This window comes from Flintibacter muris, assembly GCF_943192995.1.
GTDB lineage: Bacteria > Bacillota > Clostridia > Oscillospirales > Oscillospiraceae > Lawsonibacter > Lawsonibacter muris.
Genome location: NZ_CALPCP010000006.1, coordinates 113,884 through 160,260, shown reverse-complemented (window position 1 = coordinate 160,260; position 46,377 = coordinate 113,884). Strand labels below are relative to the sequence as shown.

Genomic DNA, 46,377 nt, shown 5'->3' with positions numbered 1-46,377 from the left:
TCGCATACCTGCGTCTCTCATTTTTCTGTATCATACCCTCATTATAGCACCTTTTTATCTATTGGTACAGCTTCTGAATTTGGAGTTCAAGATTCCAGAACGGTTTTGGTTCAGAATGGAAGATATTTAGACCCAAAAGACGGCCAGTGGCACGACCTGCCGAACTGAACTCAAAAAACGGGGCAGGCAGATACGCGTTCTGTCTCAGTTAATCTCCAACAACCGGGCGGCTGTCCTTGATTGGACAGCCGCCCGTCTGTTTTTACCCAAACATAGAAAACAAATCCATCTGACTGGTCTCGGGCAGGTCACCGAAGGCGCCGGCGTCTTTCAGCAGCTGGATATGGGTTTTGGACACCTTGGGGCAGGCGGCGGAGACCTCCTCGATAGAGATAAACTGCTTCCCCTCCCGCTGCTCAGCCAGGGAGACGGCGGCGGTCTCCCCCAGTCCCGCCACTGAGACAAAAGGGGGCCGAAGGGTGCCCTTCTCCTCGTCCACAGCGAAATGAATGGCCTGGGACTTGTACAGGTCCATCCGGTCGAACTGGAAGCCCCGGAGATAGAACTCGTAGCACACCTCCAGGGTGGTGAGCATGTCCTGCTCCACGGCGGTGGCCTCCTTGTCCTTGGCAACAATCTGGCGCATCTTCTGCTGACACACATCCATTCCACGGCACATAAATGCCTCGTCAAAGGCCTTGGCCCGGATGGAAAAATAGGCGGCGTAGAAGGCCAGGGGGCGGTGGACCTTAAACCAGGCGATACGGAAGGCCATCATCACATAGGCCACGGCGTGGGCTTTCGGGAACAGGTAGGCGATTTTCTTGCAGGAGCCGATATACCAGTCGGGAACTCCGGCGGCCTTCATCTCTTCCTCCGCCCCGTCGGGCAGACCCCGTCCCTTTCGAACGGCCTCCATGATTTTGAAGGACCGCTTGGGGTCCATCCCCTTGGAGATGAGAAAGAGCATGATGTCGTCCCGGCAGCCCACGCACTGGCCCACGGGGATGTTCTGCTGGAGAATCAGGTCCCGGGCGTTACCCAGCCACACGTCGGTGCCGTGGGTGAAGCCCGAGATGCGCAGCAGCATGTCGAACTGGGTGGGCTGGGTCTCCTCCAGCACGCCCCGGGTGAACCGGGTGTTGAACTCCGGGATGGCTACCGCTCCGGTGGGGCCCAGCACCTCGTCGTTCTCAAAGCCCAGCTCCTTGGAGGAGGTAAACAGGGACATGGTGGCCTGGTCGTCCAGGGGGATTTCCCGGGCATTGACGCCCGTCAGGTCCTCCAGCATACGGACCATGGTGGGGTCATCGTGACCCAGCATGTCCAGCTTGAGCAGGTTGGACTCCATGGAGTGGTATTCAAAATGGGTGGTGATAATGTCGCTGTTGGGGTCGTCGGCGGGGTGCTGGACGGGGCAGAAATCGTAAATCTCCTTGTCCTGGGGGATGACCACCATGCCGCCGGGGTGCTGGCCGGTGGTCCGCTTCACCCCCGTGCAGCCGATAGCCAGCCGGTTCTCCTCCGCCTTGGAGGCCACCTTGCCCTTCTCCTCCAGGTACTTCTTCACATAACCGAAGGCGGTCTTTTCCGCCACTGTGCCTATGGTCCCCGCCCGGAAGACGTGGGTCTGTCCGAACAGTTCAAAGGTGTATTTATGGGCGTTGGACTGGTACTCCCCAGAGAAGTTCAGGTCGATATCGGGCACCTTGTCGCCGCCGAACCCCAGGAAGGTCTCAAAGGGGATGTTAAAGCCATCCTTGGCGTATTTGCTCCCGCAGACGGGACACACCGCGTCGGGCATGTCCGCCCCGCAGCCGTAGGGGTGGTCCGGGTCCTGGGCGTAGTCGAAATCGGTATGCTTGCAGTTGGGACAGCGGTAGTGGGCGGGCAGGGAGTTCACCTCGGTGATGCCCGACATAAATGCCACCAGGGACGACCCCACCGACCCCCTGGAGCCCACCAGATAGCCGTGCTCCAGGGAGTTCTGCACCAGCTTTTGGGCAGACATGTAGATCACGTCGTACTTGCAGCGGATGATGTCCCCCAATTCCGCCTCAATGCGATCCACTACGATCTGGGGTGGGTTCTCCCCATAGAGGTCATGGGCCTTGCCCCAGACCAGCCGCTTCAGCTCCCCGTCGGAGTCCTCCAGCTTGGGGGCGAACAGGCCCTGGGGCAGAGGCTCAATGGGATCGCACCAGCTGGCAATCAGGTTGGTGTTGGTCACCACCACCTCCCGGGCCTTCTCCTTGCCCAGATAGGCAAACTCCTTCAACATCTCGTCGGTGGTCTTAAAGTAGATGGGCAGATCCTCGTCGGCGTCCTCAAAGCCCTTGGAGGCCAGCAGGATGTGGCGGTAGATTTCATCCTCCGGGTCCAGAAAGTGGACGTCCCCGGTGGCGCACACCGGCTTGCCCAGCTCCTCTCCCAAGCGGACAATGTCCCGGTTGAAGTCCCGCAGCTCCTCCTCCGACCGGACCATCCCCTTGCGGAGCATAAACATGTTATTGCAGATGGGCTGAATCTCCAGATAGTCGTACCAGGAGGCAATGCGCTTCAGCTCCTCCCAGTCCTTGCCGTCGGCCAGGGCCCGGAACAGCTCCCCCGCCTCGCAGGCGGAACCAATAATAAGCCCCTCCCGGTTTTCGTTGATAAGGGACTTTGGCATAATGGGATAACGCTTAAAGTGCTCCAGATGGGCCAAAGATACCAGCTTGTACAGGTTGCGCAGGCCGGTCTGGTTCTTGGCCAGCACAATCAGGTGCTTGGGCTGGCGCTTCGCCTTGCCCTTCCCCCGGAGCTTGGGCATGTAGGGATTGATTTCAGACAGGTTATGTAAACCAAGCCCCTCCAGCTTCCTGAAAAAGTGGGGCAGCATATAGGCCACCGTGGCCGCGTCGTCGCTGGCCCGGTGGTGATTGAAGGCGGGCAGGTGAAGGTGCTCCGCCACGATATCCAGCTTATATTTGTTCAGCTCAGGCAGCAGGTTCTGAGCCAGAATCAGGCTGTCCAGTGATGGGTTATGAAAGGGCAGCCCATACTTCCGGCAACCGGCGGCGATAAAGCCCATGTCAAAGTCGGCGTTATGGGCGGCCAGGGGACGGTCTCCCACAAAGTCCAAAAAGGCCCGCAGGGCCTCCTTCTGGGAGGGGGCCCCCTCCAGCATCTCGTCAGTAATGCCGGTCAGGCGGATAATCTCCGGGGACAGGATACGCCCCGGAGCCACAAAAGTGTTAAAAGTTTCGGTAATCTCCCCGTTTTTCAGCACGACCGCGCCGATCTCAATGATAACCTCATACTTTTTGTTCAGGCCAGTGGTCTCAATATCGAAGCAGACAATCTCGCTTTCAAAGGGGGCGTCGGTCTGGCCGTGGACGGCCACCCGGTCATCCACGTCGTTGATAAAATAGGCCTCCACTCCGTACAGAATCTTGATTTTTTTCGCCGAATGCCACGCGTCCGGGAAGGACTGGGCCACGCCGTGGTCGGTGATGGCAATGGCAGGGTGTCCCCAGGCCTCCGCCCGTTTGACCACGTTTTTGTCCGGGCCCAGCTTGGGGCCCACGCTGGTGAGGGCGTCCATGGAGGACATGGTGGTATGGAGGTGGAGCTCCACCCGCTTCTCCGGGGCGGTGTCCTCCTTCATCTTTTTCTCAGCCGTGGTAACGGCCACCGGCTCCAGCACCATGTCGCCGTAGAACCGGTCCATGTTCAACCGGCCCTGGACCTTGATGTGCATCCCCTTCCTGATGCCGTCCACCAGGGGCTTGCCCTCCTCGCCGGGGAAAAATTTGTTCACCCGGATGGAGCCGGTGTAGTCGGTCATGTCGAAGGCAACCACCCAAGCCCCCCGCTTTTTCAGCTCCCGGTTGTCGATGGCGAAGACGTCTCCCTCCACCACCACCATGCCCATATCCAGCTCCAGCTCCCCCATAGGGGTGGGGGCTTTGGTAACTGGTTTGCCAAAAATGGCCTTGCCCTGGGGCTTTTTGCTCCCCTTGGCGGGGGCTGGGGCGGCGGGACGGGCGCTTTTTTGCAGGGCCGCCCGGCGGATGGCCTCCGTGCGGGCGAAGGCGTCGGGCTCCTCCTCCACCCTGGCCGGCGCCGGTTCAGGCGCGGCGGAAGCATCCGGTACCGGAGCGGCGGGCGCTTCCAGCACTTCGATTTTCACACTGTTCAGCCCATAAGCCCGGCAAAGGGTCTCCTCCGCCTGGACAATCAGATTTGGCCCCGCCCCAGCGGCCCCCTCCACCACAATCTTGGCGCTGCGGCTGGCCCTGTCAATGGCGGCGGACGCAATCAGCCAGCCCTCCACCCCGTTGGACAGCTCAGTCCACTGGCGCAGGGCGGCAAACATCTGCAAAATTGGTATCTTCTGGGACATTCAATCGGTCTCCTCTCGTTCTGCCCACACAAGCGGCAAGCCTCCTTTTGAAAGGAGCCTTTTCACAGCGTCTCAATCAGCTTAAACAGCTCATCCACCAGCAGGTCCTGGGGGACTTTTTTGATGATTTTTCCCTTTTGGAACAGCAGGCCTTCGCCGGTACCTCCGGCGATACCGCAGTCGGCGGCGGCGGCCTCTCCGGGGCCGTTGACGGCGCAGCCCATAACGGCCACGGTAATGGGCTTATCCACAGCTTTCAGCCGCTCCTCCACCTCATTGGCCAGGGCGATCAGGTCAATTTTTGTTCTGCCGCAGGTGGGGCAGGACACCAGCTCCGGGCCCTCCCGCCGCACCCCGGCGGCCTTGAGAATTTCCCGTGCGGCATACACCTCCTCCACCGGGTCGGCGGACAGGGACACCCGGATGGTATCCCCAATCCCCAGGGCCAGCAGGCCTCCAATACCCACGGCGGATTTGAGGGTCCCCATGCGCACGGTGCCCGCCTCGGTGACCCCAATGTGTAAAGGATAATCACTTGTCTGGCTCATCAGCTGACAGGCCCTCATAGTAACGGGCACACTGGAGGACTTCAACGACACACAGATATTGTCAAAGTCAAATTTGTTCAGCAGTCGGATGTGGCCGAAGGCGGATTCCACCATCCCTTCGGGGCAAATTTTCCCGTATTTTTCCAGAATCGGCTTCTCCAGAGAGCCGCCGTTTACGCCGATACGGATTGGAACGTTATGTAAACGGCATGCCCCGGCCACCGCCTTCACCCGGTCCTCTCCCCCGATATTGCCCGGGTTGATACGCACCTTGTCCGCCCCGGCGGCCACCGCCTCCAGGGCCAGCTTATAGTCAAAATGGATGTCCGCCACCACAGGTATGGGGCTGCTCTCTTTGATCTTCCCCAGGGCCCGGACGGCCTCCATATCGGGCACCGTCACCCGGACGATCTCACATCCGGCGGCGGCCAGCTTTTTGATCTGGTCCAGGGTGGCTGCCCTGTTCTGGGTGGGGGTGTTGGTCATGGACTGGATGGTAATGGGCGCGCCCCCGCCAATCAGGACGCCGCCCACGTTGATTTGTTTTGTCATCATCTTCCCTGCCTCTCATTCAGCGCCCGAACAGCTTGCCCACATCGCTGAGGGTGACCATCAGCATCAGGCACATGAGGGCGGCCAGCCCCACAAGGTGGACATAGCCCTCGTAACGGGAATCGATTTTCTTCCGGAACAGCCCATAGAACAGGCCGTTGAGCAGCAGAAAGAACACCCGGCCCCCGTCCAGGGCGGGCAGGGGGAGCAGGTTCATCACCGCCAGGTTGACGGCAATGAGGGCGGCCAGATAGCCTAAATTCCAGGCCGCATCGAAGAGGGTTGGGGACTGGCTGCCCACCTCGCCCATCATATCCACAATGCCCACCGGCCCGGACAGGTCCCGCAGGCCCACCGCCCCGGTGACCAGGTCACCCAGGCTGATCCACACGGTTCGCACAAAGTCAATGGCCGTATTCCAGGCGTAGAGCAGCTTGCCGAAAAAGTTGGTGGGCTCCGCCGTCACCGCCATGGACAGCCCCCGCAGGCGGGTGAAATTGCCGTTTTCATCCACACGCTCCTGATAGGGCAGGTGGACATTCTCCAGCACCACCCGCCGGCCGTCCCGTTCCACCACAAAGTCCAGGGTCTCTCCCGCCCGGTCCAGGTAGAACCGGGCGTTGCCGTAAACCAGCACCTTGTGGCCGTCCACCGACAAAAACCGGTCCCCGGCCAGCAGGCCGCAGTTCTCCGTACCGTAGCTCTCAATGGGCCCGCCGTATACCTCCACCCGGAAGCCGGCGGCGGGGGCATAGAGAATAGCAATGATAATCAGTCCGGTGACAAAATTCATAAAAGCCCCGGCGCAGAGAATGATAACTTTTCTCCACCAGGAGGCCCGGCCAAAGGACCGGGGGTCGGCGGAGTCGTCGTCCTCCCCCTCCATGGCGCAGAAGCCGCCTATGGGCAGGGCCCGCAGGCTGTAAAGGGTCTCCTCCCCCTGCCGCTTGAACAGGGCGGGGCCCATACCCACGGAAAATTCGTTCACCTTTACCCCCAGCGCCTTGGCCGCGGCAAAGTGCCCCAACTCATGGGTGGCCACAAGAAGACCAAAAATCAGAACCGCTATGATGATATAAAGCATAGAACAGAAACCTCCAAAAGGTGGTACCACTAAAGTATTCCGCCGGAATACGGTTCATACTCCCCCCGGCGGGGAATTTTTACTCCCGCTGGTCCTTCCGGCCCATCAGGTAGTCCAGGCTGACGCCGAAGCAGTCCGCCAGAAAAACCAGCCCGGGGACCTCCGGGTAGCCGTCGCCATGTTCATAGTATTGGTAACTGCGCACCTTAATTCCGCAAATTTCCGCCATTTCTGTCTGCTTTAATCCACGCTCTTTTCGCAGTTCCCTAACACGTTCCGCAAAAGCTGCCATATTTCTTCCAAAACCCTTGACGTGTGGTTAAACCTCTCCTATAACAGAGATGTGGTTAAACCACACGTAAAGGAGTTGCTTACTATGAATGATATCCTCAAGACAATGTTCCTTGATAACCCTTTCATCCCCGAACAAATTTACACCTTTTGCCGACAGCTCCCCCGTCCCAAAGGCCCCCTTCGCAAGGGGGGCTGGCACGGCGAAGCCGTGACTGGGGGTTTTCTCCAAAAGCAACAAACGCACTTCGATCGAGGAAAACCCTCCACCACCGCCTTCGGCGGCGGTCCCCCTCCCCTTGCGAAGGGAGGCTTGCCTGCGGGGGACGGGGTTAGAAGGCTGGCAGAATCTCCACCAGCAGCAGCAGCATGGGGGCGGCGAAGGTGGTGGAGTCGAAGCGGTCCAGCATACCGCCGTGGCCGGGGAGCAGAGTGCCGTAGTCCTTCACGCCGCACTGGCGCTTGATGAGGGAAAAGGACAGGTCGCCGATTTCGGTGACAATACTGCCCAGCAGGCCGTAGAGGGCCATCAAGGGCAGCTTGACCTCAACGCCGCCCAGCCGCTGGACCAGCCAGCCGTAGAGCAGCATGCACAGACAGCCGGTGACAATGCCGCCGATGTAGCCCTCCAGCGACTTGTTGGGGCTGACCTGGGTGATTCCCCGGTGCCTTCCCAGGAAAACTCCGAAGAAATAGGCCCCAATGTCGGTGGTAAAGGCGCAGATTACCGGGAGCAGAACATAAAACCGGCCATTTTCCAGTCCCTTCAGCTGGACCAGGGCGGACAGAAACACAGAAATCCCAACGCCGCCAAAGAGGCAGACAATGATATGTTCAAACCGGATCTCACTGGGGGTTCCGTAGCGGCCCAGGGCCGGCAAAAAGAGGGCCGCCATCAGCAGAATGGACACTGCCCGGGCTGTCCAGCTGCCGTATCCAACGGCGTGGCCCAGCGGCATGAGGACGGCGGCAAGCACGGTACAGACATACATGCCGTTGTGGTGGGCCACCTTCGCGGCCCGCAGCAGCTCAAAGGAGGCCATCCCCGCAATAAAAGCCACCATCACCGCCAGGGCGACGGGGGGCAGAAAGAAGAGCGCCGCCAGAAAGGCCGGACCCAGGGCCAGACCTACGATAATCCGTGTTGCCAAATCACACACCTCCAAACCGGCGGTCCCGGCTTTGATAGGCCGCGATGGCCCGGTGGAGCTCCTCCTTGGAGAAGTCGGGCCACAGCACGTCTGTAAAATAGAACTCCGCGTAGGCGGACTGCCACAGCAGGAAGTTGGACAGCCGCAGCTCCCCGCTGGGCCGGATGACCAGGTCCGGGTCCGGAACCCCCCTGGAGAACAGATACCCGCCAAACTGCTCCTGGCTCAGGTGGTTGGGGTCGGCCCTGCCGTCAACGCAGTCCCGGGCGTAGGCCTGGGCCGCCCGGACAAGCTCGTCCCGGCCCCCGTAGTTCAGGCAGATGTTGACCTGACAGCCCTCATAATGCCGGGAAATCTCCCGCGTGCGCTCACACAGCTCCCGCAGCTCCGGGGTCAGGGGGGACAGATCACCGAAAAACTCCATCTTCACCCGGTCCCGCTCCATCTGGCCAATAGCCTCCAGCAGGTACTTTTTCAAAAGCCCCATGATGGCCCCCACCTCCTCCGCCGGCCGCTTCCAGTTTTCGGTGGAAAAGGCGTAGACAGTGAGGTAGTCAATGCCGATATCCTTGCAGTAGGTGGCAATGGTGCGGAAGGTCTCCGCCCCGGAGGCGTGGCCCGCCGTACGGGGCAGGCCGCGATTTTTGGCCCAGCGGCCGTTGCCGTCCATGATGATGGCAATATGCCGGGGCAGACGGGAGAGGTCTACCTCGGTCTGGACTGCTGTTTTTTTGGAAAAGAGGGCCATGGGCGGTCGCTCCTTTTATGGTTTATCGTTCCATTCAAAGGCCCCCTTGTGAAAGGGGGCCTGTTTCATTTATCCAGGTTTTCGGTCACAATACCCAGAGCTTCTAATTTGGCCTTTGCCGTTTTAATCTGATAGTCAATCTCTTCATCCCGATTTGGAGCCGCCTTAATCCTTTGCAGCTTGGCATATTCTTCAATCAAAGCAGTTGCCTGTTCTTTTTCAGGCATGAACTCATTCATTCCCTTCTGCCTCCTGACCAAAGCCGATTCAAACCGCCATGAGCTCCTTTTCCTTCTTGGCGGTCAGGTCGTCAATGTCCTTGCAGCGCTTGTCGGTCATGTCCTGGAGCTCCTTTTCCAGCTTCTTCTGGTCGTCCTCGGTGAGCTCAGACTTCTTGGTCTTCTTCTTGATATCGTCCATGGCGTCCCGGCGGATGTTCCGCAGAGCCACCTTGCCCTCCTCGCCGTACTTGCGCACCTGCTTGGTCAGGTCCTTGCGGCGCTCCTCGGTGAGCTGGGGGAAAGCCAGGCGGATCACACGGCCGTCGTTCTGGGGGTTGATGCCCAGGTCGGAGGTCTGGATGGCCTTTTCGATAGCTTTCAGCAGGGACATGTCATAGGGCTGGATGGTCAAAGTCCGGGGATCTGGGGAGCCGATGTTGGCCACCTGGTTCAGAGGGGTGGGAGCGCCATAGTACTCCACGGTAATGCGGTCCAGCACGCCGGCGTTGGCCCGCCCCGCCCGGACGGCAGCGAAATTGGACTTGACCACCTCAATGGTCTTCTGCATTCTCTCATCATAGCTTACGATCTCTGGGCTCATAGTCATTACTTCCTTTCTTGGTTACTTTTCTTCTCTCTCAGGATCATATTTTTCGTTGCCGGTTTCAATCCACGGTACAAAATCGTTGATCTCAATACCCGTCCAGCCTTTGGCGCACAAGCCTAAGATAAGCCTGAAATTCTCCCAATGCTTATGAGCTTTCCTCCTCCCCGGCTGATCACTCCACAATGGTTCCAATGGTTTCACCCATCACAGCCCGGTAGATGTTCTCCGGGTCCTTCAGAGCGAAGAGGAGGACAGGAATCTTGTTGTCCATGGACAGGGAGGTGGCGGTGGTATCCATCACGGCCAGATGCTGGGCCAGCACCTCATCGTAGGAGATGCGGCTGTACTTCTTGGCGTTGGGGTCCTTTTTGGGGTCGGCGGAGTATACTCCGTCGATATTCTTGGCCAGCAGGATGACATCCGCGTCGATCTCAGCGGCTCTCAGCACGGCGGCCGTATCAGTGGAGAAGAAGGGATTGCCCGTGCCGCAGCCGAAGATGACCACCCGGCCCTTCTCCAGATGGCGGATGGCCTTAGACCGGATGTAGGGCTCAGCCACGGCCTGCATGGCAATGGCGGTCTGTACCCGGACCTCCACCCCCTTCTGCTCCAGCACGTCGGCCACGGCCAGGGCGTTGATGGCGGTGGCCAGCATGCCCATGTGGTCGGCCCGGACCCGCTCCATGGCGTCGCCACCATCCTTCACGCCCCGCCAGAAGTTGCCGCCGCCTACTACAACGCCGACCTGTACCTTCATCTCAACACAGCGCTTGACCACGTCGCAAACCTGGCCGATGACTTGAAAGTCCAACCCCCGGGAGGCATCCCCCGCCAAGGCCTCGCCGCTGATCTTCAAAAGTACGCGCTTAAATTTGGGCTGCTCCATTGTTAGCACCACTCCTGTCATTTTTCTCGCCTCTATTTTAATATATTTTTTACCGTTTGCATAGAGGGTAAGACAAAGTTTTTCAAATTGTCCACAATTTGCCTATGGCGCTCCCTCAGCCCTGTTCTCCGCCCAAAGGCTTTAAAGCTGTGGAGACAGACGCAAAAATTTCTGAAAAGCTGCACCAATTCAAAAATATTTTCATAGGATGGGTAAATTTTTGGAGGTGCATTGCCATGCCCATTATTTATTTATCTCCCAGTACACAAGATTGGAATCCATATGTCAATGGAGGCACCGAAGAGGAGTGGATGAATCTTCTGGCCGATAAAATGGTCCCCATGCTGGACGCTTCCGGTATCCGGTACAATCGAAACACCCCGGATATGACCGCGGCGTCCTCTATCGCCGCCTCCAACGCAGGGAACTACGACTTCCATCTGGCCCTCCACTCCAACGCCGCCGCCGGGGACCAGGCGGGCAAGGCCCGGGGGTCCATTGTCTTCTACTACCCTGGCAGCACCGACGGCATGCGGGCGGCGGAGCTGATTGCCGACGGCCTGAAGACCATCTACCCCAACCCCAACCTGGTTCGTACCGAATCTACCACCACCATTGGCGAGGTGGCCAAGGTCCGGGCTCCCGCCGTCCTCATTGAGCTGGCCTTCCACGACAACGTGGAGGATGCCAACTGGATCAAGGCCAACCTGGACAGCGCCGCCCGGGTAATTGTGCTGGCCCTGACGGAGTACTTCAACATCCCCTTTTTTGAAACAGAACAGCGCCGCTCCGGAGTGGTGGACGTGGAGTGGGGCAGCCTGAACGTCCGCTCCCGGCCCAACACCTCCTCCGCGATTGTCGCCCAGGCCCCTGACGGCGCCCCTATCACCATCATCAACGCCGCCAACGGCTGGTATCTGGTCAATTACAACGGGACTATCGGCTATGTCAGCAGTGAATTTGTGACAGTGGTGTGATCCACTGCTCTATGGCCCCCTTCGCAAAGGGGGCTGTCAGCGAAGCTGACTGGGGGTTTCTCTCAGTACAAATATCCTTTGTTGAGGGGAAAACCCTCCGTCATTTGCTTCGCAAATGCCACCTCCCTTTGCGAAGGGAGGCTTAAGGAGGATATCTTATGGACATTCATGTCGTTCAGCCCGGTGATACCATATACCGGCTGGCTCAGCAGTATGGGGTCTCTATGGAGCGGCTGCTCCAGGACAATCAGCTGCAAAACCCCTCCCACCTGGTGGTGGGCCAGACTGTTGTGGTCCAGTACCCGGCCCTCACCCACACGGTCCGGGCGGGTGACTCACTGTACTCTATCGCCCAAATGCACCAGACCACGGTGGCTCAGCTGCTGCGCAACAACCCTGCCCTTCAGGGCCGGGACCTGCTCTTCCCCGGCCAGGTAATCGTGGTGCGGTATGAGACGGCACCCAAGGGCTGGCTCACCGTCAACAGCTACGCCTACCCCTCTATCGACCGGAATCTGCTCCGGGCCACCCTCCCCTACCTGTCCCAGCTCACCCCCTTTACCTATCGGTTTGATGAGGATGACCTGATCCCTCTCCGGGACGAGAGCCTGGTCAGCGCCGCCCTCCAGAGCCGGGTGGCTCCTATCCTCCACCTGTCCAACCTGGATGAGCAGGAGCAGTTCTCCGCTGAACTGGCCCACGAGCTGCTGGAGGACGAGGACGACCAGAAGGAGCTGATTGAGGAGATTTTAAAGACCGTTGACCAGAAGGGCTACCAGGGGGTGGACGTGGACTTTGAGTACATCAGAGGGACGGACGCCTGGGCCTTTGCCCAGTTCCTGGCCCGGCTGCGCCGGGTGCTCAATTCCCGGGGCCTGCCCCTGATGGCCGCTCTGGCCCCAAAGACCTCCGCCAACCAGCCGGGACGGCTGTATGAGGGATTTGACTACCACCTGATCGCCCAGTCGGTGGACTTCGCCCTGCTGATGACCTACGACTGGGGCCATCTCAGCGGTCCGCCCATGGCGGTGGCCCCCCTGCCCGAGGTGCGGCGGGTGGTGGATTATGCCCTCACTGAGTTCCATCCCAGCCAGCTTTACCTGGGTATCCCCAACTATGGCTACAACTGGACCCTGCCCTTCCGGGAGGGAAGCCGGGCCCGTTCGCTGAGCAATGTGGAGGCCGTTCAGCTGGCCTGGGACCGGCGGGCCGCCATCCGGTATGACGACCAGACCCAGGCCCCCTGGTTCCGGTATGTGGACGACCAGGGCGCGGAGCACGAGGTCTGGTTTGAGGACGCCCGCTCCATCCAGGCCAAGCTGGACCTGGCGCTGGAGTACGGCCTGTACGGCGTGGGCTACTGGAACCTGGACCGCCCCTTCCCCCAAAACTGGGTGGTCCTCAACGCCACGGCGGATATCCGCAGCGAGATGTAGGGCGGTCAAAGGTGGCCCCTACTGGATTTCTCCGCCGCAGTGTGCTATAATGGGCCCACCAGTTTACAAAGGAGGATATCACAATGTCTGTTACAACCGGTCTGAAAGGCAGAGCCGAGACCATAGTCAATGATTCCAACACCGCCCAGGCGGCCTGTTCCGGGGCGCTGCCCGTGTTTGGCACGCCCTTTATGTGCGCACTGATGGAGGAGGCCGCCTGGAAGTCCATTGCCCCCCATCTGGAGGAGGGGCAGAGCACCGTAGGCACAAAGCTGAACATCTCCCATGACAGCGCCACCCCCGTGGGAATGAAGGTCTGGGCGGAGAGCGAGGTCACCCAGGTGGACGGCAAGCGGCTGGTGCTCAAGGTGGCCGCCTACGACGAGAAGGGCCTGATCGGTCAGGGAACCCATGAGCGGTTCATCATCACCGACCAGCGCTTCCTGGCCAAGTGCGCCGGAAAACTGGAGGGCTGAACATGTCCATTGAAACAGTCCGGAACTACTTCCGTCCCCTGGGCCGGGAGGGGGACATTCTGGAGTTCCCTGTCTCCAGCGCCACAGTGGAGCTGGCCGCCCAGGCGGTGGGGGTCATCCCCGCCCGCATCGCCAAAACCTTGTCCTTCCTGGTGGAGGAGGGCTGCGTTCTCATTGCAGCCGCCGGGGACGCCAAAATCGACAACAGCAAGTATAAGGCCATGTTCCACACCAAGGCCAAGATGCTCACCCCGGAGCAGGTTTCCCATCTGACCGGCCACGCCGTGGGCGGCGTGTGCCCCTTTGCCAACCCGGAGGGGGTCAGGACCTATCTGGACATCTCCCTCCAGCGGTTTGACACCGTCTTCCCGGCCGCCGGGAGCGGGAACTCCGCCATCCAGCTCACCTGTGACGAGCTGGCGGAGTATTCCCACTCCCTGGGCTGGGTCGACGTGTGCAAGGGCTGGCAGGAGAACGGCTGATACTCTTTCTAAACATAAAAACCGCCCCTGGGGGCGGATGCAGATCAAAGATATTGCTCAAAATATTGCAGAGTTGAATATTGAAGCAGCATTTTATTCCTCTCTATATTGGGGTGTTCTTTTGCTTTTTTATAGTCTTTAATATATTTTTTCATCTTCTTTTGGACGATATATTCTTTCCCCCGGAGGGCATTGAATTCATTTGGTCGAATATGGGGAACCGTTTTCAATCTGTATATATGGCCTGTTTTGTTTTTGCTCAATCTCTGGACAACTGGAATAATCTTTATAGAACTTATCCGACAAAAACACAAAGTGAAGCATGGCAAACCCTCCAAAGGAAAACGGCCCCATGTGGAGCCGTCTTCTCGGTGAGCTTTCTTTTGATTACCCTGGACGCGCTCTACGTCCAGATCAACTTAGTGAGCTTTCTTTTTATACGGCTCGCGCTCTACAAGTCATGCAGGGTTCCATTTGCTTCTCCTTCTTGTATACAAGCGGACATGGAGTGAGCTTTCGCTTACGCTCCATAGCCCCATTATAGCAGATTGCTTCAAAATATAAACACGGAAAATTGTACAAAACACCGTTTACCATGATTTTAATAGAACTTTAATGCTCCTTGCCTTGACCCGCCCAGTGTGCCGCCATATAATGATACCAGAAATTGACTTAGGAGGCATCTTTATGAGCATTTCCCCCATTCAGAACAGCGGTATCTATCAGGCCCCAGAAGTTGGGAAGGAGCAGGCAATTCCCGCCGCCCGGCCAGAGCAGTCCGCTCCCGGCAAAGAAGACCGGATCGTCCCTGAGGAGCGGGCCTTTGACCGCTACGATCCAGAACCCAAGGAGGAAATTACTGTCTGCGACACCGGAAACGTAGACCGGGAGATCCGGCAGCTGAAAGAAAGACAGGAGCAGCTGGAACAGCAGCTTCGCGCCGCCCCTCAGGAGCAGTCGGAGACCATCCGGCAGCAGCTGGACCAGGTGGAGCGGGAGCTGGCTCAGAAGGACAACGACTCCTACCGCCGCCAACACGCGGTATTCTCTTGAACATACGCGCCGCAGGGCGGGGGTATCCCCCGCCCTGCTTTTACATTTCAACCACCTGTGTGGCAATCTTCTCCCGAAAAGCCCGGTCGTGCTCCACAAAGAGAAGGGTAGGCTGATATTCCAGCAGCAGCTCCTCAATCTGCATGCGGGAAAACAGGTCAATATAGTTCAGCGGCTCGTCCCACAGGTACAGGTGGGCGCTTTGGCACAGGCTGGCCGCCAGCAGCACCTTTTTCTGCTGCCCGGCACTGTACTCCCTCATGTCCCGCTGGAAAAGTTCCCGGGAAAAGTCCAGCTTGCGCAGGACAGTGAGGAATTTTGTCAGGTCCACCCCCTGCCCTTCCGCCCAGTCCAGGGGACTGCCACGCAGGTGATCCGCCTTCTGGGGGACATAGGAGATCACCAGCCCAGACGCCCGGTGCAGCGTTCCGGTGTGGGGGACCTCCTCCCCCAGCGCCAGACGCAGCAGGCTGGACTTTCCGGAGCCGTTTCCGCCCTCCAGGCAGAGCCGGTCCCCCTGGTTCAGGGTAAAGCGGACAGGTCTGCCCCCCATCCCGGGATAGGCGGCGGCCAGGTCCCTCCCCTCCAGCAGGCGGTCACTGTGGAAGACCAGCGGAGCCAGCTTGAGGCTGTCCGCCCGCTCCACATCCTTGAGCAGGTTGGATTTCTCCTGGATGGCCCGGTCCGCCCTGCGCTCAATATTCTTCCGCTGCTGCTGGCCCTTCCGGGACTTCTCCCCCAGATAGGGCCTCAGGCCGCTTTTGACAATTCCACTTTGGGAGATGCCGATTTTCGCCCGCTCCACCGCGTCCGCCCTCTGCTTCCGGTCGGCGGCGGCCCGCTCCAGGCGCCGGATTTCCCCCTTCAGCTTCTCGTTCCGGGCGGCTTCTCCCCGGTCCCGGTCCTCCTTGTCCCGGAACCAGCTGGAAAAATTCCCCCGCACCAGCTCCGGGCCGGTGGGATTCAGGGCCAGGATGTGGTCCACGCAGCCGTCCAGAAAGGCCCGGTCGTGGGACACCAGCAGAAAGCCCCGGTCCAGTCCCCGCAGATAGCTGGCCACCAGAGCCCGGCCGGGGCCGTCCAGATGGTTGGTGGGCTCGTCAATCATGGGGTAGGCCCCCTCATCCAGAAACAGCGCCGCCAGCAGAGCCCGGGTCTGTTCCCCGCCGCTGAGGGTGGAAAAGGGCCGGTCCAGAACAGCTTCCTCCAGCTCCAGCTTGGACAATTCCCAGCTCAGCCGCCATTCCTCCTCCGGCGGGACACCCTCCAGCAGAAGGTCCAGCGTCCTTCGGGAGGGGTCGGCCACCGGACGGGGCCAGCGGATGCAGGGCTGCCTGAGAGAAACGGTTCCCCGGCCCTCCAGCTCCCCCGCCAGCAGGCGGAGGAGGGTGGTCTTTCCCCGGCCGTTCCGGCCCACCAGGCCCAGCTTCCAGTTGGTGTCCAGCTGGAGGTCCAGCCCCTCAAACACCGGGGTGTGGTCCCCGTCATAGGTGAAATGCAGGTTTTGAATCATAATTTGAGACATGTCGTCCCGCCTCCTGTCACGCGAAAACGCCGCAAGAGGACACACTTCCTCTCACGGCGGCAGGGGCGGACAAACGCCCGCATCTATAGAGCCAGAAGAGGGAAGCTCGCAATTCCTCTCGCGGACCCATGACAGAACTGAGCCGCTTTCACGGCCCTCGCAATTTTATCCTGTCACAGAATCAGCAAGTGGTCTTGCGCATCTTCCCGCCTCCCATCTGTTTGTTGAACACATTATAGCAAGGGGACTTCCCGTTGTCAAGGCCCCTGTACAGTTAGACACGGAAATCAATTTTGGTGCTGTAGGGCGCGACGACCCCGGCGCGCCGTTGACAAAAGCTGCCAACCAGCGGCGGGCCAGGGTCGTTCCACCCTACAAATTCGGAAGGATTTTCCAAAATTGACTTCCGGGACAGTCTACATCCGCCGGATGATATCCCGCAGGGTGTTCACCGCCTCTTCCTTTGCGCGACTGCCCTCCTTGGTGGACGGGTCAATCTCCAGACTCAGCCGGGCCAGCATGTTCTCCAGCCAGCGGAGCAGATCGCCCTCTGCGTCCTCCAGAGACAGCCCTGGGATTTCATTTCCCGCGCTGGTCACATAGGCTGTGCCGCCATACAAGCGGCCCGGCCCTTTTCTGGGAGCCGGGCCGCGCCGGTTTACTTGGTGCCGAAGATACGGTCGCCTGCGTCACCCAGGCCGGGGACGATATAGGCGTGGTCGTCCAGCTTCTCGTCCACGCCCGCCACGTAGATGTCCACGTCAGGGTGGTCCTTCATGATGCATGCGATCCCCTCGGGGGCGGCCAGGACGTTCATCAGCTTAATGTGCTTGCAGCCGTAGCCCTTGATAAAGGTGATGGCGGCAGAGGCGGAGCCGCCGGTGGCCAGCATAGGGTCCAGGACGATTACATCCCGCTCGGCAATGTCGGCGGGCATCTTGCAGTAGTACTCCACGGGGCGGTGGGTCTCCGGGTCACGGTACAGGCCGATATGGCCCACCTTGGCGGAGGGGATCATTTTGATGATGCCGTCCACCATGCCCAGGCCAGCCCGGAGAATGGGGACAATGGCCAGCTTTTTGCCCGCCAGCGTCTTAAAGGTACCGGTGGCAATGGGGGTTTTGACTTCAATGTCGGCCAGGGGCAGGTCCCGGGTGGCCTCGTAGCACTCCAGGGCGGCGATTTCTGAGACAATCTCCCGGAACTCCTTCACCCCGGTGTTCTCGTCCCGGAGGATGGTCAGCTTGTGCTGCAACAGCGGGTGGTCCAGAATGTGTACCTTTTCGTTATACATGTTTTTGATCCCCTTCTATCGTAAATTTTGTGTTCTGCTCACGTTCCAGGCGCTCCCGTTCCGCCTGAGACAGCCGGTGGTAAACGGGAGCCAGCTCCCCGCCGGACACCAGAGCGCCGGCCTTCACCAGCTCCTCCGCCGCCCTGGCCACCCCCCAGGCGCTCTGCATCCGCAGATGGACCGGGGCCAGTGTCATGGGAACCTGCTCATTTAGTGTATTATAACACAGCTGAGCCCCGTCGCCAACGACTATTTTTGAAAATTGGAAATTTTTCAGTTCCTCCCCCAGTTCCTCCAGAGAAACAGCCCGGTCAGGGCTGAGCCGCTCCAGCCGGTCCCCCCGGGCCAGGAACAGGGCGTTGTACACCTGCTTACGCCGGGCGTCCATGGCGCAGATGATAAGTCTGTCCTCCATATAGGCCAGCGGCCAGGCCATAGACTCCAGGGTGGAGCAGGGGGCGCAGGGCTTCTCCGCAGCCCAGGCCAGCCCCTTGGCGGTGGCCACGCCAATACGCAGTCCGGTAAAGGACCCCGGCCCGGCGGCGACAGCGATCACGTCCACCTGGTCAAGGCTCTCCCCGCAGTTGTCCAGCATGTCGTGGACTATGGGCAGCAGGGTACGGCTGTGGGTCAGGCCGCTGCACTGGAAGGACTGGGCAATCAGCTCCCCGTCCCGGCACAGGGCGGCGGAACAGGCCGTCGCCGACGACTCCAAAGCCAAAATTTTCACAGCTCCACCCCCTCAATGACAATCACACGCTGACAGTCCGATTCTCCCTGGACAATTTCCACCCAGACGGTGTTCGCCTCCAAGGCATCGGACACATTTTCGCTCCACTCCACGGCGCACACGCCCCCTCGGGCCAGGTAGTCCTCCCAGCCGATATCAAACAGCTCATCAGAGGAGGACAGGCGGTACATATCAAAGTGAAACAGGGGCAGTCGCCCCCCCTGATATTCGTTGACAATGGTAAAGGTAGGGCTGGTTACCCGGTCCGTTACCCCCAGGCCCCGGGCCAAACCCCGGGTAAAGGCGGTCTTCCCCGCCCCCAGTCCGCCGGCAAAGGCCACTACCGCCCCTGACTTCAGCCTTTTGGCCAGCCGGACCCCCAGGGCCTCTGTCTCTTCCTCGCTGTTGGTCACATATCGCATCGGTGTTCCCCCGTTCACAGAAAATTTTCACGTTTTTAAATATTATAGCACAGTTGGGGTTTGCGTTTCCACCAAAATGTGATAAAATGTATGATTAGATTTTACAAGGAGGTGAGGCCATTGCAGCTGCTGTCCCTGCTCTTCTCCCCCATCAAGGAATTTTGGAAAAAAGGCGACGTAATTTTGCTGGGCCTGTGCTTGGCCACCAGCACCTTTGGCCTGGCTCTCATCTTCTCTGCCACCCAGTATCAAAACGCGCCGGGCCAGATTCTCAACCGGTCGGTGGTCGTTCAGGCCATTGCAATCGTCCTGGGGGTAATCGCCTATGTGCTGCTCACCTTTGTAGACTTTCAGCTGTTCACGGAAAAGCGATGGAAGCTGATGCTCTTTGGCAGTATTGCTCTCCTGCTGATGATCCTTACCCCCTGGGGGGTGGAGCGCTACGGAAATCGAAACTGGATTCAGATTCCCCATTTTCCTATGATGCTCCAGCCCAACGAGATTGTGAAAATTCCCTTTATCCTGATCCTGGCCCTGTTGATTATCAAGATCCAGGACCGGGGCTACAGCATCAGCTCCATCCCCTCGGTGATGCAGATTGGCGGCTTTACCGTATTCACACTGGGCCTGATTGCCGCCATTTGCGGCGATATGGGCACCTGCTGCGTCTACATCATGATTTTTGCCTTTATGGCCTGGACCGCCGGGGTAAAGCTGCGGTGGTTCGTGCTGGTGGGGGGCGGAGCGGTGCTGGCGGTGGTGATTTTTTGGCTGTTCTTCCTGCCGGAAACCCGTTTTTGGACCGATTACCGCATCATGCGCTTCCGGGTGGTCTTTGACCACAGCCTGGACCCCAGCAACTACGGCTTTCAGCAGACCCGGTCCGTCCTGGCCATTGGCTCAGGCAAGCTGTTCGGCCAGGGCTATCTCAAGGGCATCCAGACCCACGCCTCCAACAGCTCCGCCCTTCCCGTCCGGGACAGCGACCTGATTTTCGCCGTCTGCGGCGAGGAGCTTGGCATGGTGGGCTGCATGGCCCTGCTGCTGCTGCTGTCCGGTATTGTTCTGCGGTGCATCTGGGTGGGCCGGCACGCCAGCTCCCCCTTCAACGCCTACGTGTGCATGGGCATGGCGGGGATGCTCCTCAGCCAGATTACCTTTAACGTGGGTATGTGCCTGTATGTTCTGCCCGTTATGGGCCTGACCCTCCCCTTTGTCAGCTCCGGCGGGTCGTCCATCATCACCCTGTTCGCCGCTATGGGGATCGTCTCCAGCGTCAAGGCCCGGCCTATGCCCAGCTGGCTCAGGGATCGGAGTAAGGTTTAAAACTTCTCCAGACAGGGTCGTCCCATACCGGAGCCCAAGGGACGTCTGAAATATGCGTAAAAAAGCCCCGCCAGCAGGCGGGGCTTTTTCATGGCTTACTCGTTGGCGGGGACGTGGATGACGCCCATGGGGCACTCCTTCACGCACAGCTGGCAGCCGACGCACTTGTCCTGGTCGATCTTGGCCAGGAAGTTCTCCACGGTGATGGCCTCCTTGGGACAGGCCTTGGCGCACTTCATGCAGCCGATACAGCCGGCGGTACAGGCCTTTCGGGTGTCGGCACCCTTGTCCTTGTTCTGGCACAGGACCACAGGCTTGCGCTTGTGCTCAGGCACAATGGAGATGACAGCGTTGGGGCAGGCGGCGGCGCAGGCGCCGCAGCCGGTACACTTGTCCCGGTCTACCTTGGCGATACCGTCCACAATGTGGATAGCGTCAAAGGCGCAGGCACGGGTGCAGTCGCCATAGCCCAGGCAGCCAAACTTGCACATACCGTCGCCGCCGTAGAAGCCCTTGACGGCCTGGCAGCTCTGGATGCCCTGGAACTCGTACTTCTTGCCCGTTTTTCCGCAGGTGCCGGAGCAGGCCACCACGGCCTTCATGGGGGTGGAGGCCCCCGCCTCAACGCCCATAATCTCGGCGATCTTGGCGGCGCAGGCCGCACCGCCGGGGATGCACTTGTTGACGGCGTTGCCGTCTTCCACTACGCTCTTGGCATAGTCGGCGCAGCCTGCACAGCCACAGGCGCCGCAGTTGGCCCCTGCCAGCACGGCGGTAATCTGCTCCACCCGCTCATCCACGGGGACATACATAAAGATGGAGGCGGCCACCAGAATCACCGCGCCGATCAGGCCGATGACAGTGACGACAATAATTGCCAGTAAAATCGGATTCATAACTTACTCTCCCCCCTGTCAGACTTTAAAGATGGCGTCTACGATACCGCCGAAGCCCATGAAGGACAGGGAGGTAACGGCGGCGGCCACCAGAGTGATGGGCAGGCCCTCAAAGCACTTGGGGGTAACGGCCTGCTCCACCCGGCGGCGTACGCCGGAGAACAGCACCATGGCCACCAGGAAGCCAATGCCAGCGCCAGCGGCGCAGACGATAGACTCAATAAAGTTGTAGCCGTTGTCCAGATTCAGGATGGTCACGCCCAGGATGGTGCAGTTGGTGGTAATCAGGGGCAGATACACGCCCAGGGCCTTGTACAGAGCGGGAATGAACTTTTTGAGGAAGTTCTCCAGCAGCTGGACCAGGATGGCGATAATCAGGATGAACACAATAGTCTGGAGGTAGCCCATATCCCGGGCAGTATTTTCAGCGCCCTCGGGCACCAGGATCAGCTTGTAGATGGGCCAGGTGGCGGCGGTGGCCATAACCATGACGAAGGTAACGGCCAGGGACATGCCCACAGCGCTGTCCAGCTTTTTGGACACGCCCAGGAAGGGACAGATACCCAGGAATTTGGCCAGGACGTAGTTGTCCACCAAAATCATGGTAAAGAAGATAGCGGCAAGTTTTACCATTACGCATTACCTCCTTCCACAGCGGGGGCTTCCTTCTTAGGACGGCTGGTCAGCCAGGTGGCCCCGGCCATCAGGATACCGAAGACGAAGAAGCCGCCGGGGGCGCTGGTCATCAGGGAGAAGGTGTCCACACCCTCGGGGATGACCCGGATGGCGAAGTCGGCCCCCAGGGAGGGGATCAGCCCGCCCAGGCCGGCCATCCAGGTGCCGGAACCAATAATCTCACGGATGGAGCCCATAATGGTCAGGGTGATGGTGAAGCCAATGCCCATACCGATACCGTCCAGGGCGGAGTCCAGAATGCCATTCTTGGAGGCAAACATCTCGGCACGGCCCAGGATGATGCAGTTGACCACGATCAGGGGCAGGTACACGCCCAGGGCCTTGTCCAGGTCGGGGACATAGGCCTTGACCACCATCTGCACCACCGACACAAAGCCGGCAATGACGGTGATATAGCAGGGGATGCGGACCTGATTGGGGATGATGTTCCGCAGGGCGGAAATTACAATGTTGGAGCACAGCAGCACAAAGGTGGCGGCCAGCCCCATGCCAATGCCGTTGGAAGCCATGGTGGTAACGGCCAGGGTGGGACAGGTGCCCAGGACAAGCCGCAGGACCGGGTTCTCGTTCAGAATGCCGTTGGTAAGGATTTTCATTTTACTGTTTTCACTCATCTTGACTCACCTGCCTTTCAAGAATTCACAGCGTTATACGCCTCATTGGCGGAACTGACCGCTTTGGCCAGCGCACGGCTGGAAATTGTCGCGCCGCTCTCAGCGTCAATGGTGCCGCCGTCTTTGTTGATTTTCAGCTCAGCAGCAGGCTGGCCCTGATAACGCTCCCAATAGGAGGCGGTACCGGCTACCTTGCTGCCGATGCCCTGGGTTTCGCCCTGCTCTGTCACTTTGATCTGCTTGATGGTGCCATCAGGAGTATAAGCGACCATAACGGTCATGGTGCCGCCGTAGCCCTTGGCGGTGCTGGTGATGACGCAGCCGGCGCCGTTGTTGGCGGTATAGACATCAGTAACGTTCTCCACGCTGACGCTGTCCACCCGGGTGAAGTCGTCCGCCTCGGGGAGCAGCTCCATACGGGCCAGGCGCTCGGCCTCCAGCTTGGCGGCCAGGATGATGGGAGCGGTGGCAGAGTTGGTGGCAGCCAGCGCCCCGGTAATGACGACGCAGATGACGCACAGCACCACGATAGGCTTAAATACCTTATTCCAATTACTCATTTCGCTGCCGCCTCCTTCTTCTTCTTGGCGATACCCAGCTTATCCTGCCGGGTCAGCGCGTCGATATAGGGGGTCACCAGATTCATCAGCAGGATAGCAAAGGACACACCCTCGCTCATGGTGCCGAAGAACCGGATGGCGCAGGTCACAACCCCCATAAAGATACCGGCAATCAGCTTGCCCTTATCGGTGGTGGGAGAGGTGACATAGTCGGTGGCCATAAAGAAGGCGCCCAGCATCAGGCCGCCGGAGAGCAGCTGCACAATGGGGTCATAGCCGCCGATCAGGGACAGCACGGCCACGGTGGCCAGGTAAGTAACGGGAATCATGGGGCTGATAACCTTGGTGGCGATCAGATAGATACCGCCGATCAGAATGGCGATAGCGCAGGTCTCGCCCAGCACGCCGCCGTGGTTGCCCAGCAGCAGGGTGACATACTCGCCGGCCCCCAGCACGCCCTTCTCCACGGCCAGCGGAGTGGCGGAGGCCAGGGCGTCGATCCCGTTGACAGGCTTGGGGTAGTTGGCCATGCGGCTGGCAAAGCCCACGGCCAGGGCAATACGGCCCACAATGGCGGGGTTGGCGAAGTTGAAGCCCAGTCCGCCAAACAGCTGCTTGATAATGACAATGGCGATAAACGCGCCCACAATGGCCATCCACCAGGGCATGGAGGCAGGCATGTTAAAGGCCAGCAGCATGCCGGTGACCACGGCGGACAGATCGGAGATGGGAACCTCACGGCCCATCAGCTTGCAGTAGCCCCACTCAAAGAAGACGCACGCGGCCACAGTGACCACAGTGAGAATCAGGGCGTTTGCCCCAAAGATAATCACGGAGGCGGCAAGGGCCGGACACAGAGCCAGGCACACCCGGCCCATAATCTTCTGGGTGCTGTCCGCGCTGGTAATATGGGGCGCGGCGGTGACAATCAGCTTGTTGTCCATTACTTCTTACCTCCATTCTTCATCATAATCTTGGCCAGGGCAATGGAGGGGGCCAGAGGCCGCTTGGCCGGGCAGACAAAGGAGCAGGTGCCGCAACTCATGCACAGGTCGGCGTTGAGCTCAATGAGCAGCTCCACGTTGCCGTCGTTGTAGGCCTGGACAATCTCCTTGGCGGAAAGCCCTAAGGGGCAGGCGTTGGTACACCGGCCGCAGTGGATGCAGTTGGTAGCCTTGGGGATCTGGGCCATCTTCTTGGAGAAGGCCAGCACGGCGTTGTTGTTCTTCAAAATAGGCTGGTCCAGACTTGCGATACAGTTGCCCATCATGGGACCGCCGTAGAGCACCTTGCCCGGCTCCTCGGTAAAGCCTCCGCAAAAGTCCATCAGCTCCTGCACAGGGGTGCCAATGACGACCTCTACATTCTTGGGCTCCTTAATCACGTCGCCGTCCACGGTGAGGCGCTTGGTGGTCAGGGGCATACCGGTTTTCAGGTACTTGCCCACAAAGGCCACAGAGGTGACGTTCATCACGATTACGCCCACGTCGGAGGGCAGGCCGGGGAAGGGGACCTCCCTGCCGGTGCAGTTCTCGATGAGGACTTTTTCCGCGCCCTGGGGGTAGCGGCAAGGCAGTTCCTTCACCTCGATGCCGGCGGTGGCCACAGATTTCATCTTGGCAATGGCCTCGGGCTTGTTGCCCTCAATGCCGATGATGCACTTGGGAATCTCCAGATACTTCATCACAGCCTGGATACCGTCCAGAATGAACTGGGTGTCCTCCAAAAAGCAGCGGTTGTCCGAGGTGATGTAGGGCTCACACTCGGCGCCGTTGATAAGGAGGGTGTCGATCTCGTCCAGATTCTTGGGGGCCAGCTTTACCGCCGCGGGGAAGCCCGCGCCGCCCAGACCCACCAGGCCGCTGGCCCGGACGGCATCCTGGAAGGACTTGAGATCGGTGACGGCGGGGGGGGCAACAGCCGGGTCCACCGTCTGCTTGCCGTCTGGAATAATCACAACGGCGGTTTGAGGCGCCCCATTGGGGGCTGTGATGGTGACGATGCCGTCTACCGTGCCGGACACGCCGGAGTGGATGTCAGAGGAGACAAAGCCGCCGGCCTTACCTACCACGGTGCCCACAAAGACCTGATCGCCCTTGGCCACCTGAGGGGCGGCGGGGGCGCCGATATGCTGTCCCATGGACAGGACGATCTTAGAGGGCAGAGGCATCTTCACGGTTTCCTGATTGGAAGTCCGCTTTTCGTGCGGGACCTGCGCGCCCTGCGCAGATCGTTTGAGAAATTTGCTCATGTAAGTTTTCGACCTCCCTAATAACTTGCTGGGATACCTCGGTCCGGCGGTCTGCTTGCCCTCTCCGGCGCCGGGCCGCGGCTGCCGCGTCCGGCAAAGCCGGACACACGACAAAACCCGCCGGTTTCGCCCTCTGTTTTTCCCGAAACCGTCGGTCTTGCTGCGTAAAGATAATGATACACCAGACTTGGCAGGATTGCAAGTTTTTTTATAGGGGCTGTCCTATTTTTCGGCAAAATTTTTTCTTGAACCAGAGTATAAAAAGAGGCGCGGAGGGAATTTTCCCCCCGCGCCCGAGCCGGCACGCACTCAGCAGCCGCAGCCGTTGTTGCAGCCGCAGTTGCAGTTGTTGTTGCAGCAGCAATTATTGCCGCCCCAGCCGCCGCAGCTGAACAGGATAATGATGAGGATGATGATCCACAGGCAGCTGTTGCCGCCCCAACTGTTATTGCAGCACCCCATGATGAGTACCTCCTACATATGAAAGTATTGAGAGGACTGTTTGCCGCTCTCGATACCATCATATGGCCCGGGAAAGGAATGGGTGCGGCGGTTTATAAAATATTTTCGCAGAAGGCCCGGAGCATGGTGGCCATCTCGGCCCGGGTTGCGCTGCGCTGAGGGTCCAGGGTGAGGGTGGTTCCGTTGGTCACGCCGCTGATGATCCCCTGCTCCACCGCCCAGGCCATAGCGGGCTGGGCCCAGCCGCTCAGACTGCTCAGGTCGGCGTAGCGGGACAGGTCTGCCCCCGCTCCAGGCGTCAGGCGCATATACTGAACAGCGTAGTTATACATCATAGCCACCGCCTGCTCCCGGGTCACCAGGCCGTCGGGGTTAAAGCGGTTGTTTCCCATCCCCGAGGTAATGCCCTGTCCGGCGCCCCAGCGGACGGCCTGGGCGTACCAGCTGTTGGAGGCCACGTCGGCAAACTCGGGGCCGCTGCTCACCGCCGGCGAGCCCGCCAGCCGGTGGAGCACCGACATGAGCATGGCCCGGTTCATAGGGGAGCCGGGAGAGAAGTGGTTGGCGTCCATGCCGGAGAACAGGCCCTTCTCATAGGCGTAGCCCACGGGGGTATAAAACCAGTCGGACTGGCTCACATCATAAAACGGGGTATGCTGGCTCTTGCCCGGAGTGAGGGTGTAACTGCCCTGCACCCCCAGGGCGGCCTCACCGGAGCGGATGGTTACCGCCGTGTCGGTGTTCTCCCCAACCAGATAGCGGTGATTTTTCACCAGCGCCGATCCGGATGTCACCTCCGCCCCGGCGGTGACGTCCACCACCGCCCCGGTGTGGACCAGGGTGGCGGAGCCGTCCAGCATCAGAAAGCCTGAGCCGGTGGACAGGGTGATAATCTGGCCGTCTGACCAGTCCCGGCGCTGGAGAGTATCACTGGAGCTGCCCGCCCCCACGCTTCCGCCGCTTCCGTTCAGGGCGGCGTCCAGCCTGGCCTTTTCCTTGTCATAGGTCTCCTGGAGCAGTTTGTTTCCCGCCTCCTCCCCCGCCTGGACAGCCTTTGGGAAGAAGGTATCCCGCAGATAACTGAGGGAGATGACGCTGTCCCCCGAGGAGGCGGCGCACACCCCCGCCGTCAGCAGCGCCAAAGCCAGAATCAGCCCCAGGGGGCGCAGATATTTTTTCATTGGTGTTCCTCCATATCCTCCCTCTGGGAGATCAGATAACTCAGCGTGAGCAGGCTGTCGGAAAAGTGAACCGACTCCACCGCCACGTCCTGTCTGGTGCAGGCCAGCTCATAGTTGGTAAAATTCCAGATACCCTTCACCCCGGCGTCCATCAGCCGGTTTCCCATCTGCTGGGCGGCGGCAATGGGAACTGTCAGCAGCCCTACGTCCACCCGGTGGGCGGCCAGAAATTCCTCCAGCCCGTCGGCGTGGCGGACGCTCACCCCGGCAATCTCCGTGCCCACCACCGCCGGGTCCACGTCGAAGGCGGCCAACAGGTCAAAGCCGTTGTCGGAAAAGCGAAAGTTCTGGATAATAGCCCGGCCCAGGTTGCCCGTGCCCAGCACAATCAGGGTGTGCCCCTGACTGATGCCCAGAATTTCGCCAATCTCCTCCTTCAGCAGCTCCACCTTGTAGCCGTAGCCCTGCTGGCCGAAACCGCCGAAGCAAAACAGGTCCTGGCGGATCTGGGAGGCCGTCAGCCCCATGGACTTGCCCAGCGCCCCGGAGGAGATGCGCACCGCGCCGGCCCGCTGGAGCTCGCACAGCTGCCGGTAGTACCGGGGCAGGCGGCGGATTACGGCGGTGGATACCTTTGTATTTCGTTTCATGACATTCCCTTATCTCTCAGGACAGCAGCCCGCTGAAAATATCGTCCAGAGCGATATCAAAGTCATCGTACAGGCTGCATTTGAAGTGGGCGACAATCTCACCGCCAATCAGTTCTTCCCGAAATTCCTCCTGATAGGCCAGGTTGCTGTTCATAGTATCCGCTCCTTTCCTGTTTCCCATAAAGCTTTCTGCCTATATTATACCATCCGTCCACCTGGCGGTCAATCCAAATCCAAAGGTAAAAAAAGACTGGGAAACTCCCAGTCCTTTACTGCTCTATCTTTACGATATTGATGGCCGGTTCCAGCAAGCTGTTTAATATATTAAAATAATGCAGTCTTATTTATAGCATAAATATAGAGTAAAAAGGAGGTGAACGAAATGGAACTGAATTATTTCAAGGATCAGCTTTTTGATCTGCTGAACGACAGTGATGAACTGAACATTGCGGACATTACCACGGATGACAGGCACGGTCTGTTCACCATCAGCACCGGCGACGGGAGTACATTTGAGCTTTTATGCCGCAAGCTGTAGCCAAGTTCCCCTCATGCCTCCCTTTGTCAGGGGGAGGCTTTTTTACATCATTTTCACAATTTCCTTTTTCAGCCGGGCGATAATCCGCTTTTCCAGCCGGGAGATGTAGGACTGGGAGATGCCCAGCTGGTCGGCCACCTCCTTCTGGGTACACTCCCGGCGGCCGTCCAGGCCAAAGCGGAGGGTGATGATATGCCGTTCCCGGTCATCCAGCCGCTCCATGGCCTGGCGGAGCAGCTGCCGGTCCACGTCGGCCTCCAGGGGCTGGACCACCAGGTCCTCGTCAGTGCCCAGGATGTCGGACAGCAGCAGCTCGTTGCCGTCCCAGTCGGTGTTCAGCGGCTCGTCAAAGGACAGCTCTGTCTTCTGGTTGGCGGTTTTGCGCAGGTACATGAGGATCTCGTTTTCAATGCACCGGCTGGCATAGGTGGCCAGCTTGATGGCCTTCTCCGGCTGGTAGGTGCCTACCGCCTTAATCAGGCCAATGGTTCCAATGGAGATCAGGTCCTCAATGTGGATGCCCGTATTTTCAAACCGCCGGGCGATATAGGCCACCAGGCGCAGGTTGTGTTCAATCAGCTGATTCCGGGCCTCCGGGTCCCCCTGCCCCAGCCGGGCAATGAGGGCGGACTCCTCCTCCCGCTTCAAGGGGGCGGGCAGGGTGTCGCTGCCGCCAATGTACATCACCTTTCCAGGCAGGAGCAGTCCCAGCCGGGTGAGAAGGGCCGACAGGCCCTCTTTCAACTTTATGTAAACTGTTTTCAATGCAGCCACCTCGATTTACCTCCGTGCCGTAGGGGCGCATACCACGCGCCCGCAAAATATAAATATGGGGTCCACAGGCGGATGATATCCGCCCCTATATCATGTCCATTGGTCCGATCAGCGCCTGATATCCGCCCCCGTCGGACACCGGTGTCGGGGACAGGGCTACCAGCACCGGGCCCCTTCTCTGTCCGTCCCGCTCCAGCGCGTCCGCCCGGACGGCCAGCAGCAATCCCCGCTCCACCCCCACGCTGCGGTAGGGCAGCAGGCGGAACCGGGACCGCCATTCTCCTGTCCCCAGGCGGGTCAGGGCGGCGGAGGGGTCACGCAGATCAGCGGGACCGGGACGGTGCTCTCTGGGAAAGAGGGCGGCCACCCGCTCTCCCTCTGCCACCATCACCGGGCGGCCGGATACCGGGTCTGTGAGGGTGTTGCCTGTATCCACCAGGGCGGTAAGGCCGGCGGACCGCTCCCCAAGGATCAGCTTTATGTGAACCAGCTCCCCGCTCACTCCGCTGTGCCTGACCAGACGCTGAAACACCAGGGTGAGCACGCCGTAGCACACCGCCGCCGACAGCAGCACCACCTTTATGTCCAGGGCGGAGTAGAACACCCCGTTGCCCAGCGACAGCCCTGTCCCGCCCAGCAGTCCGATCGCCACCACCCCGCCTCCAAAGGCGCAGGTCAGTGCTATGAACAAAATCCCCTGGCGCAGCAGCCGGCGGCTCCCCCCATAGGCGGTGAGCAGCATCAGGGCGGCGGAGGCCAGCCGGCACAGCGGATGGGCCAGAAAGGCCAGTCCCGGCAAAAAGATGGCCACCGCATACAGTCCCCCCAGCGCGCCCCCCAGGGCAAACCGTATCCGGCGCAGCGGCTCCCCCGCCAGCCGGGCCGCTGCCAGCAGGAGCAGGTAGTCCACCAGAGCGTTGAGGAGGAACAGCGTATCCACATAGATGACTGTCAAATGCCCGTCCCCCTTTCAGCACGTCCTATTATAGGGGCTTGGCCGGGAAAAATCGGTCAAATCGTTGATAGGCTTCTTGGTCGAATTTTGTTTGTGCAAAAAAATAGGTTCCCCGAACAGGGGAACCTATTGAATCAGCTTTTCCGCCTCCTCCCTGCTGTAGCAGCCGTTCAAAACGGCCAGCAGGGCGTTGGCGGACATATGCTCAGGCAGTTCCAGCCGTTTGAGCAGGGCCTGGCGCTTCTCGCCGCTCCCCGGTCCTCCGGACAGTCCGGCGGCGAACAGATCGCCCTTGGTCAGGGGCGGCCCGGAGGGTGAGGTCTGTTCCCCCTCCTCCAGAAAGGTGGCTCCCGCCCGGCGGAGGACGGATTCCAGCACATCAGGGGGCATGCCCTCCACCCCCAGCTTGCCCTCCTTCCCCCGCCGGCGCTTGCGGCGCTCTTTGCCCCAGACGTCCGGAATATAGGCGTGCTTTAAAAATTGGGCGGGAACCGCCCCTTTGATCCGGTTTCGGATGACAAACCCCGCCCCGTCAGAGTCGGTGAGCACCACCAACCCCCGCCGCCGGGCCGCCCGGTCCAGCAGAGCCATCTTTTCCGGGTCCTTGAAGATCTGAAAGCCCCCCGTCTCCAGAATGAGGGTATCTACCACCTGGGACAGAGTGTTCTTGTCGTACCGTCCCTCCACCACAATGGCCTCCCGGATGTGAAGCATGGCAATCTCCTTTCCTCCAAAAGCCTCCCTTCGCAAAGGGAGGCTGCATTTGTAAAGTTCTGCGGGCGGCCAAAGGCCGCCCCTGCAGGTTCAATATCAACACTTTGGATTCAAGTTGTGTTGGCCAGTTCCAGCAGCAGCGTGGTCACCAGCTCCTTGGCGTCCTGGCCGGTGGACTTCATTGCCAGGTCGGTCTGGGCACAGCGGACCACCGCCCGGCGGCACCAGGGCAGAGAGAACCGCCGGGCGCTGGTCATCAGGCGGTCGGCGGGGTAGCGCATACCCCAGAGCCTGGCCACATAGGCGCTGTCCCGCCGCCCGTCCAGGGCCAGCCGGGCGGAGTACAGCTGGCGCAGCTGCTTGCCCAGAGCACTCATAATCTCATAGGGGCTCTTCTGCATCTGGTACAGCTCCCCCAGCACGCGGGCGGCTTTGTCGTAGTTCTTTTCCCCGATAGCGTCGGCAATGCGGAACACCACGGCGCTGAGCTGGGGGGTGGCCACCGCCTCAATATCCGCCCGGGTGATGTGGGGGCCCTTGGCATAGGCGGCAATTTTGCCGATCTCCTGCTGGAGGTTGTGCATCAGGTCGCCGCACAGAAAGATTAGCTCCTCGCACAGCCGGGGGTCAATCTCCTTGCCCTGAGCCTTGAAGTGGCGGCGGACCCAGTCCATCAGCTCCCGCTGGCCCTGGCGGGCAAAGTTGACCGCCGTCCCCCGCTGCTTCACCACCGCCGCCAGCTTGGTGCGGGCGTCCGGCTTGTACTCGATCAGGTCGTAGAGGAACACCAGGCAGCAGTACTCGGGCAGGCTGGACAAAATGCGGATATACTCCTCCTTCTCCCCCGCCTTGAACAGGTCGAAGTCGGTAACAATAACCAGCGTCCGCTCCGCCATCATGGGCAGGCAGTCCACAGCTTCCTCCAGGACGTGGGGGGACATCTCTCTGGCCCCCAGATCGTGGCGGTTGAACTCCCCCAGTCCCCCGGTGAGGACCATCTCCCGCAGTTTTCCCAGATAGTAGTCACGCAGGTAGGTCTCCTCTCCATGGAAAATATACAGCTGCCCCGGCTTCCCTGCGGCCAGGTCCCTTTTCAGCGTCTCATATCCGGAGGTATCCGGCTTGTTCTTTGGCGGCATGGCGCTCTCTCCTTATCCCCGTCTGCAGGGGCGGCCTGTGGCCGCCCGTCCCAATCAGCATGTCTCTTCCGGGCGGCCACAGGCCGCCCTTAGAACCTGTATTCACAGGCGTTGAACGCCGTCTATGAATACAGGTTCTTACTTATTCTCCTCACAGCTGCACTTCTATGGTTCCATAGAGGTCTGTGCGGTAGATTTTGGCTCCGATTTCGTCCAGGCGGACCAAGGTGTCCCAATCCGGGTGGCCGTATTTGTTGTTTGGCCCCACGGAGATGAGGGCCAGGCCTGGGCTGACCCTCTCCAGCAGCTCCGGGGTGGTGGAGGTGGCAGAGCCGTGGTGGCCCACAACCAGCACCTCGATATCGGGCAGGGCGGCGGTCTCCACCAGCCGCAGCTCCCCCTCTTGCTCCATGTCGCCGGTGATGAGCACATCCGTCTGCCCAGCGGAGGCCAGCACAGTCAGTCCCAGCTCGTTGGCGGTCCCCTCTTCCGCCATGGGGGCGAAGACGGACACTGTCCTGTCCTCCGCCAGCTCAAAGCAGGTGTCCTCCCGGACCATGCGCACCGGGATATTTTGCCGCTTTGCGGCGGACAGAATTTCCATTCTCAGCGGGTCGTCCGCCTCCACGTCGGGCAAGGCGATCTCCCCTACCCCAATCCGCCTCAGCAGCTGAGGAATCCCGTTGGCGTGGTCGGCGTGGTAGTGGGACACCACCAGCAAATCCACGTCGCTGCGGCCCAGGGCCTGGAGGTAGTCGGCCGCGATATCGCCGGGGTCATCCCGGCTGTCCCCGCCGCAGTCCACCAGGGTGAGAAAGTCCCCTGTGCGAACCAGAACGCTCTGTCCCTGGCCCACGTCCAGAACCGTCACCGCCATATCCCCGGCCCGGAAGGAGGCCCGGGTGAGGCTCACGGCCAGCACCAGCGCCGCCGTCCCGGCGGCCAGAGGCATCCACACTGGCCGCCGCCCCTTTGCGCGAACAAAGGCCAGCACCAGACCATAGCCCAGCACCAGCCAGGCCCGGTAGTACACCGACTCCAGGGGCAGCGCCGCCAGGGCGGGCCGGGACAGCTGGTCAATCACCCACTGGAGGTAGCGGGTCAGGGCGGTAAAGGGGATTGCCAGCACCGCCGCCGGTTCAGGCAGGAGGATAGCCAGCGCCCCCACTCCCAGTCCGCCCAGAAACAGGAAGCCAATGGCCCACAGGGTGAGCAGATTGGACAGGGGCGAGATGAGGGAGATCATATTGAAGTGTACTGCCACCAGGGGAATGGTGAGCACTGAGGCGCCCAGAGTGGCGGAGAGGGTGGATATCACAAAGTATGGAAGCATCCGCAGCAGTTTTATCCCAAAATTGGCGGGCTTGGACAGCCTGTCCATGTGAAAGCATCTGAGCAGCCAGTCCTGAACCCGGTCAGACACCAGCAGAATGCCCGCCACCGCCGCAAAGGACAGCTGCAAGCCGATATGAGCGGCGGAGAAGGGGTTGACCCACAGCAGCAGAAGCAAAGCCAGTGCCAGCGAGGTAGGGCCGTCCCGCTCCCGGTCCAGCAGGGGCGCGAACTGGAGCATGAGCACCATCACCGCCGCCCGAAGCACCGACGGGGTGCTGCCCGCGATTCCGCAGAACAGCACCACCCATAAAATGGTCAACACCGCGGTGCTCCGCCTGTTCCGGCCCAGCAGCAGGGTGAGCAGTCCGGCCAGAAAGGCCAGGTGCATACCGGACACCGCCACTGTATGGCTCAGTCCGGTGCGCTCCAGAGAAGTGGTAAAGGCGTCGGTGAGGCTGTCCCGGTTGCCCGTCACAAGGGCCTTGACAAAGCCCGCCGTCTCCTCCGGAAAGGCGGCGTCAATCCCCGCTTTCAGCGCCTTCGCCGCCCAGGCGGCAAAATACTGGGGCGGCACCTGGTCCGGACGCTCCGCCGCCAGCCGCCCATAGGCCTGGGCTCGAAGAAAAATCCCTTTGGCGGTGTAGTAGGTGATCTTCTCCCCGGCAAAGGTCCGGTCCCCCAGGGTGCAGCGGGCAATGGTCTCTATCCGGTCGCCGGGGCGCAGACCCGCCCCCTGCCCGTCTGTATACAGAATGGCGGACAGCTTCACCCAGCTGTCCGTGTCCGCACGGACCAGAACGGTATACCCGCCATACGTCCCCTCCTGGGGCCAGTCGGCCACTGTGGCAGTGAGCCGGACGGTCTGGCCGTCCAGTTCCTTGGCTGGCTGAAAGAACACCGCCGTATACAGGGCTGTCCACAAAAAGCCCGCCGCCAGCCCGGATAAAATCAGCAGAGCCCGGGTGCGGACACGGCTTTTTTTCCGGAGGAACAGCCTCAGCAGCAGCGCTGTGACAGCCAGTCCCCCGCCCAGCACCGGCAAAACGGCGTCCAACTCCCCGTAGACAGAGAGGAAAACAGCGGCGGCAAAGGAGAAGGCAAAGGCGACCAGTATGCGCACGGTCCTCTCCCCTCTCCCAGCATTTTCTAAAGGGTATCATGTTTGTGAGAAAATTGCAAGGGCGAACTCTCTCAGTCCACGCAAATCAATTTTGGGAAAATCCAGCCGTATTGGCAGGGCGGAACGACTCGGCCCGCCGCCGGTTGGCAGTGAACGGCGCACCGGGGTCACCGCGCCCTACAGCCGCAGGGGCCCTCTTGCCATCCTTTGAAAAGTATGATAAAATCATCCCACTTTCCAAAAAGGAGCGCCCTGCCATGACCGACTACTTCCATTTAAATATAGACCGGGACCGCCTGCTGTCCCTGTCCACCCTGGGGCTGGCCCACCTGGGGGACGGCGTGTATGAGCTGATGGTCCGCTCCTGGCTGGTGCTCCACGGCAAGGCCAGGGCCCGCGACCTGCACAAGGCCACCGTCCAGTATGTGGCCGCCCCCGCCCAGGCAGAGCGGTTTGAGAAAATCCGGCCCCTGCTGTCTGAGGAGGAGGGCGATGTCTTCCGCCGGGGCCGCAACACCGTCCCCCACTCTGTCCCCAAGGCGGCCAGCCGGGCCCAGTACCAGACCGCCACCGGCCTGGAGGCCCTGTTTGGCTGGCTGTATCTCCAGGGACAAACCGAGCGGCTGAACGAGTTATTTGCTGTTATGATGGAGGAGTGAACCATGCCAATTTACAAGCCGGAAGAGTATGACGCCGTTTTAGCGCGGATCAAAGCGGCAATCAAGGAACAGGATATCCAAATGGGACCTGTCCTGTCTGAGGAAGACATCCGCTCCTTTGAGCAGAAGCATCAGGTCACCCTCCCCGAGGGCTACCGCCGCTTCCTGCTGGAGGTGGGTGACGGCTGCGACATGTTCGACGGCTACGACTTTCTGCCCCTTGGAGCAAAGCGTGAGGTAGAAAACTATGCAGAACCCTTCCGTTATGAGGAGCACTGGGTGGATTGGGACAACATGGAGGAGGGCGAGGAGCCGCCCTTCGGCAATCCTTTTACCAGCGGCACGCTGGAACTCATCGACATCGGCTGCGGCCAGACCTGTGAGCTGGTCATCACCGGCCCCTGCCGGGGCGAGGTCTGGCATTTTTGCGAAATGGGCGTTCAGCCCTGCTGCCAGCGCCAGGACTTTCTGGGCTGGTTCGAACGCTGGCTCACCGACGGGGATGATGTGGACTACTTTGCAGAGTTTCCCTATTGAACATTGGAGCGTGATTTTCTATGCCTTTGGACGCACTGTGCCTGTCGGGCGTTGTCCATGAACTGAACACCAACCTCTCCGGCTCCCGGGTAGACAAAATATACCAGCCGGGGCGGGATGAGGTAATTTTGGCTCTGCGCTCCCCCGCTGTGGGGAACGTGCGGCTGCTGCTGTCCGCCAACCCGGCCCACCCCAGGCTCCATTTGACCACCCTGCCTCTGGAAAACCCGGAAAAGCCCCCCATGTTCTGCATGCTGCTGCGCAAGCACATGTCCGAAGCCCGGCTGCTGGAGTTTGTCCAGACCCCTCTGGAACGGGTGGTCACCCTCCGCTTTGAGGCGCTGAACGAGCTGGGCGACCGGGTAGAGCGCTGCCTGGTGCTGGAGGCCATCAGCCACAAGACCAACCTGATCCTGCTGGACGGAGAGGGCCGCATCCTGGACTGCATCCGCCACGTGGGGCTGGACGGTGCGGACAAGCTGCTCCTCCAGCGGGAGGGACAGCCCTCCGGGGTGCGGTACCGGGTGCTCCAGCCGGGGATGTTCTACCGCCTCCCCCCCGGCGTGGACAAGGTAAATCCCCTCACCGCAAGCCGGGAGGAGCTGAAGGAACTGCTGGCCGCCGCCCCAGAGGAGGCCCAGGCCGACCGCTGGCTGCTGGACACCTTCGGGGGGCTGTCCCCCCTCATCTGTCGGGAGCTGGCCTACCGGACCGGGGGCGCTGTGGACCTGCGGCTGAACACTCTGGGGCCCGAAGGCCGGGGACGGCTGCTGGACCAACTGGAGGACCTGCGGGAAACCGCCGTCAACTGCTCCCCCGCCATGATTACCATGGACGGCCGGCCAAAGGACTTCACCTTTTTGCCCGTGGGGCAGTATGAGGGCGCGGCCCAGGTGGACATTTGGCCCGCCTTCTCCCCCCTGCTGGACGCCTTCTTTGAGCAGCGGGAGCGCCAGGACCGGGTAAAACAGAAGGGTCAGGACCTGATTAAATCAGTGACCAGCGCCCGGGACCGCACCGCCCGGAAAATCGGCAATCAGGAAAAGGAGCTGGCCGCCGCCCGAGACCGGGACCGGCTGCGCCAGCTGGGGGACATCCTTACCAGCAACTTTTACCAGATGGAAAAGGGCATGGCCCGCCTTCGGACCATAGATTTTTACCACCCGGAGGGCAAAGAGATTGAGATCAAACTGGACCCCCTCCTCACCCCCCAGCAGAACGCCGCCAGGTACTACAAGGACTATAACCGGGCCAAAAAGGCGGAGGAGAACCTTACCATCCAGCTGGAGAAGGGTCGGAAAGAGCTGGACTATCTGAACAGCGTGTTGGAAAACATCTCCCTGGCCGAGGGGGAGCGGGATCTGGCGGAGATCCGTCAGGAGCTGGCAGACACCGGCTACCTCCGCCGCCCCGCCAAGGCCAAGGACCGGGGGAAGCGGGTGACCTCCAAGCCTATGGAATTTATGTCAACCTCCGGCCTGCGCATCTCTGTGGGTAAAAACAACAGCCAGAACGATCTGCTCACCTGCAAGCTGGCCGGCAAGGGGGATATCTGGTTCCACACCCAGAAAATCCACGGCTCCCACGTTATTTTGTGGACAGAGGGCGGTCAGCCCGACCTCCAGAGCCTGAACGAGGCCGCCATTCTGGCCGCCTGGTTCTCCCAGGCCCGGGACAGCAGCAAGGTTCCCGTGGACTACACTCCCGTGCGTTATGTAAAGAAGCCCGGGGGCGCCCGGCCCGGCATGGTAATCTACACCACTTATGAGACCGCCCAGGTCACCCCCGACGGGGAACTGGCCAAGCGGCTGAGAGTTAAATAATGCGGAACTTCTTTCAGAGCATGAACACAAATCCGGCCTATCAAGAGGATCTGCCCGAAGAGCTGATTGACGGGGAATTTGTCGCAATGTCTCCCCGGCCCACATTCAACCACAACCGGGTATCGGAAAATATTGACTTCATTTTCCGTACCTATCTGAAAGGCAAAACATGTATCCCATTCGGGGACGGCGACTTGTTCCTAACGGAAAAGGATCATTTTCTCCCCGATTTCATGGTGGTCTGCGACCGGGACAAGATTCAGGGCGACGGCGTACACGGCGCACCTGATCTGGTGGTGGAGGTCCTCTCCCCCAGCACCGCCAAGCGGGACCGGAGCTACAAGATGGACATCTACGCCCGGTGCGGCGTTAAGGAATACTGGATTGTCAGCCCGGAAAGCCAATCGGTGGAGACCTATCGAAACATCGGCGCACAGTTCCGGCTCCATGAGGTATACAGCGTATATCCCGACTGGATGCTGGCCAAAATGAAGCCGGAGGAGCGCGCTGAAGTGACTACTGTGTTTCAGTGCAGCCTGTATGACGACCTGGATATTTCCTTGGACGACATTTTCAGCGGTCTTCTGCCAAACAACCAAAAAAGTTGAATATTGCAGTTCGCCGCCGGTCTTGCTGACCGGCGGCGTTCATGTTTCCAGCTCCTCCCGGTGCTCCCGGAAGAACTGCCAGTAGGTCTGGATATGCTCCAGCCGTGTCCAATGACAGGTCCGGATGGGGACGCTGTCCAGGTCGTAAATTTTTGCTTCTCTCATAGCCAGCAGGAAGGGCGAGTGGGTAGAGATGACAAACTGACAGCGGTAAAATCGGGCGGAGTCCTCCAGAAAGGCGCACAGCTCTCGCTGGAGCCTGGGCGACAGGCTGTTTTCCGGCTCGTCCAACAGATACAGGCCATCCTCTTTGATCTCCTTGGTGAAAAAGGCAAAGGCGCTCTCCCCATTGGACTTCTCTATTACGTCGTTCATCACCTGGTCCCGGACATACCGGGAGCCAGTTTTCCGCTGGGCGTCCACCACCTGGCGCAGGCGGTCGTAGTCCTCCATGGAGCGCATCTGAAAGCTGGCGTATTTGGCGCTGGTGTACTCCTCCAGCAGCTCCTGGCGGCGGCAGTTGATGTTCTCGTTCATGTAACGCAGGTCCAGGAGGTAGTCAAACACGTCGTCGCTGGTGATGACCCGGCTGTTTTCCCTCGCCGTGTGGAACCCGGGGGCGGTTTCCGCCTGGCATTGCTCCAGGTAATATGCAAAAAAAGAGCTGCGGTTAAACACCGTCCCCCGGGCCAGGCCCAGCTTCTCCCCCATCAGGTTCAGGATTGTGGTCTTACCGCTGCCGTTGCCGCCGCACAGGATGGTAACAGGTTCCAGTTCCAGCGCGGGCACCGGACGGTTCTGAAATACTCCAAAGGGGTACCGGCTGGTGTAGCAGGTGCGCTTGTTCTCGGGATTATCATTTAGAAGAAAGAACTCCCTGCTCTCAGATGGCAGGGAAAAGCGGCGCAGATAGATCATAGCGGCTCCTTAAAGGGGACCGCCTCCGCATAGCGGAGGCGGTTTTGAAACATTACTGCTTGCTCTTGATATACTCGTCAATGGACTTGGCGGCGGACTTGCCGGCGCCCATGGCCAGAATGACGGTAGCGGCTCCGGTGGCGGCGTCGCCGCCGGCGAAGATATTGGGGCAGGAGGTGCAGCCGTGGTCGTCGGCCTGCACACAGCCCTTGCGGGTCTTCTCCAGGCCGGGGGTGCCCTCGTAGCTCATGGGGTTGGGCTGGGTGCCCAGAGACATGACTACGGCGTCCACCTCCATCTTAAACTCGCTGCCCTCTTTGACTACGGGGCGGCGGCGGCCGGAGGCGTCCGGCTCACCCAGCTCCATCTGCACGCAGGTGATGGACTGGACATGGCCGGTCTCGTCCCCCTCAATGGACACAGGGTTGGTGAGCAGATCGAAGATGATGCCCTCCTCCTTGGCATGGTGGACCTCCTCCTTACGGGCGGGGAGCTCCGCCTCGGAGCGGCGGTAGACGATATGGACCTCGGCACCCAGGCGCTTGGCGCAGCGGGCGGCGTCCATGGCCACGTTGCCGCCGCCCACCACAGCCACCTTCTTGTTGTGGAGCACAGGGGTGGGGGAGTCCTCCTTGTAGGCCTTCATCAGGTTAATGCGGGTGAGGTACTCGTTGGCGGAGTAGACGCCCACCAGGGACTCGCCGGGGATCTTCATAAACATGGGCAGGCCGGCGCCGGAGCCGATAAAGACAGCCTCGTAGCCCTGTTCAAACAGCTCGGTGATGGTGAGCACCTTGCCGATTACCATGTTCAGCTCAATATCCACGCCCATCTTCTCCAGATTGGCCACCTCGCGCTTGACAATATCCTTGGGGAGACGGAACTCGGGGATGCCGTAGCTGAGCACGCCGCCGGGGGTGTGGAAGGCCTCAAACACGGAGACGGAGTAGCCCATACGGGCCAGCTCACCGGCGCAGGTCAGACCGGCGGGTCCGGAGCCGATCACGGCCACCTTGTGGCCGTTCTTGGGGGCGGTGGCCACGTTGGCGATCCCGTTTTCGGCGGCCCAGTCGGCCACAAAGCGCTCAATGCGGCCGATAGAAACGGGCTCACCCTTCACGCCACGGACACATTTGCCCTCACACTGGGTCTCCTGGGGGCAGACCCGTCCGGAGATGGCGGGCAGGGCATTGGCGTCGGACAGCAGCTGATAGGCGGCGGCCAGGTCACCCTCGGCCACTTTGCCCACAAACTCGGGGATGGGAATGCCCACCGGGCATCCGCTGACGCAGGGCTTGTTCTTGCAGTTCAGGCACCGCTGTGCCTCATTCCGGGCCTGCTCCAGGGTGTAACCCAGGGCCACCTCTTTAAAATTGGCGTTGCGGACATTGGCCTCCTGCTCGGGCATGGGGGTCTTTTCCATCTGCATATTAGCCATTCATGGCACCTCCTCCCAGGCGGCAGAGGTGGGCCTCTTTCGCCTTGGCTTCATGCTCTTTATAGGTCGCATTGCGGGCGATCACTTCGTCAAAGTCCACCTTGTGGCCGTCAAAGTCGGGGCCGTCCACGCAGGCAAACTTCACCTCGCCGTCCACGGTGAGGCGGCAGCAGCCGCACATGCCGGTACCGTCGATCATAATGGGGTTCATGCTCACAGTGGTGGGGATGTTGTATTTTTCTGTCAGCTTGCAGGCAAACTTCATCATCAGCAGAGGACCAATGGCAAAGACATGGTCAAACTTGACCCCGCTGGCAATCAGCTCCTCCAGCTTGCCGGTGACAAAGCCGTGGTAGCCGTAGGTACCATCGTCGGTGCAGATGTGAAGGTCGGTGCAGGCCTCGGACATCTCCTTCTCCAGGATGACAATATCCTTGGTCTTAAAGCCGCCGATCAGGTCCACCTGGTTGCCGGCCTGATGCAGGGCGCGGGCCACGGGCAGGGCAATGGCGCAGCCCAGACCGCCGCCCAGAACGGCCACCCGGCCCAGGTCCTCCACCTCGGTGGGCAGGCCCAGGGGGCCCACAAAGTCCTGGAGGCAGTCGCCCTCGTTCAGCTGGTCCAGAGCCATGGTAGTGCCGCCGATCTTCTGGTAGATCACTGTAACCAGGCCGTCCACCGCGCTGGAGATGGTGAGGGGAATCCGCTCTCCCTCTTCATCCACCCGCAGGATGATGAACTGGCCCGCCTTGGCCTTGGCGGCCACCAGCGGCGCGTACACCGAAATTTGAGAAATTTCAGGCGTCAGCGTCTTCTTGCTTGCGATTTCGTACTTCTTCACTGTTTCTCCTCCTGTCAGAGTTCTTCCTTTTTCCATCAAGGTTATTATTGCCAGCGGCCTCGCCGCACAGATCACAAATTTTTCTTTTTCCCATAGCGCCGCCGCCGGTGGGCGTAGCGCAGAGCCCGGACCAGGAAAAACGCCGCAACGGCCGATGCCGCCAGCACAATCAGCGTCACAACGGTGATCCAGTTGGGATTTTTCACCAGCTCCACCGGGTTCCAGCTGCGGCTGACGTTTTTCCGCCCGTCCGGAGCGGTGTACCGCAGGGGGAGGCCATCCTCCCCAAAGCTCTGGAGGTAGGCGGCCAGGGCGTACCACTCCTTGATCTCGCTGCCGTTCTCATCCCGGAGGATGCAGGCCTCAAAGTCGGTGACCGGGGTGCCGTCCGCCATTTTGGGCTCCAGGGAGAGCAGGCCGAAGGATTTGCTCTTCACTGTACTCAGCATCTGGGCGGAGTACATGCCGGTAACCACCCGGTAGAGCTGATCGTCTTCGATCTCACTGTAAAACTTTGGACTCACTGGAGCCGGCGGCTCCGTTGTACCATCCGGAAGCTCAACCACCGCGCTGTGGAAAAAATCCACATACTGGTACAGCTGAATATCCGTCACCCGGTTGAAAAACATCCGGTGGGTGTTGAAGGAGTACTCCATCCCCGCCATATACAGCTGGGCGGCGGGTATAAGGGGGGTGATGGAGGCGTCCACCTCGGCCACGGTTTTCAGCTCCTTCCCCGTCAGGTAGCAGGCCACCAGTGGAAAGCCGGAGGTGCCGTCGCTCCCCACCCCCATAGACAGCACGTCGAAGGCCATAGAGGTGGTAACCTCCCCCGGATACAGGGGTGCGCGGAGCACCCCGTCGGCGGTGACGGTGACGGTAGGCACGTCGGGGGCATTTGCCTCCAGGTTGTTCACCGCCCAGAGGAAGGAATCGGCCACCAGCTCGCCCAGGGGGTTGCCCTTCTGCACCCCGGACTCTGGGGTAAGCAGATCAAAGCCGGACACAGTGAGCACCTGGTCGTAGGTCAGACCGTAGGGTGCCAGGTAGGTCCCCCCCACCAGCCCCTTCCACCGGTCTATCATGGTGGTAATCCCGGCGTCCTCCGGGAGGGTCTCATCAATGGGGATCAGGTGGTAATCGGACAGGGTCTTTCTCCCGCCCTCGGTCCAGCTGAAGGTGACAGACCCCAGGTTGGAGCAGTAGGGCCCGGCGGAGACGATATAGGTATCGTTTACCACAATGGGTTCGGTCAGCGTGGTGTGGGTGTGTCCGGAGACGATCAGGTCAATACCGCTCACCGCTCCGGCCAGCTGCTCATCCTCAGACAGCTTCTTTTTCTCGTTGGTCCCGGAGTGGGACAGGCAGATGATAAATTCCGCCCCCTCCTCTTTCAAGGCGTCCACACACCGCTGGGCGTTTTCCGCCACGTCCCCCAGGGCAAACCCGGAGGAGGGCGCGCAGGCGTGGGAGTCCTCCCCCATCAGTCCAAACAGGCCATAGGTGACCCCGCCCCGCTCCAGCAGCATATAGTCCTGTACGCCGTAGGCGGCCATGGACCGCTGGATGTCCAGCCGGTCCGGGTTATCCTCCGCCGGCTTGTAGTTGGCCATCAGCAGTACAGGCGAGGGGTCGCCGCTGTCCACCACGGCGTTGAGCATGGAGGCAAAGCCGGTTCCGGTGTGGTCAAACTCGTGGTTGCCGGCAGTGGCGGCGTCGTAGCCCATGGCGCCCATGGTGCGCAGTTCCGCCCCCTGGGTGGTGTACAGCGTCTGGATCAGGGAGCCAATGGAAAAGTCCCCCCCGTCCACCGTGAGGGCGTTAGGATGGGCGGCCCGCTCCCGGTCCAGAACGGTTTTCAGGCGGGCGTAGCCGCCGGACTGCTTCCCCTGCCCGTCGGACTGGGGCAAAAAGTGGGAGTGGAGGTCGTGGGTGAAGAGCACCGTGGTTGTGTGCTCCCCCGGCGAGGCCGCCAGAGCGGGCAGGAGGGAGCACAGCAGCATAACTGCCATCAAAAAGGCGGAAACACGGCGTTTCACTTGCGCACCTCCTCTAAATCATTGAATTACGTCAAACTGCACGGGGCGGTAAAACAGCTCCCGAATCTCCCTGGGTCCGCTGGCCTGGCCCAGCACCCACATCAGCTTGGTGGCAGCGGCCTCCAGGGTCATATTGTAGGCCTCCATCAGCTGAAAGCGCTCCTTCACCTGCTGGCCCACCTGGTAGACGGACATGTCGCTGCCCTCATAGGGTACCTGGGTCATCATAACAATGGTCTTCCCCGCCGCCAGCCACTCCTCCATGGCCTGGGCGAAGGGGCCGTTTCCTCCGCCGGGCAGCCCGCCCACGCCGAAGGACTGGAGAATCACTGCCTGGTAGCTGTCCTTCAACAGCCCCAGGGCCTCCGCCCCCATGCCGGGGATAAGGGTGAGCAGCAGCACCCGGTCCTCCAGCTTGTCGTAAAACACAGGCTCAGCCCCATAAGAGTAGGGCCGGGGGGCCAGATAGCGGATGAGCTTGCCGTCCCGGATGACCGCCCGCTCTGGGTAGTCCACGCTGGAAAAGGCGTTAAAGCTCTTGCTGCGCTCCTTCCGGGCCCGGGTGCCCAGAATCACCCGGCCGTCAAAGACCAGACTCACGTCGTGGGAGTCCCGGTCCACCGCATAGCGAAAGCTGTCGTACAGGTTGCGCCGGGCGTCGGTGTCGTTCAGGGCGATGGACTTTTGGGAGCCGGTGATGACAATGGGTTTTGGGGAGTCCTGAATCAGGTAGGACAGGGCGGCGGCGGTGTAGGCCATGGTGTCGGTGCCGTGGGTGATGACAAATCCGTCATAGCTGTCATAGCGCTCCCGGACCGCCCGGGCAATGTTCAGCCAGTGGTCCGGGCCAATGTTGGTGCTGTCCAGATTCATCAGCTGAACAGCCTCCACCTGGCACAGCTCCCCCACCGCAGGGACATGGCTCAATATTTCCTCAGAGGTGATGGCGGGGCTGAGCCCGTGGCCGGTCTCCATGGAGGCGATTGTGCCCCCGGTGGCCAGCATCAGGATTCGTTTCATGTCCGCTCCTTTATAAGCACTGTAAGTATTTTCCATACAGGGTCATGGACAGCTCGCCGCCAATGGCGTGGACCTGCTCCTCGGTGACCCAGCCCTCATAGAGGGCCAGCTCCTCCAGGCAGCCCACATACCGGCCGGTGGTGTCCTGAATGCGCTTGATGGACTGGCCGGCCTCCAGCAGGCTGTCGGCGGTGCCGGCGTCCAGCCAGGTAAAATTCTTTTCCAGCGGAATCACCTGGAGCTGGCCCCGGCGCATGTACTCCAGGTTTACGTCGGTAATCTCCAGCTCTCCCCGGGCGGAGGGCCTCAGGTGGTTGGCAATCTCCATCACCTGGTGGTCATAGAAATACAGGCCGGGGATGATGTAGTTGGACTTGGGATAGCGGGGCTTTTCCTCAATGGAGATGGCCCGGCCGTCCCTGTCAAACTCCACCACACCAAAGGGGCGGGGGTCTTCCACCCAGTAACCGAAGACGGTGGCCCCCCGGTCGTTGGCGGCGGCCCGTTTCAGGGTGACGGCCAGGGTGGGAGCATAGAAAATGTTGTCCCCCAGCACCAGACACACCCGGTCGCCCCCCACAAACTTCTCGCCGATCAGCAGGGCGTCGGCAATGCCGCGGGCCACCGGCTGTTCGGCGTACTCAATGCGCAGGCCGTATTGGCTTCCGTCCCCCAGCAGGGCCCGGAAGGTGGCCGTCTCCTCCCGAGGGACGATAATCATAATCTCAGAGATGCCCGCCTGCATGAGGATGGCGATTGGATAGTAAATCAGCGGCTTATCATACACCGGCAGCAGGGGCTTGCACACCGGCTTGGTCATAGGATACAGGCGGGTCCCCTTCCCCGCCGCCAATACGATACCTTTCATGAACATCCTCCTTCCGGCAAAACGCCACTTCACAGTCTGTTTTTCTGATGAATACAGCGAATGTTCTTATTTTATCATAGTTTTTCCCGTTTTACAAGGACAAGGTGTCCATAAGAATCACAACCGGCGGGACCTTTTGGCCCCGCCGGTTTGTTGGAATAGTCAAATTTCAGCTCTCGCCCCGCCGTCACGCCACGGAGGATTTTTGAGCGCTCATACGCTGGAACAGGACAATACCCACCACAACCACCAGACCGACAACGTCGGTAAGGGTGCCGGGGATCATCATGCACAGGCCACCGGCGGCAATCAAAACACGGAACAGCGGATTCAAAGGCCGGTACAGGAAGCCATTCAAGGCCGCCGCCACACCAAACAGGCCCACCAGAGAGGTGATGACAATCAGCACAGATTGGACAACCATCATTGTCATTGTCGTGCCCAGGTCAAACTGGAACAGCATAGCGGGGTTCAGTGCAAAGATATAGGGCACCACAAAGGCGGCAATGGCCAGCTTGGTTGCGTTGAAGGCCGTTCTCATAGGCGGAGACTTGGCGATCGCGGAACCGGCATAGGCGGCCAGGGCCACGGGAGGGGTGATGTCGGCCACAATGCCGAAGTAGAACACGAAGAAGTGGGCGCACACCATGGGAATGCCAATCTGCTCGCTCATCAGGATGGGGGCGCAGGTGGCGGCCATGATGCAGTAGTTGGCGGTGGTAGGCACCCCCATGCCCAGCACAATGCAGCACAGCATGGTAAGGAACAGGGCCACAATCTTCACGCCGCCGGATACGGACAAAATAGTACGCAGCAGGTCGCTGGCCAGGCCGGTGCTGGTGACGCAGCCGGCCACAATACCAGCCATAGAACAGGCGGCGGCCACAGAGATAGTCCCCTTGGCGCCCGCCTCCATGGCGTCCAAAACCTTGGGAACGCTGATATTGTCGGAGACATCCGCGTTCTTCATGGCCTTATTGACAAAAATATTGATGACGCCCACGGCAACAGAGATGATGATAGCCACGGCGGCGGAGTAGGACATGGTAAAGGTGCCGGTGGACACCAGGATGACCAGAATCACCAGGGGCAGCAGCAGATACAGCTTGGGGGCCAGCTCCCCGAACTTGGGCAGCTTATCCTTGGGAATGCCTTTCAGCCCCAGCTTTTTGGCCTCCAGATGGACAGCGATAAAAATGCCCACAAAGTACAGGAAGGCGGGCAGGATAGCCAGCACTACAATCTTGGAATAGGCAATGCCGGTGGTCTCCGCCATAATAAAGGCGGCGGCGCCCATGATGGGGGGCATAATCTGGCCGCCGGTGGAGGCCGCGGCCTCTACCGCGCCGGCAAACTCGCCCTTATAGCCGGTTTCCTTCATCATGGGAATGGTCACAGAGCCGGTAGTCACGGTGTTGCCCACGGAGGAGCCGGACACCATGCCGCACAGGGCGGAGGAGATGACAGCCACCTTGGCCGGGCCGCCGGAGGAGGAACCGGCCGCGCAGTTGGCCAGGTTAATAAAGAAAGCGGAAATTCCGGTAC

47 protein-coding genes (1 of these 47 only partly in view) are annotated in these 46,377 nt (G+C 60.3%); 11 read left to right on the top strand and 36 right to left on the bottom strand.

The genetic code is table 11. The annotated features are described in order from the left end of the window. Positions 1–262: 262 nt before the first annotated feature. From NFS22_RS07930 to pyrH, 9 genes are all read right to left on the bottom strand, one after another. The gene (locus NFS22_RS07930) at positions 263–4,387 is read right to left on the bottom strand and encodes a PolC-type DNA polymerase III (protein ID WP_251317169.1); all 4,125 of its coding nucleotides are present in this window, start codon (positions 4,385–4,387) and stop codon (positions 263–265) included. Between the two features lie 62 nt (positions 4,388–4,449). Beyond that, complete coding sequence (gene ispG, locus NFS22_RS07925; RefSeq protein WP_251317178.1) at positions 4,450–5,487, bottom strand: flavodoxin-dependent (E)-4-hydroxy-3-methylbut-2-enyl-diphosphate synthase; 1,038 nt, start codon at positions 5,485–5,487, stop codon at positions 4,450–4,452. A gap of 19 nt (positions 5,488–5,506) precedes the next feature. Beyond that, positions 5,507–6,571: a M50 family metallopeptidase gene (locus tag NFS22_RS07920; protein WP_251317168.1), complete on the bottom strand. Its 1,065-nt coding sequence runs from the start codon at positions 6,569–6,571 to the stop codon at positions 5,507–5,509. A gap of 79 nt (positions 6,572–6,650) precedes the next feature. Next, a complete protein-coding gene (locus NFS22_RS07915) occupies positions 6,651–6,863 on the bottom strand; it encodes a helix-turn-helix domain-containing protein (RefSeq protein ID WP_251317167.1) in 213 nt (70 codons plus the stop codon). Between the two features lie 331 nt (positions 6,864–7,194). Continuing rightward, positions 7,195–8,013, bottom strand: a complete 819-nt coding sequence (locus NFS22_RS07910) for a phosphatidate cytidylyltransferase (protein WP_251317166.1) — start codon at positions 8,011–8,013, stop codon at positions 7,195–7,197. Between the two features lies 1 nt (position 8,014). After that, a complete protein-coding gene (locus tag NFS22_RS07905) occupies positions 8,015–8,761 on the bottom strand; it encodes an isoprenyl transferase (RefSeq protein ID WP_251317165.1) in 747 nt (248 codons plus the stop codon). A gap of 65 nt (positions 8,762–8,826) precedes the next feature. Next, complete coding sequence (locus NFS22_RS07900) at positions 8,827–9,000, bottom strand: hypothetical protein (RefSeq protein WP_251317164.1); 174 nt, start codon at positions 8,998–9,000, stop codon at positions 8,827–8,829. A 28-nt stretch (positions 9,001–9,028) separates the two neighbouring features. Further along, the gene (frr, locus tag NFS22_RS07895) at positions 9,029–9,583 is read right to left on the bottom strand and encodes a ribosome recycling factor (protein WP_251317163.1); all 555 of its coding nucleotides are present in this window, start codon (positions 9,581–9,583) and stop codon (positions 9,029–9,031) included. Positions 9,584–9,761: 178 nt separating this feature from the next. After that, the gene (pyrH, locus tag NFS22_RS07890) at positions 9,762–10,475 is read right to left on the bottom strand and encodes a UMP kinase (protein WP_251317162.1); all 714 of its coding nucleotides are present in this window, start codon (positions 10,473–10,475) and stop codon (positions 9,762–9,764) included. Between the two features lie 236 nt (positions 10,476–10,711). Between pyrH and NFS22_RS07885 the strand changes: the two genes are divergently transcribed. The 5 genes from NFS22_RS07885 to NFS22_RS07865 all read left to right on the top strand — a co-directional run bounded on the left by NFS22_RS07885 (position 10,712) and on the right by NFS22_RS07865 (position 14,899). Then, entirely contained in the window at positions 10,712–11,452 is a 741-nt protein-coding gene (locus tag NFS22_RS07885; RefSeq protein WP_251317161.1) for an N-acetylmuramoyl-L-alanine amidase, read from the top strand. Positions 11,453–11,610: 158 nt separating this feature from the next. Then, complete coding sequence (locus NFS22_RS07880; protein ID WP_251317160.1) at positions 11,611–12,888, top strand: glycoside hydrolase family 18 protein; 1,278 nt, start codon at positions 11,611–11,613, stop codon at positions 12,886–12,888. An 83-nt stretch (positions 12,889–12,971) separates the two neighbouring features. Beyond that, positions 12,972–13,364, top strand: a complete 393-nt coding sequence (locus tag NFS22_RS07875; RefSeq protein WP_251317159.1) for a thioesterase family protein — start codon at positions 12,972–12,974, stop codon at positions 13,362–13,364. A gap of 2 nt (positions 13,365–13,366) precedes the next feature. After that, on the top strand, positions 13,367–13,846 hold the full coding sequence (locus NFS22_RS07870; RefSeq protein WP_251317158.1) for a YbaK/EbsC family protein: 480 nt from the start codon (positions 13,367–13,369) through the stop codon (positions 13,844–13,846). 687 nt (positions 13,847–14,533) lie between these two features. Beyond that, positions 14,534–14,899 carry a hypothetical protein gene (locus tag NFS22_RS07865; protein ID WP_251317157.1) on the top strand — a complete coding sequence of 122 codons (366 nt, stop codon included), beginning with the start codon at positions 14,534–14,536 and terminating at the stop codon, positions 14,897–14,899. Positions 14,900–14,939: 40 nt separating this feature from the next. Here NFS22_RS07865 and abc-f read toward each other — a convergent pair whose 3' ends face one another. From abc-f to tsaE, 5 genes are all read right to left on the bottom strand, one after another. After that, positions 14,940–16,424, bottom strand: coding sequence for a ribosomal protection-like ABC-F family protein (gene abc-f, locus NFS22_RS07860; protein ID WP_251317156.1), 1,485 nt, complete (start codon positions 16,422–16,424; stop codon positions 14,940–14,942). Between the two features lie 416 nt (positions 16,425–16,840). Beyond that, positions 16,841–17,044 carry a hypothetical protein gene (locus NFS22_RS07855; protein ID WP_251317155.1) on the bottom strand — a complete coding sequence of 68 codons (204 nt, stop codon included), beginning with the start codon at positions 17,042–17,044 and terminating at the stop codon, positions 16,841–16,843. A gap of 38 nt (positions 17,045–17,082) precedes the next feature. Then, positions 17,083–17,718, bottom strand: coding sequence for a uracil phosphoribosyltransferase (upp, locus tag NFS22_RS07850; protein WP_251317154.1), 636 nt, complete (start codon positions 17,716–17,718; stop codon positions 17,083–17,085). Further along, on the bottom strand, positions 17,711–18,448 hold the full coding sequence (gene tsaB, locus NFS22_RS07845; protein ID WP_251317153.1) for a tRNA (adenosine(37)-N6)-threonylcarbamoyltransferase complex dimerization subunit type 1 TsaB: 738 nt from the start codon (positions 18,446–18,448) through the stop codon (positions 17,711–17,713). The genes upp and tsaB overlap by 8 nt, the downstream gene beginning before the upstream one ends. Further along, positions 18,445–18,870, bottom strand: a complete 426-nt coding sequence (tsaE, locus tag NFS22_RS07840) for a tRNA (adenosine(37)-N6)-threonylcarbamoyltransferase complex ATPase subunit type 1 TsaE (protein WP_251317152.1) — start codon at positions 18,868–18,870, stop codon at positions 18,445–18,447. The genes tsaB and tsaE overlap by 4 nt, the downstream gene beginning before the upstream one ends. Positions 18,871–18,990: 120 nt before the next feature. On the opposite strand from tsaE, the gene NFS22_RS07835 reads away from it, so the two are divergent. After that, on the top strand, positions 18,991–20,196 hold the full coding sequence (locus NFS22_RS07835; protein ID WP_251317151.1) for an FtsW/RodA/SpoVE family cell cycle protein: 1,206 nt from the start codon (positions 18,991–18,993) through the stop codon (positions 20,194–20,196). Between the two features lie 95 nt (positions 20,197–20,291). Here the strand turns inward: NFS22_RS07835 and NFS22_RS07830 are convergent, their stop codons facing one another. From NFS22_RS07830 to NFS22_RS07785, 10 genes are all read right to left on the bottom strand, one after another. Further along, positions 20,292–21,092 (bottom strand): RnfABCDGE type electron transport complex subunit B, encoded by an 801-nt coding sequence (locus NFS22_RS07830; protein WP_251317150.1) that lies wholly within the window; start codon positions 21,090–21,092, stop codon positions 20,292–20,294. Positions 21,093–21,110: 18 nt separating this feature from the next. Beyond that, the gene (locus tag NFS22_RS07825) at positions 21,111–21,725 is read right to left on the bottom strand and encodes an electron transport complex protein RnfA (RefSeq protein ID WP_251317149.1); all 615 of its coding nucleotides are present in this window, start codon (positions 21,723–21,725) and stop codon (positions 21,111–21,113) included. Further along, a complete protein-coding gene (gene rsxE, locus NFS22_RS07820) occupies positions 21,725–22,402 on the bottom strand; it encodes an electron transport complex subunit RsxE (RefSeq protein WP_251317148.1) in 678 nt (225 codons plus the stop codon). The genes NFS22_RS07825 and rsxE overlap by 1 nt, the downstream gene beginning before the upstream one ends. 17 nt (positions 22,403–22,419) lie before the next feature. Then, positions 22,420–22,962: an RnfABCDGE type electron transport complex subunit G gene (locus NFS22_RS07815; RefSeq protein WP_251317147.1), complete on the bottom strand. Its 543-nt coding sequence runs from the start codon at positions 22,960–22,962 to the stop codon at positions 22,420–22,422. Continuing rightward, the gene (locus NFS22_RS07810) at positions 22,959–23,906 is read right to left on the bottom strand and encodes an RnfABCDGE type electron transport complex subunit D (RefSeq protein ID WP_251317146.1); all 948 of its coding nucleotides are present in this window, start codon (positions 23,904–23,906) and stop codon (positions 22,959–22,961) included. Before NFS22_RS07810 ends, NFS22_RS07815 begins: the two co-directional genes overlap by 4 nt. Then, positions 23,906–25,213, bottom strand: coding sequence for an electron transport complex subunit RsxC (rsxC, locus tag NFS22_RS07805; protein WP_251317145.1), 1,308 nt, complete (start codon positions 25,211–25,213; stop codon positions 23,906–23,908). Before rsxC ends, NFS22_RS07810 begins: the two co-directional genes overlap by 1 nt. A 309-nt stretch (positions 25,214–25,522) precedes the next feature. Continuing rightward, entirely contained in the window at positions 25,523–25,675 is a 153-nt protein-coding gene (locus tag NFS22_RS07800; protein ID WP_251317144.1) for a hypothetical protein, read from the bottom strand. Positions 25,676–25,767: 92 nt separating this feature from the next. Then, positions 25,768–26,856, bottom strand: coding sequence for an S-layer homology domain-containing protein (locus tag NFS22_RS07795; protein WP_251317143.1), 1,089 nt, complete (start codon positions 26,854–26,856; stop codon positions 25,768–25,770). Beyond that, positions 26,853–27,506, bottom strand: a complete 654-nt coding sequence (locus NFS22_RS07790) for a redox-sensing transcriptional repressor Rex (protein WP_251317142.1) — start codon at positions 27,504–27,506, stop codon at positions 26,853–26,855. The genes NFS22_RS07795 and NFS22_RS07790 overlap by 4 nt, the downstream gene beginning before the upstream one ends. A 16-nt stretch (positions 27,507–27,522) precedes the next feature. After that, positions 27,523–27,660, bottom strand: coding sequence for a hypothetical protein (locus NFS22_RS07785; protein ID WP_251317141.1), 138 nt, complete (start codon positions 27,658–27,660; stop codon positions 27,523–27,525). Positions 27,661–27,888: 228 nt separating this feature from the next. Between NFS22_RS07785 and NFS22_RS07780 the strand changes: the two genes are divergently transcribed. Next, positions 27,889–28,044, top strand: a complete 156-nt coding sequence (locus NFS22_RS07780; protein WP_251317140.1) for a hypothetical protein — start codon at positions 27,889–27,891, stop codon at positions 28,042–28,044. Between the two features lie 42 nt (positions 28,045–28,086). Here NFS22_RS07780 and sigE read toward each other — a convergent pair whose 3' ends face one another. The 5 genes from sigE to NFS22_RS07755 all read right to left on the bottom strand — a co-directional run bounded on the left by sigE (position 28,087) and on the right by NFS22_RS07755 (position 34,081). Then, positions 28,087–28,818 (bottom strand): RNA polymerase sporulation sigma factor SigE, encoded by a 732-nt coding sequence (gene sigE, locus NFS22_RS07775; RefSeq protein ID WP_251317139.1) that lies wholly within the window; start codon positions 28,816–28,818, stop codon positions 28,087–28,089. An 85-nt stretch (positions 28,819–28,903) separates the two neighbouring features. Further along, positions 28,904–29,773: a sigma-E processing peptidase SpoIIGA gene (locus NFS22_RS07770; RefSeq protein WP_251317138.1), complete on the bottom strand. Its 870-nt coding sequence runs from the start codon at positions 29,771–29,773 to the stop codon at positions 28,904–28,906. Between the two features lie 126 nt (positions 29,774–29,899). Next, positions 29,900–30,487 (bottom strand): ribonuclease M5, encoded by a 588-nt coding sequence (locus tag NFS22_RS07765; RefSeq protein ID WP_251317137.1) that lies wholly within the window; start codon positions 30,485–30,487, stop codon positions 29,900–29,902. 110 nt (positions 30,488–30,597) lie between these two features. Beyond that, positions 30,598–31,626 (bottom strand): DNA polymerase III subunit delta, encoded by a 1,029-nt coding sequence (holA, locus tag NFS22_RS07760; RefSeq protein WP_251317136.1) that lies wholly within the window; start codon positions 31,624–31,626, stop codon positions 30,598–30,600. 151 nt (positions 31,627–31,777) lie between these two features. Beyond that, positions 31,778–34,081 (bottom strand): DNA internalization-related competence protein ComEC/Rec2, encoded by a 2,304-nt coding sequence (locus NFS22_RS07755; RefSeq protein WP_251317135.1) that lies wholly within the window; start codon positions 34,079–34,081, stop codon positions 31,778–31,780. Positions 34,082–34,338: 257 nt separating this feature from the next. Between NFS22_RS07755 and NFS22_RS07750 the strand changes: the two genes are divergently transcribed. The 4 genes from NFS22_RS07750 to NFS22_RS07735 are packed head-to-tail and all read left to right on the top strand — an operon-like array spanning position 34,339 to position 37,708. Further along, on the top strand, positions 34,339–34,740 hold the full coding sequence (locus tag NFS22_RS07750; protein ID WP_251317134.1) for a Mini-ribonuclease 3: 402 nt from the start codon (positions 34,339–34,341) through the stop codon (positions 34,738–34,740). Between the two features lie 3 nt (positions 34,741–34,743). Then, positions 34,744–35,277, top strand: coding sequence for an SMI1/KNR4 family protein (locus NFS22_RS07745; RefSeq protein WP_251317133.1), 534 nt, complete (start codon positions 34,744–34,746; stop codon positions 35,275–35,277). Positions 35,278–35,297: 20 nt separating this feature from the next. Further along, positions 35,298–37,100 (top strand): Rqc2 family fibronectin-binding protein, encoded by a 1,803-nt coding sequence (locus NFS22_RS07740; RefSeq protein ID WP_251317132.1) that lies wholly within the window; start codon positions 35,298–35,300, stop codon positions 37,098–37,100. Further along, complete coding sequence (locus tag NFS22_RS07735; RefSeq protein ID WP_251317131.1) at positions 37,100–37,708, top strand: Uma2 family endonuclease; 609 nt, start codon at positions 37,100–37,102, stop codon at positions 37,706–37,708. The genes NFS22_RS07740 and NFS22_RS07735 overlap by 1 nt, the downstream gene beginning before the upstream one ends. 39 nt (positions 37,709–37,747) lie before the next feature. Here the strand turns inward: NFS22_RS07735 and NFS22_RS07730 are convergent, their stop codons facing one another. The 7 genes from NFS22_RS07730 to NFS22_RS07700 form a co-directional block, all read right to left on the bottom strand. After that, positions 37,748–38,626 carry an AAA family ATPase gene (locus tag NFS22_RS07730; protein WP_251317130.1) on the bottom strand — a complete coding sequence of 293 codons (879 nt, stop codon included), beginning with the start codon at positions 38,624–38,626 and terminating at the stop codon, positions 37,748–37,750. A 52-nt stretch (positions 38,627–38,678) separates the two neighbouring features. Continuing rightward, on the bottom strand, positions 38,679–40,064 hold the full coding sequence (gene gltA, locus NFS22_RS07725) for an NADPH-dependent glutamate synthase (protein WP_251317129.1): 1,386 nt from the start codon (positions 40,062–40,064) through the stop codon (positions 38,679–38,681). Then, positions 40,057–40,905 (bottom strand): sulfide/dihydroorotate dehydrogenase-like FAD/NAD-binding protein, encoded by an 849-nt coding sequence (locus tag NFS22_RS07720; RefSeq protein ID WP_251317128.1) that lies wholly within the window; start codon positions 40,903–40,905, stop codon positions 40,057–40,059. The genes gltA and NFS22_RS07720 overlap by 8 nt, the downstream gene beginning before the upstream one ends. 71 nt (positions 40,906–40,976) lie before the next feature. Beyond that, positions 40,977–42,944 carry a bifunctional metallophosphatase/5'-nucleotidase gene (locus tag NFS22_RS07715; protein WP_251317127.1) on the bottom strand — a complete coding sequence of 656 codons (1,968 nt, stop codon included), beginning with the start codon at positions 42,942–42,944 and terminating at the stop codon, positions 40,977–40,979. Between the two features lie 18 nt (positions 42,945–42,962). Beyond that, complete coding sequence (locus tag NFS22_RS07710) at positions 42,963–43,964, bottom strand: asparaginase (protein ID WP_251317126.1); 1,002 nt, start codon at positions 43,962–43,964, stop codon at positions 42,963–42,965. A gap of 10 nt (positions 43,965–43,974) precedes the next feature. After that, positions 43,975–44,832 (bottom strand): glucose-1-phosphate thymidylyltransferase RfbA, encoded by an 858-nt coding sequence (gene rfbA / locus NFS22_RS07705; RefSeq protein ID WP_251317125.1) that lies wholly within the window; start codon positions 44,830–44,832, stop codon positions 43,975–43,977. 187 nt (positions 44,833–45,019) lie between these two features. Then, a protein-coding gene (locus NFS22_RS07700) for a TRAP transporter permease (protein WP_338147949.1) crosses the window boundary here: on the bottom strand, positions 45,020–46,377 show its 3' portion. Its footprint extends 676 nt past the window's final position; 1,358 of the gene's 2,034 nt are visible here — the last part of the coding sequence; its start codon lies off the right edge, out of view; it ends in the stop codon at positions 45,020–45,022.

Coding starts and splice junctions, on each gene's coding strand:
- NFS22_RS07930 (WP_251317169.1), bottom strand. CDS start 4,387: ATGTCCCAGAAGATACCAATTTTGCAGATGTTTGCCGCCCTGCGCCAG.
- ispG (WP_251317178.1), bottom strand. CDS start 5,487: ATGACAAAACAAATCAACGTGGGCGGCGTCCTGATTGGCGGGGGCGCG.
- NFS22_RS07920 (WP_251317168.1), bottom strand. CDS start 6,571: ATGCTTTATATCATCATAGCGGTTCTGATTTTTGGTCTTCTTGTGGCC.
- NFS22_RS07915 (WP_251317167.1), bottom strand. CDS start 6,863: ATGGCAGCTTTTGCGGAACGTGTTAGGGAACTGCGAAAAGAGCGTGGA.
- NFS22_RS07905 (WP_251317165.1), bottom strand. CDS start 8,761: ATGGCCCTCTTTTCCAAAAAAACAGCAGTCCAGACCGAGGTAGACCTC.
- NFS22_RS07900 (WP_251317164.1), bottom strand. CDS start 9,000: ATGAATGAGTTCATGCCTGAAAAAGAACAGGCAACTGCTTTGATTGAA.
- frr (WP_251317163.1), bottom strand. CDS start 9,583: ATGAGCCCAGAGATCGTAAGCTATGATGAGAGAATGCAGAAGACCATT.
- pyrH (WP_251317162.1), bottom strand. CDS start 10,475: ATGGAGCAGCCCAAATTTAAGCGCGTACTTTTGAAGATCAGCGGCGAG.
- NFS22_RS07885 (WP_251317161.1), top strand. CDS start 10,712: ATGCCCATTATTTATTTATCTCCCAGTACACAAGATTGGAATCCATAT.
- NFS22_RS07880 (WP_251317160.1), top strand. CDS start 11,611: ATGGACATTCATGTCGTTCAGCCCGGTGATACCATATACCGGCTGGCT.
- NFS22_RS07875 (WP_251317159.1), top strand. CDS start 12,972: ATGTCTGTTACAACCGGTCTGAAAGGCAGAGCCGAGACCATAGTCAAT.
- NFS22_RS07870 (WP_251317158.1), top strand. CDS start 13,367: ATGTCCATTGAAACAGTCCGGAACTACTTCCGTCCCCTGGGCCGGGAG.
- NFS22_RS07865 (WP_251317157.1), top strand. CDS start 14,534: ATGAGCATTTCCCCCATTCAGAACAGCGGTATCTATCAGGCCCCAGAA.
- abc-f (WP_251317156.1), bottom strand. CDS start 16,424: ATGTCTCAAATTATGATTCAAAACCTGCATTTCACCTATGACGGGGAC.
- upp (WP_251317154.1), bottom strand. CDS start 17,718: ATGTATAACGAAAAGGTACACATTCTGGACCACCCGCTGTTGCAGCAC.
- tsaE (WP_251317152.1), bottom strand. CDS start 18,870: ATGCGATATGTGACCAACAGCGAGGAAGAGACAGAGGCCCTGGGGGTC.
- NFS22_RS07830 (WP_251317150.1), bottom strand. CDS start 21,092: ATGAATCCGATTTTACTGGCAATTATTGTCGTCACTGTCATCGGCCTG.
- NFS22_RS07825 (WP_251317149.1), bottom strand. CDS start 21,725: ATGGTAAAACTTGCCGCTATCTTCTTTACCATGATTTTGGTGGACAAC.
- rsxE (WP_251317148.1), bottom strand. CDS start 22,402: ATGAGTGAAAACAGTAAAATGAAAATCCTTACCAACGGCATTCTGAAC.
- NFS22_RS07815 (WP_251317147.1), bottom strand. CDS start 22,962: ATGAGTAATTGGAATAAGGTATTTAAGCCTATCGTGGTGCTGTGCGTC.
- NFS22_RS07810 (WP_251317146.1), bottom strand. CDS start 23,906: ATGGACAACAAGCTGATTGTCACCGCCGCGCCCCATATTACCAGCGCG.
- rsxC (WP_251317145.1), bottom strand. CDS start 25,213: ATGAGCAAATTTCTCAAACGATCTGCGCAGGGCGCGCAGGTCCCGCAC.
- NFS22_RS07800 (WP_251317144.1), bottom strand. CDS start 25,675: ATGGGGTGCTGCAATAACAGTTGGGGCGGCAACAGCTGCCTGTGGATC.
- NFS22_RS07795 (WP_251317143.1), bottom strand. CDS start 26,856: ATGAAAAAATATCTGCGCCCCCTGGGGCTGATTCTGGCTTTGGCGCTG.
- NFS22_RS07790 (WP_251317142.1), bottom strand. CDS start 27,506: ATGAAACGAAATACAAAGGTATCCACCGCCGTAATCCGCCGCCTGCCC.
- NFS22_RS07785 (WP_251317141.1), bottom strand. CDS start 27,660: ATGAACAGCAACCTGGCCTATCAGGAGGAATTTCGGGAAGAACTGATT.
- NFS22_RS07780 (WP_251317140.1), top strand. CDS start 27,889: ATGGAACTGAATTATTTCAAGGATCAGCTTTTTGATCTGCTGAACGAC.
- NFS22_RS07765 (WP_251317137.1), bottom strand. CDS start 30,487: ATGCTTCACATCCGGGAGGCCATTGTGGTGGAGGGACGGTACGACAAG.
- holA (WP_251317136.1), bottom strand. CDS start 31,626: ATGCCGCCAAAGAACAAGCCGGATACCTCCGGATATGAGACGCTGAAA.
- NFS22_RS07750 (WP_251317134.1), top strand. CDS start 34,339: ATGACCGACTACTTCCATTTAAATATAGACCGGGACCGCCTGCTGTCC.
- NFS22_RS07745 (WP_251317133.1), top strand. CDS start 34,744: ATGCCAATTTACAAGCCGGAAGAGTATGACGCCGTTTTAGCGCGGATC.
- NFS22_RS07740 (WP_251317132.1), top strand. CDS start 35,298: ATGCCTTTGGACGCACTGTGCCTGTCGGGCGTTGTCCATGAACTGAAC.
- NFS22_RS07735 (WP_251317131.1), top strand. CDS start 37,100: ATGCGGAACTTCTTTCAGAGCATGAACACAAATCCGGCCTATCAAGAG.
- NFS22_RS07730 (WP_251317130.1), bottom strand. CDS start 38,626: ATGATCTATCTGCGCCGCTTTTCCCTGCCATCTGAGAGCAGGGAGTTC.
- gltA (WP_251317129.1), bottom strand. CDS start 40,064: ATGGCTAATATGCAGATGGAAAAGACCCCCATGCCCGAGCAGGAGGCC.
- NFS22_RS07710 (WP_251317126.1), bottom strand. CDS start 43,964: ATGAAACGAATCCTGATGCTGGCCACCGGGGGCACAATCGCCTCCATG.
- rfbA (WP_251317125.1), bottom strand. CDS start 44,832: ATGAAAGGTATCGTATTGGCGGCGGGGAAGGGGACCCGCCTGTATCCT.